The 56,520-nt window shown below is 68.5% G+C and carries 54 protein-coding genes (2 of these 54 cut by a window edge); 24 read left to right on the top strand and 30 right to left on the bottom strand.

Annotated features, from left to right (window positions below):
* A protein-coding gene (locus FHU34_RS12540) for a WXG100 family type VII secretion target (RefSeq protein WP_145780117.1) crosses the window boundary here: on the bottom strand, positions 1 to 100 show its beginning. It extends 197 nt beyond the left edge of the window; 100 of the gene's 297 nt are visible here — the first part of the coding sequence; the start codon lies at positions 98 to 100; its stop codon lies beyond the left edge, outside the window.
* Positions 101 to 338: 238 nt separating this feature from the next.
* Here FHU34_RS12540 and FHU34_RS12535 point away from each other — a divergent pair, with 238 nt between their 5' ends.
* Positions 339 to 1,043 (top strand): COG4315 family predicted lipoprotein, encoded by a 705-nt coding sequence (locus tag FHU34_RS12535; RefSeq protein WP_244311641.1) that lies wholly within the window; start codon positions 339 to 341, stop codon positions 1,041 to 1,043.
* 17 nt (positions 1,044 to 1,060) lie between these two features.
* The gene (locus tag FHU34_RS12530; RefSeq protein WP_145780116.1) at positions 1,061 to 1,504 is read left to right on the top strand and encodes a DUF4333 domain-containing protein; all 444 of its coding nucleotides are present in this window, start codon (positions 1,061 to 1,063) and stop codon (positions 1,502 to 1,504) included.
* A 12-nt stretch (positions 1,505 to 1,516) separates the two neighbouring features.
* Here the strand turns inward: FHU34_RS12530 and FHU34_RS12525 are convergent, their stop codons facing one another.
* The 3 genes from FHU34_RS12525 to FHU34_RS12515 form a co-directional block, all read right to left on the bottom strand.
* The gene (locus FHU34_RS12525) at positions 1,517 to 2,452 is read right to left on the bottom strand and encodes a DUF1996 domain-containing protein (RefSeq protein WP_145780115.1); all 936 of its coding nucleotides are present in this window, start codon (positions 2,450 to 2,452) and stop codon (positions 1,517 to 1,519) included.
* A gap of 107 nt (positions 2,453 to 2,559) precedes the next feature.
* On the bottom strand, positions 2,560 to 3,471 hold the full coding sequence (locus tag FHU34_RS12520) for a 2-hydroxyacid dehydrogenase (RefSeq protein WP_145780114.1): 912 nt from the start codon (positions 3,469 to 3,471) through the stop codon (positions 2,560 to 2,562).
* A gap of 155 nt (positions 3,472 to 3,626) precedes the next feature.
* On the bottom strand, positions 3,627 to 4,295 hold the full coding sequence (locus FHU34_RS12515) for a GntR family transcriptional regulator (RefSeq protein ID WP_145780113.1): 669 nt from the start codon (positions 4,293 to 4,295) through the stop codon (positions 3,627 to 3,629).
* Between the two features lie 175 nt (positions 4,296 to 4,470).
* Here FHU34_RS12515 and FHU34_RS12510 point away from each other — a divergent pair, with 175 nt between their 5' ends.
* Positions 4,471 to 4,986, top strand: a complete 516-nt coding sequence (locus FHU34_RS12510) for a sigma-70 family RNA polymerase sigma factor (RefSeq protein ID WP_145780112.1) — start codon at positions 4,471 to 4,473, stop codon at positions 4,984 to 4,986.
* 4 nt (positions 4,987 to 4,990) lie between these two features.
* On the opposite strand, the gene FHU34_RS12505 is transcribed toward FHU34_RS12510, so the two are convergent.
* Together FHU34_RS12505 and FHU34_RS12500 are read right to left on the bottom strand one after the other, a co-directional pair.
* Positions 4,991 to 5,728 carry an alpha/beta fold hydrolase gene (locus FHU34_RS12505; RefSeq protein WP_145780111.1) on the bottom strand — a complete coding sequence of 246 codons (738 nt, stop codon included), beginning with the start codon at positions 5,726 to 5,728 and terminating at the stop codon, positions 4,991 to 4,993.
* A gap of 47 nt (positions 5,729 to 5,775) precedes the next feature.
* Positions 5,776 to 8,010: an AAA family ATPase gene (locus FHU34_RS12500; RefSeq protein ID WP_145780110.1), complete on the bottom strand. Its 2,235-nt coding sequence runs from the start codon at positions 8,008 to 8,010 to the stop codon at positions 5,776 to 5,778.
* A gap of 351 nt (positions 8,011 to 8,361) precedes the next feature.
* On the opposite strand from FHU34_RS12500, the gene FHU34_RS12495 reads away from it, so the two are divergent.
* A complete protein-coding gene (locus tag FHU34_RS12495; RefSeq protein WP_167524813.1) occupies positions 8,362 to 8,844 on the top strand; it encodes a sigma-70 family RNA polymerase sigma factor in 483 nt (160 codons plus the stop codon).
* A gap of 54 nt (positions 8,845 to 8,898) precedes the next feature.
* Here FHU34_RS12495 and FHU34_RS12490 read toward each other — a convergent pair whose 3' ends face one another.
* From FHU34_RS12490 to FHU34_RS12470, 5 genes are all read right to left on the bottom strand, one after another.
* Entirely contained in the window at positions 8,899 to 9,252 is a 354-nt protein-coding gene (locus tag FHU34_RS12490) for a hypothetical protein (protein WP_145780108.1), read from the bottom strand.
* Between the two features lie 188 nt (positions 9,253 to 9,440).
* Entirely contained in the window at positions 9,441 to 10,661 is a 1,221-nt protein-coding gene (locus FHU34_RS12485; RefSeq protein WP_244311639.1) for a M20 metallopeptidase family protein, read from the bottom strand.
* Positions 10,662 to 10,698: 37 nt separating this feature from the next.
* Positions 10,699 to 11,370: a trimeric intracellular cation channel family protein gene (locus FHU34_RS12480; protein ID WP_145780107.1), complete on the bottom strand. Its 672-nt coding sequence runs from the start codon at positions 11,368 to 11,370 to the stop codon at positions 10,699 to 10,701.
* Between the two features lie 86 nt (positions 11,371 to 11,456).
* Entirely contained in the window at positions 11,457 to 12,884 is a 1,428-nt protein-coding gene (locus tag FHU34_RS12475) for an alpha/beta fold hydrolase (protein WP_167524812.1), read from the bottom strand.
* A gap of 41 nt (positions 12,885 to 12,925) precedes the next feature.
* Positions 12,926 to 15,838: an AfsR/SARP family transcriptional regulator gene (locus tag FHU34_RS12470; RefSeq protein ID WP_167524811.1), complete on the bottom strand. Its 2,913-nt coding sequence runs from the start codon at positions 15,836 to 15,838 to the stop codon at positions 12,926 to 12,928.
* A gap of 701 nt (positions 15,839 to 16,539) precedes the next feature.
* Here FHU34_RS12470 and FHU34_RS12465 point away from each other — a divergent pair.
* The 4 genes from FHU34_RS12465 to FHU34_RS12450 all read left to right on the top strand — a co-directional run bounded on the left by FHU34_RS12465 (position 16,540) and on the right by FHU34_RS12450 (position 22,538).
* On the top strand, positions 16,540 to 17,121 hold the full coding sequence (locus FHU34_RS12465) for a hypothetical protein (RefSeq protein ID WP_145780104.1): 582 nt from the start codon (positions 16,540 to 16,542) through the stop codon (positions 17,119 to 17,121).
* A 368-nt stretch (positions 17,122 to 17,489) separates the two neighbouring features.
* Positions 17,490 to 18,083 carry a lytic polysaccharide monooxygenase auxiliary activity family 9 protein gene (locus FHU34_RS12460; RefSeq protein ID WP_145780103.1) on the top strand — a complete coding sequence of 198 codons (594 nt, stop codon included), beginning with the start codon at positions 17,490 to 17,492 and terminating at the stop codon, positions 18,081 to 18,083.
* 532 nt (positions 18,084 to 18,615) lie between these two features.
* Positions 18,616 to 21,054, top strand: a complete 2,439-nt coding sequence (locus FHU34_RS12455; RefSeq protein ID WP_145780102.1) for a non-reducing end alpha-L-arabinofuranosidase family hydrolase — start codon at positions 18,616 to 18,618, stop codon at positions 21,052 to 21,054.
* Between the two features lie 152 nt (positions 21,055 to 21,206).
* Positions 21,207 to 22,538 carry a poly(ethylene terephthalate) hydrolase family protein gene (locus FHU34_RS12450; protein WP_244311638.1) on the top strand — a complete coding sequence of 444 codons (1,332 nt, stop codon included), beginning with the start codon at positions 21,207 to 21,209 and terminating at the stop codon, positions 22,536 to 22,538.
* A 251-nt stretch (positions 22,539 to 22,789) separates the two neighbouring features.
* On the opposite strand, the gene FHU34_RS12445 is transcribed toward FHU34_RS12450, so the two are convergent.
* The 5 genes from FHU34_RS12445 to FHU34_RS12425 form a co-directional block, all read right to left on the bottom strand.
* The gene (locus tag FHU34_RS12445; RefSeq protein ID WP_145780100.1) at positions 22,790 to 23,539 is read right to left on the bottom strand and encodes an alpha/beta fold hydrolase; all 750 of its coding nucleotides are present in this window, start codon (positions 23,537 to 23,539) and stop codon (positions 22,790 to 22,792) included.
* A gap of 211 nt (positions 23,540 to 23,750) precedes the next feature.
* Positions 23,751 to 24,674 (bottom strand): serine hydrolase, encoded by a 924-nt coding sequence (locus FHU34_RS12440; RefSeq protein ID WP_145780099.1) that lies wholly within the window; start codon positions 24,672 to 24,674, stop codon positions 23,751 to 23,753.
* The gene (locus FHU34_RS12435; protein ID WP_145780098.1) at positions 24,667 to 25,257 is read right to left on the bottom strand and encodes a hypothetical protein; all 591 of its coding nucleotides are present in this window, start codon (positions 25,255 to 25,257) and stop codon (positions 24,667 to 24,669) included. The genes FHU34_RS12440 and FHU34_RS12435 overlap by 8 nt, the downstream gene beginning before the upstream one ends.
* A gap of 242 nt (positions 25,258 to 25,499) precedes the next feature.
* Positions 25,500 to 26,000 carry a SigE family RNA polymerase sigma factor gene (locus tag FHU34_RS12430; RefSeq protein WP_088988818.1) on the bottom strand — a complete coding sequence of 167 codons (501 nt, stop codon included), beginning with the start codon at positions 25,998 to 26,000 and terminating at the stop codon, positions 25,500 to 25,502.
* Positions 25,993 to 26,883, bottom strand: a complete 891-nt coding sequence (locus tag FHU34_RS12425; protein WP_145780097.1) for a hypothetical protein — start codon at positions 26,881 to 26,883, stop codon at positions 25,993 to 25,995. The genes FHU34_RS12430 and FHU34_RS12425 overlap by 8 nt, the downstream gene beginning before the upstream one ends.
* Positions 26,884 to 27,212: 329 nt before the next feature.
* Here FHU34_RS12425 and FHU34_RS12420 point away from each other — a divergent pair, with 329 nt between their 5' ends.
* Complete coding sequence (locus tag FHU34_RS12420) at positions 27,213 to 27,707, top strand: hypothetical protein (RefSeq protein ID WP_145780096.1); 495 nt, start codon at positions 27,213 to 27,215, stop codon at positions 27,705 to 27,707.
* Here the strand turns inward: FHU34_RS12420 and FHU34_RS12415 are convergent.
* A complete protein-coding gene (locus tag FHU34_RS12415; RefSeq protein WP_145780095.1) occupies positions 27,704 to 28,693 on the bottom strand; it encodes a hypothetical protein in 990 nt (329 codons plus the stop codon). The two genes, FHU34_RS12420 and FHU34_RS12415, sit on opposite strands and share 4 nt — an antisense overlap.
* Before the next feature lie 99 nt (positions 28,694 to 28,792).
* Here FHU34_RS12415 and FHU34_RS12410 point away from each other — a divergent pair, with 99 nt between their 5' ends.
* Positions 28,793 to 29,323 carry a hypothetical protein gene (locus FHU34_RS12410; protein WP_244311636.1) on the top strand — a complete coding sequence of 177 codons (531 nt, stop codon included), beginning with the start codon at positions 28,793 to 28,795 and terminating at the stop codon, positions 29,321 to 29,323.
* 64 nt (positions 29,324 to 29,387) lie between these two features.
* On the opposite strand, the gene FHU34_RS12405 is transcribed toward FHU34_RS12410, so the two are convergent.
* The 3 genes from FHU34_RS12405 to FHU34_RS12395 form a co-directional block, all read right to left on the bottom strand.
* The gene (locus tag FHU34_RS12405) at positions 29,388 to 29,876 is read right to left on the bottom strand and encodes a MarR family transcriptional regulator (RefSeq protein ID WP_244311635.1); all 489 of its coding nucleotides are present in this window, start codon (positions 29,874 to 29,876) and stop codon (positions 29,388 to 29,390) included.
* Between the two features lie 8 nt (positions 29,877 to 29,884).
* Complete coding sequence (locus FHU34_RS12400) at positions 29,885 to 31,132, bottom strand: FAD-dependent oxidoreductase (protein ID WP_145780093.1); 1,248 nt, start codon at positions 31,130 to 31,132, stop codon at positions 29,885 to 29,887.
* 77 nt (positions 31,133 to 31,209) lie between these two features.
* Positions 31,210 to 31,644 carry an ATP-binding protein gene (locus tag FHU34_RS12395; protein WP_145780092.1) on the bottom strand — a complete coding sequence of 145 codons (435 nt, stop codon included), beginning with the start codon at positions 31,642 to 31,644 and terminating at the stop codon, positions 31,210 to 31,212.
* Between the two features lie 194 nt (positions 31,645 to 31,838).
* On the opposite strand from FHU34_RS12395, the gene FHU34_RS12390 reads away from it, so the two are divergent.
* On the top strand, positions 31,839 to 33,083 hold the full coding sequence (locus FHU34_RS12390) for a PP2C family protein-serine/threonine phosphatase (protein ID WP_145780091.1): 1,245 nt from the start codon (positions 31,839 to 31,841) through the stop codon (positions 33,081 to 33,083).
* Between the two features lie 54 nt (positions 33,084 to 33,137).
* Entirely contained in the window at positions 33,138 to 33,602 is a 465-nt protein-coding gene (locus FHU34_RS12385; protein WP_167524772.1) for a GNAT family N-acetyltransferase, read from the top strand.
* 1 nt (position 33,603) lies between these two features.
* Here FHU34_RS12385 and FHU34_RS12380 read toward each other — a convergent pair whose 3' ends face one another.
* Positions 33,604 to 34,737 carry an IS630 family transposase gene (locus FHU34_RS12380; protein ID WP_341874427.1) on the bottom strand — a complete coding sequence of 378 codons (1,134 nt, stop codon included), beginning with the start codon at positions 34,735 to 34,737 and terminating at the stop codon, positions 33,604 to 33,606.
* A 168-nt stretch (positions 34,738 to 34,905) separates the two neighbouring features.
* Entirely contained in the window at positions 34,906 to 35,712 is an 807-nt protein-coding gene (locus FHU34_RS12375; protein WP_145780090.1) for a HEAT repeat domain-containing protein, read from the bottom strand.
* 56 nt (positions 35,713 to 35,768) lie between these two features.
* Here FHU34_RS12375 and FHU34_RS34020 point away from each other — a divergent pair, with 56 nt between their 5' ends.
* Positions 35,769 to 35,891 (top strand): hypothetical protein, encoded by a 123-nt coding sequence (locus FHU34_RS34020; RefSeq protein WP_280116480.1) that lies wholly within the window; start codon positions 35,769 to 35,771, stop codon positions 35,889 to 35,891.
* A 115-nt stretch (positions 35,892 to 36,006) separates the two neighbouring features.
* A complete protein-coding gene (locus tag FHU34_RS12370) occupies positions 36,007 to 37,854 on the top strand; it encodes a S9 family peptidase (protein WP_167524809.1) in 1,848 nt (615 codons plus the stop codon).
* A 20-nt stretch (positions 37,855 to 37,874) separates the two neighbouring features.
* Here FHU34_RS12370 and FHU34_RS12365 read toward each other — a convergent pair whose 3' ends face one another.
* The 3 genes from FHU34_RS12365 to FHU34_RS12355 form a co-directional block, all read right to left on the bottom strand.
* On the bottom strand, positions 37,875 to 38,696 hold the full coding sequence (locus FHU34_RS12365; RefSeq protein ID WP_145780088.1) for an alpha/beta fold hydrolase: 822 nt from the start codon (positions 38,694 to 38,696) through the stop codon (positions 37,875 to 37,877).
* Positions 38,697 to 38,715: 19 nt separating this feature from the next.
* A complete protein-coding gene (locus tag FHU34_RS12360) occupies positions 38,716 to 39,285 on the bottom strand; it encodes a DJ-1/PfpI family protein (RefSeq protein WP_145780087.1) in 570 nt (189 codons plus the stop codon).
* A gap of 87 nt (positions 39,286 to 39,372) precedes the next feature.
* Entirely contained in the window at positions 39,373 to 40,116 is a 744-nt protein-coding gene (locus FHU34_RS12355) for a GntR family transcriptional regulator (protein ID WP_145780086.1), read from the bottom strand.
* A gap of 341 nt (positions 40,117 to 40,457) precedes the next feature.
* Here FHU34_RS12355 and FHU34_RS12350 point away from each other — a divergent pair, with 341 nt between their 5' ends.
* The 8 genes from FHU34_RS12350 (at position 40,458) to FHU34_RS12315 (ending at position 49,169) form a co-directional block, all read left to right on the top strand.
* Positions 40,458 to 41,825: an extracellular solute-binding protein gene (locus tag FHU34_RS12350; RefSeq protein WP_244311634.1), complete on the top strand. Its 1,368-nt coding sequence runs from the start codon at positions 40,458 to 40,460 to the stop codon at positions 41,823 to 41,825.
* A gap of 38 nt (positions 41,826 to 41,863) precedes the next feature.
* Positions 41,864 to 42,772: a carbohydrate ABC transporter permease gene (locus FHU34_RS12345; protein WP_244311633.1), complete on the top strand. Its 909-nt coding sequence runs from the start codon at positions 41,864 to 41,866 to the stop codon at positions 42,770 to 42,772.
* Complete coding sequence (locus FHU34_RS12340; RefSeq protein WP_145780083.1) at positions 42,772 to 43,683, top strand: carbohydrate ABC transporter permease; 912 nt, start codon at positions 42,772 to 42,774, stop codon at positions 43,681 to 43,683. Before FHU34_RS12345 ends, FHU34_RS12340 begins: the two co-directional genes overlap by 1 nt.
* Entirely contained in the window at positions 43,683 to 44,750 is a 1,068-nt protein-coding gene (locus FHU34_RS12335; protein WP_145780082.1) for an ABC transporter ATP-binding protein, read from the top strand. Before FHU34_RS12340 ends, FHU34_RS12335 begins: the two co-directional genes overlap by 1 nt.
* Entirely contained in the window at positions 44,750 to 45,826 is a 1,077-nt protein-coding gene (locus FHU34_RS12330) for an ABC transporter ATP-binding protein (RefSeq protein ID WP_145780081.1), read from the top strand. Before FHU34_RS12335 ends, FHU34_RS12330 begins: the two co-directional genes overlap by 1 nt.
* A gap of 109 nt (positions 45,827 to 45,935) precedes the next feature.
* A complete protein-coding gene (locus FHU34_RS12325) occupies positions 45,936 to 47,396 on the top strand; it encodes an NAD-dependent succinate-semialdehyde dehydrogenase (protein WP_145780080.1) in 1,461 nt (486 codons plus the stop codon).
* Between the two features lie 63 nt (positions 47,397 to 47,459).
* Positions 47,460 to 48,683, top strand: a complete 1,224-nt coding sequence (locus tag FHU34_RS12320; protein WP_145780079.1) for an iron-containing alcohol dehydrogenase — start codon at positions 47,460 to 47,462, stop codon at positions 48,681 to 48,683.
* An 87-nt stretch (positions 48,684 to 48,770) separates the two neighbouring features.
* Entirely contained in the window at positions 48,771 to 49,169 is a 399-nt protein-coding gene (locus FHU34_RS12315) for a cupin domain-containing protein (protein WP_145780078.1), read from the top strand.
* Positions 49,170 to 49,221: 52 nt separating this feature from the next.
* Here FHU34_RS12315 and FHU34_RS12310 read toward each other — a convergent pair whose 3' ends face one another.
* Positions 49,222 to 50,160, bottom strand: coding sequence for a DUF5996 family protein (locus FHU34_RS12310; protein ID WP_145780077.1), 939 nt, complete (start codon positions 50,158 to 50,160; stop codon positions 49,222 to 49,224).
* A gap of 67 nt (positions 50,161 to 50,227) precedes the next feature.
* Positions 50,228 to 50,953: a flavodoxin family protein gene (locus tag FHU34_RS12305; protein WP_145780076.1), complete on the bottom strand. Its 726-nt coding sequence runs from the start codon at positions 50,951 to 50,953 to the stop codon at positions 50,228 to 50,230.
* Between the two features lie 466 nt (positions 50,954 to 51,419).
* Between FHU34_RS12305 and FHU34_RS12300 the strand changes: the two genes are divergently transcribed.
* Positions 51,420 to 54,470 (top strand): immunoglobulin-like domain-containing protein, encoded by a 3,051-nt coding sequence (locus tag FHU34_RS12300; protein WP_167524808.1) that lies wholly within the window; start codon positions 51,420 to 51,422, stop codon positions 54,468 to 54,470.
* Positions 54,471 to 54,566: 96 nt separating this feature from the next.
* Here FHU34_RS12300 and FHU34_RS12295 read toward each other — a convergent pair whose 3' ends face one another.
* The 3 genes from FHU34_RS12295 to FHU34_RS12285 form a co-directional block, all read right to left on the bottom strand.
* On the bottom strand, positions 54,567 to 55,013 hold the full coding sequence (locus tag FHU34_RS12295; protein ID WP_145780074.1) for a GNAT family N-acetyltransferase: 447 nt from the start codon (positions 55,011 to 55,013) through the stop codon (positions 54,567 to 54,569).
* A gap of 60 nt (positions 55,014 to 55,073) precedes the next feature.
* Complete coding sequence (locus tag FHU34_RS12290) at positions 55,074 to 55,628, bottom strand: SMI1/KNR4 family protein (RefSeq protein WP_145780073.1); 555 nt, start codon at positions 55,626 to 55,628, stop codon at positions 55,074 to 55,076.
* Between the two features lie 77 nt (positions 55,629 to 55,705).
* Entirely contained in the window at positions 55,706 to 56,332 is a 627-nt protein-coding gene (locus FHU34_RS12285; RefSeq protein WP_145780072.1) for a maleylpyruvate isomerase N-terminal domain-containing protein, read from the bottom strand.
* Positions 56,333 to 56,513: 181 nt separating this feature from the next.
* Between FHU34_RS12285 and FHU34_RS12280 the strand changes: the two genes are divergently transcribed.
* Positions 56,514 to 56,520, top strand: the 5' end (the start) of a protein-coding gene (locus FHU34_RS12280; RefSeq protein ID WP_145780071.1) for a hypothetical protein. It continues 308 nt past the right edge of the window; only the first 7 of its 315 coding nucleotides appear in the window; the start codon lies at positions 56,514 to 56,516; its stop codon lies off the right edge, out of view.

Here is a 56,520-nt window from a genome sequence, read left to right as displayed (position 1 = left end):
TCTTGGCCTGGTTCATCCCGTCCAGCAGCGTCTGCATGTTCTGCTTCAGCCAGGTCGAAGACTCCTGCATGTCCTCGCTGACGATGTGGTAGGTGGCCACGTTCCGCTCCTTCAGGTCGTCGGTCGTTTCCGGCTCCGGGGGGCGGCCCCTCCTGGGTCGCCTTCCGCCGTCGCCGCCACCCACACGGACGGTTGCCCGAAACGGTTCAGCGCGAGATTCGACATCGTGACCGGGGACTCGTCCGACCTCGACGGTGAACCAGTTCGCCGACCGCTTCGTGTGGATGCCGGACCGCGCGGATGGGCGTGGTCCTCCCCGAACACGAGGTGGAGCAGAGATGCTTGTGCACAGCCGGGTCGCGCTGAGCGCGATCGCACTGGCCAGCCTGGCGGCCCTGGGCGCGTGCGGCGACGAGGTGACCGGGCCGGCAGCGCCGGCCACGGCGGCCGCCCCGACGACGGCCCCCACGGCCGCGCAGCCGACGCCGAGTTCGACAGCCGAGGCCGGCACCCCGCCGGAGGTGATCGAGGCTCCGGCGACGCCGCTCGCCGCGCCGACGGTGGCGAAGACCCAGGGTCGCGTACGGATCTACAGCGGCCCGTCCGACGTCGCGCTCTCACCCGCGCCGGACACGGGACGGGGCAGCACCGTCGTCCAGCTCAACGGGACCGCGTCCGCCGAGATCGGCACGTACGTCGCCGACGGGCAGGGTCGGACGCTGTACCGGTTCGACAAGGACAGGGCCAAGCCGTCGACGTCGAACTGCAACGGTGAGTGCGCGACGATGTGGCCTCCGCTGCTCGTCAGGTCGCCGGGGCAGATCTACCCGAGCGGGATCAACCCGAAGCTCGTCGGTTACGTGGAGCGGGCCGACGGCACCTGCCAGGTGACCATCGGCGGCTGGCCGGTCTACCTGTTCGCGCAGGACGCCGCGCCGGGTGACGTCAAGGGTCAGGGGGTCGGGGGTACCTGGTTCGCGATCAGCCCGACCGGCGAGCGCACCAGGCCGCTGCCCGGTACCCCCACCACGGCCGCCAGCTGAGCCCGGAGGAGACGACGATGACGAACCCGTACGCGGGCGCCGACGGCGACTTCCCGACTCCCGCCCCTCGGTGGGCACCGGCACCTCCGGCGCAGTGGGGGCCGGACTCCACCGGGTCACGCCCACCCGTCGAACGTCGGCGGCGGGTCTCCCGGAAACTCCTGATCGCCGTCGTCGGCCCGGCGGTGGCCGTGGTGGCACTGGTCGCGGTACTCGGACTGGTCTGGCCCGGCTTCTTCGTCACGAAGGTCTTCGACACGGCGGCCCTGCAGCAGGGGGTGCTGTCGGTGTTGCGCGACGACTACCAGCTCGACGCGGACCTCGTCGCCTGCCCACCGGGCCGGTCGGTCGAGGTGGGCAGCCGCTTCTCCTGCTCCGCCCAGGTGGCCGGCGTGCCGAAGACCGTCACCGTCAGGGTGTTGTCCTCCGACGGCCGGTTCGAGGTCGGCCGGCCGCAGTGAGGTGTGCCCGGGTCAGTCCTGGCAGGTCCGTCCATTGTTGAGGCAGTCGACGACAGTCGCCATCAGCGGCTCCGGCATCAGGTTGACGAAGAATGCGTGATCGGTCAGCGGGCTGTTGCGCTGGCCGTCGAAGGCGTCGATCCGGAACGCGGCAGCCGGCGGAATGTCGTACCCGAGGGTCAGTCGGAGCCGGGGCACCGGGAAGGTGTTGCGCGGGCACGAGCCGTCCGGGGACGGGAAGACGAGGTGCGCACGGTGGCTCTCGCTGTCCGTCCGCAGGCCGTCCCAACAGCTCGGAAAGTCGTACATCCGCTGCACCCGGTCGCCGGCGGGGCATCGGGGGTACTCCGTGGTGCGCCGCTCCGCGGTGCTTGAGCACGTCCAGGTCGCCGCCACGTTCCGGCCCCCGTTGGTGATGGCCACGGCGTCCCCGACCGTGCCGGCCAGCTGCTGCGGCATCGGCACGACGGTTCCCCGGGGGTTGCCGGAGAAGGTGAGGGTCACCTCGACCGGCACCTGAATCGGGCCGTCGTGGCCGGTGTGGCCGGTGGTGCGCAGCACCGGCCAGAAGTACGTCGACAGGTCACCGTTGCGGCAGGTCGAGAGTGCCGCTGCGAGGGTCTGCGGCGTCGAGCCGACGGCGGTGGAGAGGTTGCCGACGTAGTCGTGTACGTGGTGCGGCTGCCCGGGAAAGCCGGGTGCCATCACGATGTTCGCGGTGTTGCGGTGGCCGTTCTCGTTTCGGCCACAGTCCCAGGTGTAAGTGCCGGTTGCCGCGCCCGGTGCGGCGGGGCCGGGCGGGACGAGGTTCATGTCGACGAGGTTGGTGGCCGTCGTCGGTCGCCTTCCGCCGCCAGTCTCGCTCTGCCATGCCAGGCCGCAGCCGAGCGCGACCAGCACCAGTTCCAGTGTCAGCGTCACGGTGAGGGCGCGCCGCCGCGCCGTCACGCGCTCGCCACCCGCTCGAACGTCCTGCGGCACAGTTCACACTCCCGTCGCCCAACTCGGTGGGCCGTGGTCAGGTTGGGCCAGTCGCTCCGCCGGACGCGCCCGGTTCAGCGGTCGACACGGTTGGCGAGGGGTTCTCCGGCGAGGTACCTGTCGACCTGGTCGCGCACCAGCCGGTACACGCGGTCGGTGAGCCCTTCGGTGATCGCGCCGACATGTGGGGTGATCAGAGCGTTCGCCTCCCGCCAGAGGGGGTGGCCGTCCGGAAGGGGCTCGGGATCGGTCACGTCGAGCGCGGCGCGCAGCCGGCCCGACGACAGTTCCCCGAGCAGCGCCGTGGTGTCCACCACCGGGCCACGCGAGGCGTTCACCAGAAGCGCCCCGTCAGGCAGGGCAGCCAGGAACTCGCTGTCGACCAGGTGCCGGGTCGCGGCGGTCAACGGCACCACGACGATCACCACATCGGCCCGGGGAAGCAGCACGGGCAGGTCGGCGACGCCGCGTACGCCCTCCGCCGGCCGCGCTGTCCGTGCCACGACGGTCAGGTCGACCTCGAAGGGTTCCAAGCGCCGGGCGACGGCTGCGCCCACCGAGCCCGCGCCGATCAGCAGTACGCGCCGGCCGCTCAGGTCGACACCCGGCTGCGGCTTCCAGACGCCGTCGAGCTGCGCCGAGTGCAGGGAGGGCAGGTGACGGAGCTGCGCCAGGGTGGCTGCCAGCACCCACTCGGCGGTCGCCGCGCTGTGCAGCCCACGGGCGTCGCAGATCACCGTTGTCGGTGGTGTCAGGTGGAGCCACCCGTCGGAGCCCGCGCTCGGCAGCTGCAGGACCTCCAGTGCGCGCATCCGTGGCACGACGTCGTGGAACTGCGGCTGGTCCAGCAGTGTCGGAACGAAGAAGGTGACCGTTTCGGGGTCCGAGGGCAGGGCGGCCGGGTCGTCCGCCACCTCGATCTCGACCTCCGCCGGCAGGTCGTGCAGGTAGGTCAGGCCGAGCTTGTGTGGGAGCCAAATCTTCACCGGGCGTCTCCGATCGTGCGGGTGGCCGCGCGCGTGTACCGCCGCTCATCAGGTACAACGTCATCCCGCAGCCCGTGTTCGACGCCGCGGCGCAGGTCACATCGGGCCGGGGACGGCTGGGGCGGATGAGGCGGTCGTGGCGGACCGGAGACGCTTTACTCCGGGGGCGCCTCGCACTCGAAGAGCGGATCCAGGCTGAGCCAATTGTCCCGGGCGGCCACTGCGGCTCGCTCCACCTCGTGGGCCTCACACAAATCGATGATGCGTTGGTGCTGTGCCACGGAATCGCGCCCGTGCACTGACGAGAAGCGGAGGCGTTCGAGCCGTCGAAGCATCGGCGTGAATTGCTCCAGCACGGAACGGATGGCCGAATTGGCGGCGGCCGTTACCGCGACGCCGTGGAATTCGTCGTCCGAGGCGATGGCGGCGTCGACATCGCCCGCCTGCAGAGCTGCCGCGAACCGTCGGTTGGCCGCCCGCATGGCTTCGATCTCGTCCGCGGACAGATTGGGCACCGCCTGGCGTACGGCCAGCTCGTGCATCGCTGCGGTGACCGACTGGGCAGCCCTCGCGGCCTGGACGTCCAACGGGGTGACCATGGTGTAACGGCCGGGTTTGGTCTGGACGAGGCTGGCCTCCTCGAGCCGGGCGAGCGCCTCGCGCACCGGAGTGCGGCTCACACCCAGCCACTGAGCCAGATCCGCGTCGTTGAGTCGTTCCCCCGGCGCCAGAGTGCCGTCGACAATTGCGTCACGGATCGACACGTATGCGTTTTCCCTCAGCAGGGCTCGCGGGATGACACCCTGACGTTCGGGGATCGGCATGCAACATATTACACACCGCGTCGAAGCCACTGTCAACGAGTCACACGCCATACCCCACCGGGCACGATTGCACCCCTGTCACTCGTGCATCACACATATGTCAGTCAGCTCTACCAAGGTTCGGTGACGAGCCGCGCGAGTGGTTCGTCACCGACGGAGGGGAAAGCGCTGTTCCATGTCACCCACGGCGCAACCCGGCGACAGCGACGCGCAGATGCGGCACCTGGTGGCCACGCACTGCGCGCCGCTGACCCGTTTCGTGTCGAGGATGACCCTCGACGTCGACCAGAGCACCGAAGATCTGGTCCAGGAAACGATGATCCGGGCCTGGCGGAGCAACCCGACCGCCCTCACGGCGAACGAACAGACCGGCCGACGATGGTTGTTCACGGTGGCCCGGCACCTGGTCATCGACCACTACCGCCGCACGCGCGCACGACCCCTCGAAGCGACACCGTCAGCCGACGGCGTGACCGCGGACGACTCGACCGCCTCCGAGGCCCTCGCGAACGTCGCGCTGAGCGAGGCCGTGCAAAATCTCAGCCGGGAGCACCACGAAGTACTGATGGAGGTTCTCATCGAGAACCGTCCCGCCCCGGAGGTCGCCGCGCGTCTCGGGATACCAGTAGGAACGGTCCGCTCGCGGCTTCACTACGCCGTCCGATCCCTGCGGGAAGCGGTCCTCGACTGAGTGCTCATGACCGATCGTCCTGGTAGAGCAGTCGAGCGACCTGGGCCGGGTGTTCCAGGTGTGGCAGGTGACCACCGGGCAGCACCGTGACGACGGCCGTCGGCAGGGCCGCGGTCAACCACTCGACATAGGGAGCTGGCGGCTGCGCGCCGGTCACCCACCGGTAACCGACGCCCCGGTCGGCGATCGTCCGCAGATCCGCCTCGCGATCGACGGCGATCTGCCCGTCGTCGCCGTGCAGAAGCTCGTTCCAGTAACCCAGCAGCAGATCGCGCCTCGGTGCGGTGGCGGTCTCCGCGAGGTGCCGCGCCTCGCCTCGTAGCGACTCGATCCCCATGCCGGCCACCATGCGCTCCCAGACGGCGCGCCATTCGGGGCCACGCAGCTCCGGCTCCGCCGCCCGTACGACGTCGCCGAAGGGGCCCGGCAGCAGGAACTGGTCCAGGTTGACGACGGCGCTCGTGGGATAGCGAGCGGCGTAGATCGTGGCGATCACACCGCCCACGGAGTGACCCACCACCGTCGGCGGCCGGGTCAGACCCGCCGAGGTGATCTGACTGTGCAGGAGCTCGGCAACCTCGCGCAGGTCGTACGACGCGCGGGGTGGCGCGTCGCCATGGCCCGGCAGGTCCAGGGCGAGGACCTTGCGGTCCGGTTGCAGGACCGCGAGTTCGCGACGCAGCGGGTCCCAGTGCCGCCGATCGAAGGTGAGTCCGTGAAGCAGAACGATTGGAGATGACATACCCGTTCGGCGTAACCACGCACTGAACGAATCGTGCGTGGCCCCGGTCACAGCTGCCAGCGCGCCGGCCCACCGGCTGCGGGCTGATAGCGGAAGTAGCTGCCGGTGTGTACCGACGCCCGCAGGTGCGCCGCCACGATGGGAGCGACCGGCTCCAGCCTGGTGAGCACCGCCCGCAGGGCACGTGTCGCGTTGACCCGGGCTCGTTCCGCTTCGGCGCTGTGCGAGCGGGTCCGACCCCCCAGGCCGGCAGCCCGCCGCAGTTCAGCCAGCAGCGCGCTCCTCTCCGCCGCGAACGTCGCGGCGAGTTCGACGTCGCCGGTGCGGTCTGCCACGTCCATCTGACGCGCGAGGTCGTCGAGCCGTTTGCGGTACGCCGCGCGGGCTGCGGTGTCGAGCACCGGTTCGGGCGCGGGCGCCACGAGGCCGGCGCCGCCGGCGGCCAGATCCAGCGCGGCGATCTCCTGGCCGGGTGCGGCCAGGAGGGCACGCAGGAAGTGCAGACCCCTGACGTCACGAAGGCGGGCATGCTCCGTACCGGCGTCGATGATCCAGTCGTCGCCGTCGCGTCCCAGTCTCCACACGTCGGCGCTCGGCTCGGCGTCGGCGGCCGGTGAGCCGTCCGCCGCCTTCGGGGGCGCTGTCTCGTCGGACAACCCCGGCGGGCCGGCGGGTACCGGCAGGCCGAGCCCTTCCGCTATCGATGCCGCCTGCGCCCGATCCCCACGGGCTGCGAGGGTGGCCGCCAGCCACGGCAGGGCACCGAGCCTCTCCTCCTGGGCGACAGCCCTGTCGAAGTGCGCCCGCGCTTGGTCGGACCGCCCGAGCCGGGCGGCCAGACGCCCCAGATAGTCGTCGACCGGCCCCGCGATCGTGTTTGCTCCGCCCCAGACCACCAGGCGACCGGCGTAGGGAAGGAGAGCATCGTAGAGGGCCTCAGCGGCAGTCGGCGCTGCGCCGAACGAGGCGACGAAGGCCAGGTCGGCCACCGCGCCGAGCCAGCGGGGACCCGCGCCGGCCAGCACCGACGGCAGCAGGCGATCCACTTCCAGCAGGGCCTCGGTGACCTCTCCTGACTCCGCCAGAGCACGGGCGGCGGTCACCTCGAAGAAGTGTCCGGGCAGTCGCCGCGCGAGCGCGCGCAACGTCTCGACCTCGCCTGCCGCGTCGCCGCGCAGAAGGGCCAGTCGACCCCGCACCGACGCGGTCAGCCGGTAGGCGTCTGCCAGGCCGACCCGCCGTCCCGTCTCGGTCACCTCGACGGCAAGCGCCTCCGCAAGCGCGAACCGGCCCCGGACCAGCGCCAGAACGGCGTGCCGGGACAGGGCGATGACCGCGGCCTCGGGGTCGCCGTCCCGCTCCCCCGCCCGGGCGTACGCCACCAGAGCGGCTTCGGCCGCGTCCAGGTCGCCGAGTTCGGCCAGCGCGACGAAACGCCAGAACAGCCCTCGCCGTTCGAGGACGGCATCCCCGGCCCGGCGGGACAGGTCGATGATCTGGGACGCCGTGGACAGACGCTCGTCCGCGGCAGCCGGATCCCACACCGCGTGCAGCCGCCCGTCCAGCACCTCGGCGAGGGTCCCCGGGTCGTCGGAGTCCCTGGCGAGCCGAACCGCCTCGTCGACGAGTTCCCGCCGTCGGGCCGGGGCGGACGGGTCGCCGAGCATCTCTCCGGCAAGCCGCACCAGCACGCGAGCCCGGGTGGCCGGCGGCAGCGCACGCGACGCGGCGTCCTCCAACAGCCGGATCAGCCCCGTGTCGAGGGCGAGGAACTGACCTCGCGAAGGCGAGGTGAGGGCAAACTCGACGACGGCGTCCTCGCCGGCTCCGGGCGGCACGGCCGCCGCGAGGTCGAGAGCCGGCCCGGGCCAGCCGGCGGTGAGCAACCAGACCGCGTGCACAGTGCCGATCGGCATCCCCGGCAGGACGGCAGCCAGTTCCGCCTCGGTCAGTGGGGCGAGATACAGGTGCTGGCAGGGGTGCCTCGCCTCGACAGTGGTGGCCAGGACCGCTGCGCCGCCGCGTGACAACTGGTCGAGGGCGGCCTCCGTCGCGGTCTGGTCGAGGTCGTCCAGGATCACCAGCCGGGCGCCCGCTCCGTCGGCTGTCGCCGTCCGATCCACCGGCAGGCCACGCTGCCGGGCGAGCTCCGCCGCCGCGTCGCCGAGCGCGGTCTTTCCCGACCCCGGCGGTCCGACGACGATCAGGCACCCGCCCCTACCGGCGACCGCGCCGTCCAGCAGCCGTCGGACGGCGGCGAGCTCACGGCGACGACCGATCATGTCCTGAGGGTAGGTGCTGCTGCTGGGCCTGCCCTGTCGACTCTTCTCGCCACCAGACGACTGAGGCATCGGGACAAGGTCCGCAATCGGAGGATTGGACGTACGGTCGGCTTTCCGATTATGTTTGCAGCACATTCTCCACCGTCTTTGATATGGCCGGGAAGCAACTCCTCAAATTCGACGTAACTAGCAATGAAGTAGATTTCCACTCCCTCTCTGTACGCTCTGATCTGACCTGCTGGATTTCTACGGGGAAGAATCATGACCAGAGCGGCGAGCACCATTGGGCCCGAGCTTCGCACGCACGACGAATCTGCCACGCCACATCCGACCTGCCGCGTTGAGGAACATATGCGCGACATTCACCGGAACAACGGCAGCGCCCTGCTCTACTTTCTGCGCGGATTCGTGTCCCCCGGCGTCGGCCACACCGCCGAGGATCTGCTTCAGGAGACCATGCTGCGTGCCTGGCGCAAGCTCGACACGGTGCCGACCGAGCCCGAGTCGCAGCGGCGCTGGTTGTTCGCTGTGGCCCGGCGGCTGGCCATCGACGCGCACCGCAAGCGACAGGCCCGACCGGCCGAGGTGAGCCTCCTCGACACCGAACCCGCAGGCTTCGGGAGCGAGGCGGCGAACACGGCCATCGCCACGGTCACGATGCGACGCGCCATCGGTCGACTCAGCACCGACCACCGGTCCGTGCTCACGGAGTTGTACGTCAAGGGGCACACCCTCGATGAGACCGCCGCTCGGCTGCGCGTTCCGGTCGGCACCGTCAAGTCCCGCGCGCACTACGCCACGCAGTACCTTCGCAACGCCCTCATCAACGAGTGAGCCGGCTCGCCAGGGTGCGGGCACCCGGACGAGCCGGCGGACTACCAGGATGGCTCAGGAGCCCAGCGGGCGGTCGAACATGTACGCGCGGAACGACTGGTACTTCCCGGCCTTGAAGGTTCGGAACGTGCCGAGATTCCACTGGTCACCCGTGCAATTGGGACCGGTGAACGCGCTGACCTGTTCGATGGTGCGCTCGCCGGTGAGTGAGTCCGCCGTCGGCGGCATCGCCAGGCAACTACCGTCGGGTTCGGCCACGTAGAGGACCGAGCGAGCGAAGGTGCCCTCGAAAATGCTCAGCCCCGTTTCCGGTACGTCGACGGCCAGTGCCGGCTGAGCCTGCATTCCGACCATCGCCGCGACACTGGCCACGGTCAAACCCGCGACGACACGAATCCTCTTACCCATGGTGGCACCCTCCCGAGTTGAGTCCATGCGGGGAAACGGGGCCGAAAGCCCGTCCCGCACGCCACCAACAGCGTCACTCGCGGGGCCGTGGGGAACAACCATTCGATGCCGTGACTAGACAGACAGAAAATTACCGATGTCGGATTGAATTTCGGCGCGCCCCATCCGTAGCAGCTGTGGACCTGCGGTCAGGTCGCGGCGAGACGGTCGAGGGCACGTCGGGCGAGTTCGGCGAGGACGAATGACGCGTCGGCCAGGACCGAGTCGTCGAAGACGGCGTGTGGGCTGTGGTTGGTCGCGGCGGTCGCCGGGTCGGCGGCGGCGCTCGCTCCGAGGTGGAGGTAGCACCCCGGCACCTGGTTCAGCACGCGGGAGAAGTCCTCCGCAGCGGCGATGGGCGTGGCCATCGGCTGGAACCGGTCGGGGCCCAGCGCGTCCCGTACCACCGCGGCGGCAAACTCGTACTCGTCGGCGTCGTTCACCGTCACCGGGTACCCGTCCTCGTAGGCGGCCTCGGCTGTCGTCCCGTACGCCTGGGCCACCGACTCGCACAACCGGTTGAGTTCGGCTCTGACCCGCGCGCGGTTCGCTTCCGAGAACGTGCGGATCGTGCCGGTGAGCTCGGCCTGCTCGGGAATGATGTTCGACCCGGCGCTCGCCTGCATCGTCGTGATCGTGACGACGACCGGATCGAACGGGTCGAAGGTGCGGGTGAGCATCGCGGGGATGGACGTGATGATCTGCGCGGCCACCGGGATCGGATCGTTGGCCAGGTGCGGCATCGACGCGTGGCCGCCCTTTCCGTTCACCGTCACGGTGAGCGCGTCGACGCCGCCCATGAGGGTGCCTGGTCGGCTGCGGAAGACGCCCCGAGAGGTCCCGTAGGAGCGCACGTGCAGGCCGTATGCCGCCCGTACCCGGGAACCGGCGGCATCGAGCACCCCCTCGTCGATCATCCGGGCGGCGCCGTCCCACCCCTCCTCGCCGGGCTGGAACATGAACACGACGTCGCCGGCCAGCAGGTCGCGGTGCTCAGCGAGGGTGCGGGCCGCACCGACCAGGGCGGCGGTGTGCAGGTCGTGCCCGCACGCGTGCATCGCGCCGGGCGTGCGGCTCGCGTACTCCAGGCCGGTCGCCTCGGTCTGCGGCAGCGCGTCCATGTCCGCGCGCAGCAGGACCGCCGGGCCGGGTCGGCCGCCGCGCAGGACCGCCGTCACCGATGTCAGCCCGGCGCCGCGGGACACTTCCAGCCCCAGGCCGTCGATCGACTCGATGACGGCCGCCTGCGTACGCGGCAGGTGGAGACCGGTCTCGGGGTACGCGTGCAGGTCCCGTCGCAGACGGACCAGCTCTGGTTGGAGCCTGTGTGCGGTCTCGCGCAGGACGTTGACGTGGTCTTGGTTGGTCACGGCGGGTCGGTCTCCTGGTCGGTGGCCGGTGAGTCGGTCACTCAGCGGGTGTCTTCACGGGTTGAGGGCGTCGCGGGCGTACCGCGCGCTGCTCGGGGAACGTCCAGCCGAAGCGGACGGCGGCCAGACGGACGGACGTGGTCACGACCACGCAGACGAGACCCGCGACCAGAATCGGTGTGCCGAAGGCGGTGAGCAGGACGAGTGCACCGGCACCGGCCCCGGCGGCGACGGCATAGAGGGTGCCGACCTGGAGGAAGGAGATCGGCAGGCTCAGGATGACGTCGCGCAGCATGCCGCCCCCGATGGCTCCGATGACTCCCACGACCAGCGCCCCGGCTTCGCCGACGCCGAGAGACAACGCCTTCGAGGCCCCGATCGCGCCGAACAGCCCCATGACGACCGCGTCCAGCACGGTGATCAGCCAGTCGGCTCGCGCCAGCGCCGGCTGTAGCAGCATGCCCAGGACCGCCGAGGCCCCGGCCACCAGCAGGTACCAGTTCTTCCAGATCACGACGGGCGGCTGGTTGAGCACGACGTCACGCAGGAGGCTTCCTCCGAGCGCGACGGCGAGCCCGATGACGATGACGCCGAGCAGGTCGATGCGGCGATGCCTCTCTCCCGCGGCGAACAGGGCGCCCTGAAGGCCGCCGAGGCCCGCGGCGAGGAGTTCGATCCACAGTGCCACCTGGAACGTCGTGCTGGACATGCGGCGTCACGCTCCGGGTAGCTCGGGGGCCGGCTCGCGGTGGTGCGGTACGTGCGAGCCGGCCCTGGGTCAGGGGTGGTGGTGCGTCAGCGAGCGCCGCCGGCGTTCTGCGCGGCGGTGACGATCACGTCGGAGACGACGCCGGGCTGCGTCGCGAAGAGGGCGTGGCTGGCCGCGACGTTGGTGATCTTCGCCTTGATGCGCGTGGCCATGTGCTGCAGCATCGCCTGGTCGAAGGCCCGGTCGTCGGTCGCGATGACGGCCCAGCTCGGCTTGTCGCGCCAGGCGGCGTTCTTCACCGGCGTCGAGAAGGCCGCCATGTTGACCGGCACCTGCGAGTCACGCAGGAAGGCGGCGTCGGCGTCGCTGGCATCCGCGGCGAACCCGGCCTTGAACGTGTCGGGGTTGAGGAACCCGTATCCGTCCTCGGCGACGTCGATGACGAAGTCGGGTGTCGGGCCGAATCCCTCGTACTGCTGGGCGGTGGTCTCACCCGCGTCCGGTGCCAGCGCGGACACGTAGACCAGTCCGGCGACGTTCGGGTGAACTCCCGTCTCGGTGATGACCGTGCCGCCCCAGGAGTGGCCGACGAGAATCGTCGGGCCGTTCTGCCGGTCGAGCACCCTCGTGGTCGCCGCGACGTCGTCCTCCATCGAGGTGAGGGGGTTCTGCACGATCGTGACCCGGTAGCCCAGGGTCGTCAGCTTGTCGTACACACCGCGCCAGCCCGAACCGTCAGCGAACGCGCCGTGCACCAGCACGACGTTCTCGATTCCTCGACCGTTGGTGCTCATGAGGTTTCCCCTTCCGTCGCCGCGCCGGCTCACCCCGGGCGGGGTCCTGTACGAACCGGCAACCACCGGCTCCAGTGTGCAGTATATTGCATGCGGAGTATCGCAACAAGGATGCTCGGACCTGTGATCGGCCGCTCGTTCGACCGAGTAACGGCCGAACACGCCGGCAAGACTCCGGCCCCTTCGCCTGGCGGCGTCGAATTGGAAGGTCAGGATGTCCGCCATGGGGAGGATCGTCCGGGTCATGCCGGTTGCCGGTGCCGTTCCGTTCCAGAACGACGGGAGTACGGCGATCCCCTGGTCGGAACGCAACGCCGCCACGTCCTCCCGCCACCGCGGCCACAACAGGCCGTCGTAGAAGTGCGGCAGTTCACCGGACACCGACCAGGTCAGCCACTCGCGGTGGGACAGCCTCATCCTGGTCCAGTCCAAGGACCGTGGATCGAAGTAGATGACCTCGCCGGGCACACCGGGCCGCCCTGCGGCCGGCCGTAGGCCGTTGAGGAAGAAGACGCCACCCAGCACGTCGTTCGCCACGATCAGACCCTCGGTCGGCGTCCACGTCCAGTCCACGTCGACCGGGAAGGCGTTGACCTGACCGATGCTGGGAAGGCTGACCTCCGCGGACGGTGAACCACCGAAGATGCCCAACCACCCGTCGTAGAGCAGGATGCCGCCGCGAGGTCCTCGGGGTCGTCGAGGTCGAGTATCACCGGTCACCCCTTCCATCCATACCTCGAACGGAATCGCGGCCGTGAAGTTCAGCGCCCGACCAGGGCTCGGGCCGCCGCATCCGCATCAAGGCGGTCCAGGCGATCGCGGATGTCGGCCACCTGCGGCACGCTGAGATGGCGAACCAGATCGAGTGCCTCCTGCCACGCCTCGCGGGCGCCGACCCGGTCGTCCACTGCCAGCGCGACGTCGCCGAGGTGCACCAGACACCCGACCCTGTTCATGCGCGACCCGGCCTGCCGGTACACGGCAGCCGCGCGCTTCATGCCCACCAGTGCGCCCGACAGGTCACCTCCGACCCGGCGGCCGTGGGCCAGGGTCTCGTGACACAGCCCCTGGCCGTCGAGGTCACCGAGCGCCTCGGCGATCGACAGGGCCCGTCCGACCAGGTCCGCGCTGGCGTCGTGCCGACCGAGACCGGAGTAGGCGGTGGCGAGACAACACAAAACGGACACCTGGTTGGGCAAATCCTCCAACGACTCGACGAGGCGCAGAGCCCGCTCGTGGTAGGCCACGGCATCGCGGTAGTTCTCCTGCGTGGAGCTGACCTGACCGAGATCGCGGTACACCAGCGCCTGCTCCGACCGATACCCCAGCCCGTTGTAGAGGTCCAGCGCCTGCCGCAGGAGACGCGCCGCGGTGTCGTCGTCACCGAGCGCATGCTCGGCGCCGGCGAGGCTCCACACCATGTGCGCACGGCCGATGGCGTCACCGGCGGTGGTGACCGCCCGCAGACATGCCCGTGCGACAGTGACCCAGTCCTGCCACCAGCCCTCGCGCTGATAGAAAATCTGCAGGCTCATCGCCAACTGCCAGGCCGACGCCACATCCCCGTCTTCGATCTGGCGGTGGACCACTGCCTTGAGGACGTGTCGGTCGGCGTTCAGCCAGGCGACTGCCTCCGTGGCGCCGGCCAACTGTCCGACGGCCACCGTGTCCATCGCCTTCGGCGGGTCCAACGCCTGCCCGGGGGCCAGTAGCCGGCTGGCCGCGTACGCCGTCTGCTGGTAGTGCTGGACGAGCCGGCGCGATGCCTGCTCCCTGGCCTCGTCGTCCTCGTGCAGGTGGACCAGCTCTCGCGCGTAGGCCCAGACGAGGTCGTGCGTGGTGAAGCGGCCCGGTGTGTGTTCGACGATCAGCCCGGTCCCCACCAGTTCGCAGACGAGCAGCCGCGCCTCGCCCACTGGCACGCCGGCGAGACTGGCCATCGCGGGGACAGTGACGTCCGGAACGGGCTGGAGCGACAGCAGCCGGAACATGCGGGCCGCGCGGGCACCGAGCATCCGGTACGACCACGAGAAGATCGCCCGGATGTCGTCGCTCATGTCGGAGAAGCCGTCCAGGCTGCCCTGGGCGTCTCGTAGTGCCCGGGCGATGGCGGTCAGCGAGTGATCCGGATGGGACAGGGCCCGGCCGGCGACCACAGCGAGCGCCAGCGGGAGCCGCCCGCAGCGCTCGATGATCTCGTCCAGGGCCGGCAGGTCCGCAGATGTTCGCGCCGTCCCGATCCGAGCGGTCAGGAAGCTTCGCGCGTCCTCCTGCGACAGGACGTCGAGCGTCATCAGGTGGGCGCCGTGCGCCGTGGCCAGCCCGGTGAGGCGCTTACGGCTGGTGACGAGCACCAGGCAGCCGGGAGCGCCCGGCAGCAGGGGACGTACCTGCTCGACGCTGTGGGCGTTGTCCAGCACGACGAGGATTCGGCGGCTGGCCAGGACACTGCGATACAGGCCGGACCGGGCGTGCTGGCTCGCCGGCATGTCGGCGTCCGCGACGCCGAGGGCATTGAGGAAGCCCTGAAGGGCTTCGGCGGGATGCAGCAGGGACTGCTCGGGGTCGAAGCCCTGGAGATCGACGTACAACTGCCCATCCGGGTACGCGTCGGCCAACTGGTGGGCGAGGTGGATGGCGAGGGAGGTCTTCCCGATGCCGGGGATTCCGTCGATGGCGAGCACCGGCATCGACGCCTGCGTCAACACGTGACCGTTGACCAGGCCGAGGGTGCGGCGCTGCGCGTCGTCCCGGCCGGTGAAGTGCGGAAGGTCGGCCGGCAACTGAGCGGGCAGCACTTCGGTGAGCGACGGCGCACGGGCGATCTGCACTCGGCCCGAGTGTGGGCTCGGGGACGAGGGCTCGTCGGCGACGGACGCAGTGGTTCCGGCGGCGTTCTGCCGCAGCACCACCTGGTACGCCTCGCGCAACTCCTCCCCCGGATCCACGCCCAACTCCTCGGCGAGTCGACGGCGGACATTCTGGAACAGCGCGATGGCCTCGGCCTGCTGCCCGTCGGCGGACAACGCGAGGAGGAGCTGGGCCTGCAGTGCCTCGTCCCACGGACGGTGGTCCGCCACGCAGCGCAACACGGGAAGGACTGATCGGGCTCGTTCCAGCCGCAGTGCCAGCGAGGTGGCCTCGCGGGCCAGGTCCGCGCACTCATGGTCGACGACGCTGAACGCGAGGTGATCGTTGGCGCCGAGCTTCGACGCCCCGCCGCACGGACCACGCCACAGGCCGAGCGCCTCCTCGTAGGCCGACATCGCCTCGGCGAACCGTCCGGCGCCCCCGTCCGACCTGGCTTGGTCGGCCAGGGAACGCAGTCTCAGCAGGTCCAGGTTGCCGGCGTCGACCTGCATCCGATATCCGGCGGCGTCGCCCAGCAGCCATCGTCCAGCGGATCTCGCCGGAAGACCGGGCTCGAACAGACGCCGCAGTGCGCCCACGTACCGGTGCACGACGTTCACGGCGCTCTGCGGCGGATGCTGCCCCCACACCACCTCGATGATCTCGCCGACGCTGACGGGTTGTCCGGCGTTGGCCAGCAGCAGACCCAGGATCAGACGTTGTTGGCGAGGACCGAGATCCACCTGCTCGCCCTTGCGCCAGACCCGCACGGGCCCGAGCACGCCGAAACACAGTGGTGTCTCGTCGTCATGGGTGACGGTCACGATCCCAACCCTCCTTCGTCCACCTGGGAACTGTCGTGAGATCTTCCGGTGCCGCCCGGCACACCGACGTCTGGCGTCGTTCGACGGTGCGCGCCCAGTCCGCCGTTCGGCGTGACACACATTCGGGAGGCGTAACCCCGGGCTGAACGGGCTGTTCATGGCGTGGGTCACATCGCGACGCGTCCCTGTCCGGGCCGCATCGCCCACTCCCTCTCCCCGGACCGGCTTCCCTTACCAAAATCCAGCCCGCATCGTGCAATATATTGCATAATGGCCTCGCCGCCAATCAGAAGCATCGCGGCTGTGGCCGTCACCACGGTCTTCCACGAACCGGTGTCGCGCGGACAGTCCTCGGCGAGGGCGACCAGGCCACACCAACACTGACGCTCGTCGATGTTGCCAGAACGCCTTCAGACGTGTTGGAATGGCTCATATCGCCGCAGCGCGGGGGCAACCGTGCTGGGAACGGCATGCACGGGAGCATCGCAGTGCCGGCAGCGCGCCGTTTGGGCAGGCGCTCGCTTGCCGCACCGCCGGGCCATCTCCACGACGACGGGCGTCCTGCCGGCTGGCGACCCCGCCCGTCGTCAGCACCCCCGGTACGTGTCCCCGGCGGCCGACGCGCTCGATGTCCGATCCGCCGGCCGCATCCGATTCGGCCTGCCAGCGCATCAGAACCGGCGACGAGGTGAGAAGCAGTCATGATTTCCCGACAGAGTTTCGCGGGGTGGTACCGACACCGCCTGGTGTGGGTGGCGGTGATCCTGTTGGCGACGTCGGCCGGCGCGGCCGTACTGGTCAACCGCTCCGACTCGAAGGCGGAGCCGGCGGATCTGCAGGCGCAGATCGTGGCCCGGATGCGTACGACGCTCGAACGGGTGGACCCGGGGCAGCACAACCACGCCGGGCACAGCGCCCAGCAGGTGACCGCCGGGGAGGAGAAGCCGCCAGTGATCTGCGGCGTCCGCGTCTACGGCTACGAGCCGGCCGAGGTGACCACACTCGCCGACGTGCAGACGGTCTACGGCTTCCACCTCTGCGGGGTCGCCGAGCGGAAGCGCCCCTGGGACGTGGCCGTCAAGCTGGCCGGTCCGGTGATCATGGACATGTCCTCCGACCCTCCGGGCATCCAGGTGGTCGAGGCGACCGAGGACGTCAGGTTCATCGACCGGCTGCGGCAGATGTTCCCGCCCAAGTACGCGACGGTGGCGCAGGAGGAGGCGCTGACGGCCGCGGAGATGGCCGACCAGCGTCGCCGGTACGACGCGGCAGCCGGACTCTGACCACGCCGCGCAGGGCGTCGCTCCCACACACGACCGGCCGCCGGGCGCGGAGCCGCCAGGCCGTGAGCTGACTTTCCGGGCACCGCGGTGGATGCCTGCGCGGGCGATGCCGCAGCTGCGGACCTCGTGCACAGACCCGCCATTGATCCGACGATTACGGACAGCTCGATCCACATCCGACTATAGGTAGATCAACATTGATATTTACATCTATTAATGCAACAGTGGCCTTGGGAGCGTTCCCACCCCCACCCCCCGCACCAACGAACGGAGGATGAACAGTGCGTTCACACCAGTTAGGTCAATCCGGCGGACCGTCCCGGTCAACCATCCGTCGGTCGCTCCAAGCGCTCGTCCTGCTGTTCGCGATGGTGGTCGGCACGCTGCCGTTCACCGGGGCCGCCCAGGCTCACGGCACGATCATCAACCCGGCGAGTCGGGCCTATCAGTGCTGGAAGACCTGGGGCAACCAGCACATGAACCCGGCCATGCAGCAGCAGGACCCGATGTGTTACCAGGCCTTCCAGTCCAACCCCGACACCATGTGGAACTGGATGAGCCAGCTGCGCGATGGCCTCGCAGGCCAGTTCCAGGCCCGTACCCCGGACGGACAGCTGTGCAGCAACGGCCTCTCCCGGAACAACTCCCTCAACCAGCTGGGAGCCTGGAAGGCGACGACCGTCAGCAGCAACTTCACTGTCCAGCTGTACGACCAGGCCAGCCACGGAGCTGACTACTTCCGGGTGTACGTCACCAAGCAGGGCTTCAACCCGGCCACGCAGCAGCTCGGCTGGGGCAACCTCGACCTGGTCGCGACGACCGGGCGGTACGCGCCGGCGCAGAACATCTCGTTCAACGTCTCGGCGTCCGGACGCAGCGGGAACCACATCCTGTTCGTGATCTGGAAGGCGTCCCACATGGACCAGACCTACATGTGGTGCAGCGACATCAGAATCGCCTGATCAGCGACGCGGCAACACTCCGGCCCAGGGCGTTTGGCGTCCTGGGCCGGAGCGCATCCGGCGTCGCAGCACCCGAGCAGGGCCGACGCCTGACCACATCTTGAGGTCAGGCGTCCTTGTCGTTGCGCGAGATCCGCAGCCCAGCCGCCAAATCGCAACAGGCCCGAAACTACCGGTTGATATCCCTGGAATTTTCTGCCAGCCTGAAGGCCATCGATGAGTGTGAACGTTAACATGATCATTTACCCGCTGGAGGTGCCACACCGACCACCGAGCCACCCACCGTCCCGTGGCAACACCCACCGTGCAGCCGCGCCCAGCGCCCGCCACCACATCGGCCAGGCGACCGGGCCCACCCATCGCAACCCTCTATCCGCTGGTCAGGTCGCTCCAACCGACTCAGCCAAGGTGAACGCCCGATGTCACGCCCAGCCCGGTCAGACGAGCTCGACATCGGCACCGCCACCGTCCGAAGAGGCCGTTCCACCCGACCAGCGACAGATGTTCCCCATCCCACCACTGGAGGATCACCATGGCTCCCCGGACCCGTCCCACCCGACGTTTCCGAGCAAGAACGCTCGTACTTTCCGGAACTGCTGCGATAGTTGCGGCCCTGGTCGTATCGCTGCTGCCCAACCTCGCCCAGGCCGCCGAGACCACCCTCGGAGCCGCCGCGGCCCAGTCCGGCCGGTACTTCGGTGCCGCCGTCGCCGCGAACAAGCTCAACGACAGCGCGTACACGACGATCCTGAATCGGGAGTTCAACAGCATCACTCCCGAGAACGAAATGAAGATCGATGCGACCGAGCCGCAGCAGAACAACTTCACCTTCGGCAACGCGGACCGGATCGTGAACCACGCGCTCTCCCGAGGCTGGAAGGTCCGCGGCCACACCCTGGCCTGGTATTCGCAGCAGCCCGGCTGGATGCAGAGCATGGAAGGCTCCGCGCTGCGCAGCGCGATGCTCAACCACGTCAGCCGCGTGGCCGGCTACTACAAGGGCAAGATCTACTCGTGGGACGTGGTGAACGAGGCGTTCGAGGACGGCAACAGCGGGGCCCGTCGTAACTCGAACCTCCAGCGCACCGGCAACGACTGGATCGAGGCGGCTTTCCGTGCCGCCGACGCGGCGGACCCGGACGCGAAGCTCTGCTACAACGACTACAACACCGACAACTGGACCTGGGCCAAGACCCAGGCCGTGTACAACATGGTGCGCGACTTCAAGTCGCGTGGCGTGCCGATCGACTGCGTCGGGTTCCAGTCGCACTTCAACGCCAACTCGCCGTACAACAGCAACTACCGCACGACGCTGTCGAGCTTCGCCGCCCTCGGGGTGGACGTGCAGATCACCGAGTTGGACATCGAGGGCTCGGGCACGACGCAGGCCAACACCTACCGCAGCGTGGTCAACGACTGTCTCGCCGTGGCTCGCTGCAACGGGCTCACGGTCTGGGGCGTGCGGGACTGCGACTCGTGGCGCTCCGGTGGCACCCCGCTGCTCTTCGAGTGCAACGGCAACAAAAAGGCCGCCTACACGGCCACCCTGGAGGCGCTGAACAGCGCGGGCCCCGGCACCACCCCCACGCCCACCACGCCGGGCCCCACCCCCACCGTCCCACCGGGCTCGGCCAGCGAGATCGTCGGCACGCAGTCCGGCCGGTGCGTCGACGTGCCGAACGCGGCCACCACCAACGGCACCAGAGTGCAGCTCTACGACTGCAACAAGCAGACCAACCAGGCCTGGACCTACACCTCGGGCAAACAACTCCAGGTGTACGGCAACATGTGCCTCGATGCGGCAGGCACCGGCAACGGGGCAGCGGTGCAGATCTACAGCTGCCACAGCCAGACCAACCAACAGTGGAACGTCAACTCCAACGGCACCATCAGCAACGTGCAGTCCGGTCGATGCCTGGACGTCTGGAGCACGGCCAACGGCGCCCAGATCCAGCTCTACGACTGCCACAGCCAGACCAACCAGCAATTCCGGCTCGCCTCCCTCGGCGGCTCCAACCCGACGCCCACGCCGACGCCGACGACGCCACCGCCGACCGGCGGCACGTGTGACCTTCCCTCGACGTACCGGTGGTCGTCGACGGGTGCGTTGGCGCAGCCGAGGTCCGGTTGGGTGTCGCTGAAGGACTTCACCGTCGCGCCGTACAACGGCCAGCAGCTCGTCTACGCCACCACCCACGACACCGGCACCACGTGGGGCTCGATGAACTTCGGCCTCTTCAGCAACTACAACCAGATGGGCTCGGCCAGCCAGAACGCGATGAACTCGGCGACCGTCGCGCCGTCGCTGTTCTACTTCGCGCCGCGCAACATCTGGGTGCTGGCGTACCAGTGGGGTGGCACGGCGTTCTCGTACCGGACCTCCAGTGACCCGACCAACCCGAACGGGTGGTCGTCGGCGCAGACGCTGTTCACTGGCAGCATCTCCAACTCCAACACCGGCCCGATCGACCAGGCCGTCATCGGCGACGACCAGAACATGTACCTGTTCTTCGCCGGCGACAACGGCCGGATCTACCGGGCCAGCATGCCGATCGGGAACTTCCCGGGCAGCTTCGGCTCCAACTACACCACGATCATGACCGACACGACGAACAACCTCTTCGAGGCTGTCCAGGTCTACAAGCTCCAGGGTCTGAACAAGTACCTCATGATCGTCGAGGCCATCGGCTCGAACGGGCGCTACTTCCGCTCCTTCACGGCCAGCAGCCTGGGTGGTTCGTGGACGCCGCAGGCCACGTCCGAGAGCAACCCGTTCGCGGGCAAGGCCAACAGCGGTGCCACCTGGACCAACGACATCAGCCACGGTGAGCTGCTGCGGACCAACGCCGATCAGACCATGACCGTCGACGCCTGCAACCTGCAACTGCTCTACCAGGGTCGTTCCCCCAGCTCCGGCGGCGACTACGGCCTCCTGCCGTACCGGCCGGGTCTGCTGACCCTGCAACGCTGACGATCGGACATCAACGGGGGCGGGCAGGCTCGGCACACGACGAGCCCGCCCGCCCCTCGCTCTTCCACCACCAGGAGGTACCGACAGTGCGAGGACCCGCAGACCACCTCCCGCCCACGGGGAACACCCAGGCCGACCGAGTGTCAACCGGCTTGAGGGGCCGACTGTTCAAGCTCGCCGCGGCCGGGATCGCCGCCGCGGTCGGGTTGCTCACGATCACCGTGGCGACCGGGTCGGCGTCGGCCGCCGACAACCCGTACCAGCGTGGCCCGGACCCCACCCGGACCAGCGTCACCGCCGTAAACGGCCCCTTCGCCAACACCTCGGTCAGTGTCCCGACCGGGTACGGCTTCAACGGCGGCCGGATCTACTACCCGACCGACACCAGCCAGGGCACCTTCGGGGCCATCGCGATCTCGCCGGGCTACACGGCGTTGTTCTCCGCCGAGCTGGCCTGGATGGGGCCGTGGCTGGCCTCCCACGGCTTCGTCGTGATCGGCATCGAGACCAACAGCCGTAACGACTTCGACACCGCCCGAGGCACCCAGTTGCTCGCCGCGCTGGACTACCTCACCCAGCAGAGCCCGGTACGCGACCGGGTCGACCCCACCCGGTTGGCCGTCGCCGGTCACTCCATGGGCGGTGGTGGCGCGCTGAGCGCAGCCATCCGGCGCTCGTCGCTGAAGGCAGTGGTCGGGATCGCGCCGTACTCGCCGTCGTCGAACCTGGCCAACGACCGGGTGCCCACAATGATCTTCTCCGGGCAGGCGGACACTGTGGTCACCCCGTCCTACGCCACCGGCCTGTACAACAGCCTCCCGTCCACGACCGAGAGCGTCTACCTGGAGGTCGCGGGGGCGGATCACGGATTCATGGTCGGACGATCGAACCCGGTGATGGTCCGGACCATGCTGCCGTTCGTCAAGATGTTCGTCGACAACGACGCCCGGTACAGCCAGTTCCTCTGCCCGCTGCTGGACAACAGCGGCGTGGTCACCTACCGCAGCACCTGCCCGCTGCTGCCGTCGACGCCGACCACCCCGACGCCGACCCCCACCGATCCGACGACGCCGACGCCCACCCCGACCGTCCCACCCGGCTCCGCCAGCCAGATCGTCGGCACGCAGTCCGGTCGGTGCATCGACGTACCCAACGCCTCACGCACCAACGGCACCCGGGTCCAGCTCTACGACTGCAACAGGCAGACCAACCAGGCCTGGACCTACACCTCGGGCAAACAACTCCAGGTGTACGGCAACATGTGCCTCGACGCGGCAGGCACCGGCAACGGGGCAGCGGTGCAGATCTACAGCTGCCACAGCCAGACCAACCAACAGTGGAACGTCAACTCCAACGGCACCATCAGCAACGTGCAGTCCGGTCGATGCCTGGACGTCTGGAGCACGGCCAACGGCGCCCAGATCCAGCTCTACGACTGCCACAGCCAGACCAACCAGCAATTCCGGGTCACGCCTCTCGCATGACGACCATGCCGCGCCCGGCGAACGACGTGTTCGAGGGCGTGCAGGTCGGCACGTTCGAGGACGAGATCCCTGAACAGGCGCACTGAAGTGGGCGGGCTCGGCGTGAACGCCGGGTCCGCCCGCTCGTACCGCTGAACCACGGCTTCGACGGTGACCGCACTCTGCCTGACGCTCCGGTCGTCTGATCACCGCACGGCGTCGTCACGACCGCCCGCCGTCCTTGCGATCGACGAGGTGATCGAGAAGGGCACCTAGCCGGCGGTCGCGCGGGCGGCGGTGTCGATGAGGTCGGCGACCTGGCCTGGTTGAGAGACCGCCACGGCGTGGGACCCGTCGACCTCGATCGTGGTGGACCCGGCCCGGTCGGCCATGAACCGTTGCAGGTCCGGCGGAATGCCCTTGTCCTGCTTGCTGATCAGGGTCCACGACGGGATGGACTTCCAGGCAGTCTTGGTCACGGATCCCGTCTGGGCGCTCTGCGCGGCGGGCCGCTGCGTGACCGCCATCAGCGCAGCGAGATCGGGGTCGACGTCGGCGGCGAACACCGCCGGGAACTTGTCCGTTTCGATGTACTGCTCCATGGACGTCGACCCGTCGGGAAGACGGAACGGAACCATCTTGATGGAGGTACCGAGTTCACTCCCGGGATACTTCGAGATCAGGTCGAGCACGCTTTCGCCGACGTCCGGGCTGACGCTGGCGACGTACACCAGAGCCTTCACGTTCGCGGCACCATCCGCAGCCTCGGTTATCACGATTCCGCCATAGGAATGAGCGACCATGACGACCGGACCCTCGATGCTGTCCACGACGGAACGAACATAGGCGGCGTCCTGCTGCACGTCACGCAGCGGGTTGGCGACGGCCATGGCCGGGTAGCCTCGACGCTTGAGGTTGGCGATCACCCCGTTCCAGCTCGACGAATCGGCGAACGCCCCATGGACGAACACAACAGTGGGCAGCCCTGCCTTCTGGCCGGGCGAGTCAGGTGCAGCGGTCATTCGGCATCACCTTTCGGAAGCCCCCTGCCGCTGACGTCACCACACGTGCGTAGGCGGCGTGGACGTTCGACGGGGTGTCTCACTCGCAGCCCCGTGACGGCCCGGGATCCGGGCCTCGGAGGGCGGTACAGCACCAATATCCAGCACGGATGAGACCTCTGTCAGCGAAATCCGAAAGCCGCTCGGCGGGCCGCTACCCAGGGGCGGAGAGCTAACCCTGCGACGAACCGTCGCCAGCGGTGGCGGCGCGCATCTCCTTGAGCACGTAGGTGGCGGCCTGCTCGACGACGCGGATGCCCTCCTTCTGACTGACGTGGTGGTCGGAGAGTACGGCGATCAGCCAGTCATGACGGGCCTCGACGATCCGTCCGATGCTGTTGACGAGCCAGCGACCACCGTCGACGTCAGCGGTGTCCCAACCGTTCTTGACGTACACGGAAGCACTACCCGGCTCCCGCCCGGCGGTGACTCCCCATCGCTGCTCGGGGATCACCTTTTTCATGAGGCCCATGACGAAAGTACGGTCCTGCGGGGTCAACGGTCCCGTCGGCGATGTCAACGCGGTCAGCAGACGGAGCTGGTCGGCAGCCGTGGTCGTGGTGAGGCCCCAGTGTGAACTGGGCCTGGTCTCACGCAGACCGAGTGCGCGGTTCGCGGCGGTGAGGCCGCGCGAGCCGTCGATCCGCTGCCACAGCGCCACCGCCGCATCGTTGTCACTGGACACGATCATGGCTTCGGCCAGTCGCCTGGTGTCGGAACTCAGGGCCTTGCCCGCCGGTTTCTGGCGCAGCAGCAGGGCCGCGAGGATGTCGACCTTGACGATGCTGGCCGTCTCGAACCGTTTGGCACCGACCGCCACCGCAGCCGTGCCCTGTCGATCCAGTGCCGCCACCGCCAGGTGACCGTCGTACCGCTCCACGTAGGCCTCGATACGCGTCCGCGCCTCGGCGACCCGGTCGATGGCCGGTGTCGTGGGGATCGGACTGGCCGGAGAAGGACCGTGCGACGGGCCGGCTCCCCCGCCGTCGCGAGCGCGTGTGGCACCGAAGGCAGCCGTCGCGACACCCGCCAGAGACATGGTGACCGCGGAGAGGACCCAACGGCGTGGCAGCTGCCGACCTCCCCGCTCAGCCAAGACGGGCCACCGCCTTCGCCGCGATCGAATCCAGCGCAGCCTGGCTCCCCAGCTCGGGCACCCGGACCGTCGAGACCGTCTCGCCTCGTCTCAGCATCACGACGTACGTGACGGTATTCGGCCTGCCGGCGCGCTCGATGCGGCCGCGGATGAGGATGCCGGCGTCCCCCAGATAGCGGGGATCGACGACCTCGAAGGAAACGCGCGCCCCTTGGACCAGGTAACTCGCGCACCGCTGCAGGACCCGACGAACGTCATCGACATTCCGCTCGGCCCACCCCGGTTCGTACGTCTCCACCACGTGGTGGGCCAACGACGAGCCGTCCGACGGCCGGTAGTAGCGCTCCGAGGCGGCGAGTCGGTGCGACTTCGCCGCGTAGTCGCTGCTCTGATAGTCGGGGCAGTCGTTCTGTTCCCACGGCCAGGGCGGCAGACCGGCACGAACGTCGTCCTCGTGCCAGTTCGAACCCAAATCCCCCGCCCCCAGCAGCATGCCCGGACCGCCCGGCTCAGCGCTCGCGGTGTGTCGCTCGTCGGGGTCGGCGCCGGGCTCCGACCGTTGACACCCGGTGGCCATCACCACCAACGCCGACAGGACCACCGGTACGACAGCGATCGAGCCGCGACCTCTGCCGCGACTCCGGCCTCGGCACGCCCCGCTGCTCGATACGGACACGGAACCTCCCCAACGCAGATAGTTGCCACCGCAGGTCACGCCTCGGACGGCGACGAGTGGCACGCTCGCCGCCGCTTCACCGAAGCGGCGGGTGCCGTTCGACCCCGGAGCCCTCGGAGCCGTCGCACCCCGGCCGCAGACGGGACCGGTCAATGGCGTTCCTCGGCGAACAACTCGGAACGGGTCTCGCCGAGCAACTGGCGCAGGCGGTCGAGGGAGCGCATGCTCTGGCTCTTGACGACGGCGGTGGAGACGCCCACCACCTCGGCAGTTGCCTCCACGCTCAGGTCGTCCCAGTAGCGCAGGACGATGATCGCCCGATCCCGTAACGGCAGGGTGGCGACCGCGTCCAGCAACGTCATACGCAGCTCGGCCGGATGTTCCTCGCCCCGATCCGGCGGCGCCGACATCGCCAACTCGCGGCTGGAACGACGCCGCTGCTGGTCGATCATGCAGCGCAGCAGTACCTTGCGGGCGTACGCGTGGGGGTCGTCGGCCCGGCGGACCCGGCTCCAGTTGGCGTACACCTTGGCCAGCGTCGTCTGGGTGAGGTCCTGGGCGAAATGCCAGTCGCGGCACATCAGAAACGCGGCGTCGCGCAGGCGGCCCGCGGCCGCCTGCGCGAACTCCACGAAGTCCTCGTCAGCCATTCGACCGGGCCAGTGACGCGAACCTCTTGGCGCCGCTTCTGACGAGATCGGCCGGCAGTCTCGTCCCCCAGTTTGGGTTGGCGGCGATCTCGATCGCCTCGTCCACGGACAGGGCGGGCGGTGCCGGCGAGGTGCCCTTGCCCTCCCAGAACAGGCAGGTGGAGATCATCAGATCGATCTGGAGGCCATCGCGGTGGTAGACCGTGACCATCTTGTTCTGCACGCAGTTGTCGGGAATCTCGGTCAGCTCCACCGTGCCCGGTGCCGGGTTGTCACCGAGGCGGTCCTGGTAGATGGAGAGCCGCAGCATGCCCGGCCCTTCGCCTCGGTCGAGGTGGATCTGGATGTACGGCATGCCGGCACCTGCGCCGCTGCTCTGAAGGCTCGCGTACCCGCTGGTCTTCCCTTGAGGCAGAAGCCGGGTCAACAGTTCCAGCGCGCCCTCCGGTGTGGTGGTCAGCAGCTCACCGGCCGGCCCCGCCCCGATCCGCACGGTGTCGATGACCCTGGTCGAGGGGGTCGGCGACACGGACAGATGTGGCGCTCCTGCCGGATTTCCTCCCCTGCCGTCCACCCACCCGCCCGGGGCGTCGTCTGGCACCCCGGGCGGAGACGGCGTGGCCGAGTCGACCACCCCACCCAGCGAACCCACGTTCATCCCGCCGGTCTGACTGGCGTCATCCGCACCGACACCGAGCGGCCCGACGGCCAGACCGATCACTACCAGCATCACCATCGCCGATCCGCCAGCGCCGAACTGCGCCAAGCGGCGCCGGCGGCGCAGTCGGCGGCCCTGCGCCACTGACCGCTCGATCAGGTCACCCAACGGTGGGGCGGGGTGCTGGGCCAGATCGTCCCTGAAACGTCCACGGACGTCACCCATGTCCCGTACCCCTCCTCGGCCGGGTGCCCTGCGTGGCAACCCGTCTCCTACCTGACGGGTTGGCCGGCCAGTTTGGTTACCGTCTTTCGACACGAATTTCCAGCCGCCGCCCGCAGGCCGACGCGGCACTCGCCGCGCGTGTGTGGCCGTCTCCGGAGAGTCATATGTCCTTGCCGGGAGGACCGCTGCGGACGGGTGAGCCCGTGGTAGGCGCACACCTCGGCGAAGCCCATGCGTCGGTCGACCGGCTGGCCTGCCGTACCCGACGTTTGGGGTTGTCAGCCATGCTGGAGCCGGAAGCCCAGGCCGGCACCACACGAGGGGGACTCGTGCGCAAACCAGCCAAGACAGCCGCCCTTCTTGTCGGACTCGGCGTCGGCGCCGCCGCCGGTCCGTCCCTCGGACCGGCCGCAGCCTGGTCTGGTATCGCTATCGCCGCGCTCGGGGTTGCGCTCTTCCTACTGGGCACGAGGGAGTCCGATCTCGTCGGAGACGGCGGGATCGACGACGAGGAGGAAGCTGAGATGCCCGACGACGGTGCGGCCACGGCCGTGGAGCGACGACCCCGCATCCGGCAGCGATCAACCTTCGCCCACCTCGGCCCCCACGTGGAACAGATCCTCAGGCTCGCCGAGGAACAGGCCAGCACCATCGTCGAAGACGCGCGGCTCGAATCCGAGAGGCTCCTGGCCGCCGCCCGACGGGAGGCCGACGCATACCCGAACCTTGCGCGGGAGCAGACAGCCGGATTCACCGGAGCCCACCAGGACCTGTCTCCGATACCGCCTACCCAGGCTCCGCCTTCGGGCGAGGACCCAGGCTAGGGCCGCGCGCGTCGCCAAGACGGTCCTGCGATCTCCGGCGGTATGGTCAGCGACGGAATCATGGCGTGCCAGGTGGCGTGCCAGGCGCTGGGAGGACGCGCCAAGGTGGCGCACACCTCGCCCGCCAACTCCTCGGGGCTGCGGCCACGCCACGGGGTGTCGACGAACACCTGGTAGTCGCCGTTGAACTCGAGGGCGACCCGGAACAGCTCCTGATCGCGGTAATCGTTGGCGACCCAGCTGGGTCGGAGGTTGTAGGTGAGCAACCGTTCCCGGTCCATGTCGGTCAGGACACGTCGTCCGGCCGACCTCTCGGGCGTTTCCCACGAATGATCTGCGGCCACCCGTGCGACCTCCGCGTCGTACTCGGCGGCGGCGAAGGAGACGCCCCGCATCATGGGCACCTCGAGCGACCAGTCCCAGTGGACCCGGTCACCGTCACGCGTGATGGTGACGTCTGTGGATCCACAGCCATACACACCGCAATCGCAGCGCGCGATCGGAACGGTGCGTGGCTGGGAGACGGCCACCAGACGATTGGTCGGAACCAGGACCTCGTACGGGTCCATCCCGAGGCCTGCTCCGGCAGCTGTCATCTCCGTGCCGTTGACGTAGACCTGCACGTGGAAATCGCCGCCTGCGCGGGGCGTCGGCGACACCTCCAGATGGAGAGAATCGACTCCGGCCCGGCGGGCGACTCCCCCGCCTGGTACAAGGGCGAAACCGGGAGGGACAGTGCTCGGGAATGGGATCTTCAGCTCCTGAAGCGATGTGGTGACAAGTTCGCGGATATCCCAGGAAGAGTCGTTCACCGAAGCACCGGCGAGTTCGCGCAACGTCGGAGAGTCCAGCCCGTCGACCAATGCTTGGCAGGCAGCCTGAATCAGATCCTCCGAGCCGCGCCCGGTCTCGGCGTCCCACCGTGCCACAACGTCGTACAGTCGCTGCTCCGCAGACCCGCCGCCATCCTCACTCACGCCAGCCATCATCCACAGCTCTCGAAAGGACCGCACCACGGTTTCTCTTGATCCAGCACGAGCAGATATCGGCTGGCGCGGACTGTGGCCGTAGGCCATGGTCTGGGGGTGATCGTCATCCAGCGGGTACGTGTGCGATGGAGCGCGTCCAGCCGCGGTGCTCACCATGCCAACGCCCGCCGGGGGCTCAACCGCCCGGTGATGCTTCCCGCGCCGCCGCCGACAGGCGATGTCGTGGTTCACGACGTCCTGGCTGACGAGGCCGACAACTACTCGCTCCGCACCGACGTGCTGACCGGTGGCGTGAGCATGGCCCGCAGCCTGGGTCTGTGGCTCGCCTTCGAGGGCTCGGCGGTGACCGTCGAGCGTCTGCCCGGCAGGGCGGCGTTTCCCCGCGCGGGAGTATCGACCCGCCTGTTCACCCTCGCCGACGGGCAGGTTGGCCGGTACGAGGCCAATTTCCGGCTCCGGTTCACCGACTGCGCGTGCGACCCCAGCTGGTACTACGAGGACTGGGTGGTCCATGTCAGCAACGGCGATGCTGCTGGCGATCGGTTCCTGCGCGGCGAACCGGACCGCGTTGTCGACCACCGTGTCCATCTCTACGGTGGCCGCTCCGCGCGCCGACCTAACCGCTAGCGAGCGCTCGGGCCAGAACCCCACACGCCTCATCAGCGCAGTGTCAGGCCCGGTTCAGCACCCCTCAGGCAGACCGCTGTGCGGTGTCGCCGCCGCGGAGGCGGTCCAACTCGGCGAGGTACATCGCCTGCAGGCGCTCATTGTGGCGGACGAGCAGCGTGACCTCCTCGACGCTGTAGCCCTCGATGAGCCGCTCCGCCCGCTCGGCGAACGGCTCGTACGGTCGCTTCAACTCGGCGATCCGCTCCGGCCGCAGGGTGACGATCACCCGCCGCCGGTCCGCCGGATCGCGCTCGGCCGTCACGTAGCCCGCCTGCTGGAGCCGGCGGAGCATGCTGGTCACCGCCCCGGTGGTGAGGTTGGTCCGTTCGGCGACCTGCCCGGCGGTGGCTGATCCGGCGTCCGCCAGGTAGTCCAGGCATTCCAGGTCGCTCACGGTGAGGCCCAGCCGCTCGGCGATGGCGTACCGGAACACCATGGACAGCCGCGACGTCTCCCGCCCGGCGCGCATGAGGTCGGCGATCGCGGACGCACGGGCCAGCTCGTGGGGCATGCCCGCAATCATGCCTCCGGCACGGTGACCCGGTGCAGCCGAGGTAACAGCCGGGTCAGCACCCAGTGCGGTGCTGTTGCACCCCCGGTCAGGCGGCGCATCAGCCCGGCGGCGGTGTCGACGGCGCGGAAGGCGTAGGGCACCATCTCGTCCTGATAGCCGGCGATCGCCTCCTCCACCGGCGTGCCGCTCGTCCGAGCCTGGACCAGCCTGCGGCCGAGCAGGGCGGCGTCGCGGAGTGCCGTGTTGCCGCCATGAGCGCCGAACGGTGGCATGACGTGCACGGCGTCACCCATCATCGTCGCCCGGGGCACCGCCCACCGGCGCGGGCGCCGGCCGGTGGCGAAGAGGTTGAGCACCGTGGCGTCCAGCTCGGCCGTGCCGACCAGCCGCCGGATGACCGGGTGGAAGTCCGCACTCATCCGGGAGGCCAGTCTCCACAACGCCAGCAGGTCCCCTCGTACACCGAGGGGCACCTCCTCCTGCCGGAGCAGCAGTCCCCACATGACGTAGTCGTAGCCGGTGGGCGCATAGCTGCCCGGGGCCAGGCGCGCGAACGCCTCCGGCGGGCTCTCGCCGAACCGCATGGAGGTGAAGAAGAAGGCGCGGCCTGGTCGGTCGGCGATGGCTAGGACCCCACTGGTACGCAGCGCGTCCGGGATGACGCTCTCGCCGTTCCGCAGCAGGGGCGACCGACCGTAGATGCCCGCCATCGGGGTGTTCGTCGGGTCCGCGTCCGGCATGAGCTGCGCGCGCAGTGCCGAGCCGACGCCGTCAGCGCCCACGACGACGGTTGCCGCGGCGGCCCCGCCGTCGGAGAACCGCAGCCGCAGCCCTGCCGGGCCGCCGCTCTCCACCGCGACGGCGTCCTTGCCGTAGTGGATGCGCCCGTTCAGCCCGGACTGCAGGATCGACCGCAGGGTCAGCCGGTCGACCTGGCGGGTCGCGTGTGGCTCGTCCTTGAAGGTGATGGTGAACGCGTCCCGCAGCCGGCTGTCGGTGAAGCGTAGGTGCCCGCCGGGCTCGTCGCCGGTGGTCAGCGCCAGGTTGTACAGCTGGCGAGGCAGGCTCTCGCGCAGCGCCTCCAGCCCGTACCGGTCGAGGATGATCCGGTAGCCCTGCCGCCGGACGAAGGGGCCCGGGTCCCGCTCGTAGACGTGCACGTCGATGCCGGCGCGCATCAGGTACTGGGCGAGGCAGAGGCCGGAGAGGCCGGCGCCGGCGATTGCCACCGTGAAGTCAGTCGATGTGCCCATGCATTTATCTTAATGACTAAGATGATTTGGGCAAGACCGCCCGCCTCCGTCCGTCAAGGCGGGGAAGGGGCAGCGGGCTAGCCGTCGCCGCGGGTGCGTACCGCGATGCGGATGGTGGTGCCGTGGGGTCCGCTGCCGACAAACAGGTAGTCGGTCATCTGCCCGACGACCCACAGGCCCATTCCTCCGGTGCCGGACAGAGGCGGTCGCTCGACGCGCGCAACGTAGTGAGCGGCATCGAACCCCGGCCCCTGGTCGGTCACTTCACAGGTGAGTTGGCCGTCGAGGAGCAGGCGGATGGCACCCTTGCCGCCCCCGTGCCGAATCACGTTGATCAACAATTCGTTGACCGCTGTCACCCAGTCCTCGATCTCGTCCTGGTCGAGGCCACACCGCCGACTGACGGCCTCGACCTCGTTGCGAACGCGGGCGAGGTCCGTGAGGGCGAACGACGTCGAGAAGAGGGGCCTCCCAGCGGTCGGCGCATGATGGTCGCGAGGTGGGACCGCCACCGCTCCCCCTCTCTGTCCGGACGTGAACTCCGGCGACCTGCTGGTCGCGCGTCAGAGTGCGCCCCCCGTGAAGGGTTCACCGGACGACGAAGGCATCAATGTGACATGGGAACGTACCCCACGTTGAGGACGCGACACTGTCGATCTCCTTCCTGGCGCGCCGTCGGCGACGTGCCGGCGTCTAGGCTGCCTGGGTGAGTGGTGCCGAGATGGTGACGAACGAGGAGCGGCTGCGCCGCATCGAGGCGATCACCGACGCCGCGTTGTCGGGGCTGGACATCGCCGAATTGCTCGACGAGCTCCTCGAACGGGTCCGGGACCTGCTCACTGTCGATACCGCCACCATCCTGCTGCTGGAAGGCCACAGCGGCGAACTCGTCGCGACGGCGGCGAAAGGGCTGGAGGAGGAGGTACGCCGGGGCTTCCGCGTCCGGGTCGGGCGCGGCTTCGCCGGCCGGGTGGCGGCGACACGTGCGCCGGTGACGATCTACGACGTCACGCCTGACGACGTGGTCAATCCCATCCTGCTCACCAAGGGTGTACGCGCCCTGCTGGGCGTGCCCATGATCTACAACGGAAACCTCGTCGGCGTGTTGCACGTCGGCTCGTTGACCCTGCGGCGGTTCGGTCCCGACGACGTGCGGCTGCTGCAACTCGTCGCCGATCGTGCCAGCTCGGCAGGCCAGGCCCGAGCGCAGGTCCTCGACAGGCAGGCTGCGCTTGCCCTGCAACGCAGCCTCCTGCCCGCCCAGCTACCCGACATTCCCGGTCTGGACCTGGCCGCCCGGTACGCACCCGGTCACGACCTGGGCATCGGCGGCGACTGGTACGACGTGTTCGTGTTGCCCTCGGGCTGGCTGGGCGCCGTCATCGGCGACGTCTCCGGCCACGGGCTGCCATCCGCCGTAGTCATGGGGCGCATCCGCAGCGCGCTACGCGCCTACGCGCTCGACGCCGACGACCCCGCCGAGGCGCTGACCTCCCTCGACCGCAAGATTCACCACTTCGAGGCCGGCACCCTGACCACCGCCGTCTACGCGCTCATCGCACCCGACCGTACGACGGTCCACCTCTCCTGCGCAGGTCACCTGCCACCGCTCCTGGTTGCCCCCGGCCAGCCCGCCCAGCTCGTCAACGTAACTGTGGACCGGCCACTCGGTGTGGGCCGCCCGATGATCAGTCGCCGCACCACAGTTCTCGACCTACCGCCCGGCGCGGCGCTCGTCTTCTACACCGACGGGCTCATCGAACGCCGCACTGAACTGATCGACACCGGCATCGAACGCCTCGCCGCCGCCGTGCGGTCCGAGCCGGCCGAGGCACTGTGCGACCACATCATGACCACCACCGCGCCGGAGCACCCCGATGACGACATCGCTCTGCTGGTCATCCGCCGTGCATCACCAACCGACGAAGCGCCGCCGGCAGTCGACCGGTGAACTACCTAGTGCCGCATCAGGCAAGGTTTGCCTCGTTCCTGTCAGACTGCTGGGGTGATCGTCAGACTTGCGGGAGAGCAAGACTTCCATGGCTTCCTTGGCCTGGCGGCCCAGGTGGAGTGCTGGTTCGGCCCGATGGTCGAGGACCTTGGCTTCCATGACGCTGTGCGCAAGCACGTTCGTCGGTCCACGGCGATCGTCGCTGTTTCCTCGGGGCCGGATCTCCTGGGTGGGCTGTTGTTCGCGGCGAAGGCCCCGACCTACCACGTCCACTGGCTTGTCGTATCTGCGCAGTCACGGGGGAAAGGCGTCGGTCGTGCGCTGATGGCGGAGGCGATGCGCAGGTATGTGCGTGGCCCAGGCGCCGTTGAGGTGGTCACCTTTGGAGCCGATCACCCGGGTGCCTCCGTCAGCGGTGCACGTGTCTTTTACGAGCGCCTTGGTTTCGCACCCGCCGAGGCTGTCGATCCGGGTCCGGAAGGCGGTTCCCGGCAGGTCTTTCGCCTGGCCGTCACCTGATTCAGGCGACGTTGGCCCGGGCGACGACGTTGTGCAGGCGCTCGTCGGCGGTGTGCTTGTTCCGCCAGATGATGTAACGGCGGATCATGCTGCCCTGGGCCTTGTGGCTGGGGTGGTCGGTGCCGTCGAGGGTGAAGTAGCGCAGGGCGGTGAACTGGGCCTCGATGCGGTTCAGCCACGAGGAGTTGGTCGGGGTGTAGGCGATCTCGACGTTGTTGGCTTCGGCCCAGTCCGCCACCCGGCGGCATCGCTTTGTGGTCAGGTGCGGGGAGTAGTTGTCGCACACAATGGCGATGCGGACCGTGGCCGGGTAGAGGGTGCGCAGGTAGCGGCAGAACTCCAGGAACTTCGACCGGTTCTTGGTCTCTTTGATGTGGCCGTAGAGCTTGTCTTTGCCCAGGTCGTAGGCGGCGAACAGGTGACGGACCCCGTGCGGGCGGGTGTAGGTCGCCCGCCGTCGAGGCCGTGGCTCCCGGTCGGGGTCCTTGTCCTTGCCGCCGCGTTCGGCCCACTGCCGGCCGGGGTGCGGCTGGAGATTCAGCGGCCCGAACTCGTCCAGGCAGAACACCGCCTCCGGCTCGCCGTCCTCGGGTATGACCTCGCCGTCGGCGATCGCGTATAGGTGCTCCACCCGCGCCTTCTTGGCCGCGTAATCCGGATCGCGGGAGGTCTTCCAGGTCTTCATGCGTTGAAAGGAGACGCCTTCCTCGCGGAGCAGGATGCGCAGGCCCTCGTGGCTGATGTCGTCGACCACCCCCTCGGCTACCAGGAAGTCCGCCAGTTTGGTAAGGCTCCAGGTCGAAAACGGCAGGCCGTGCTCGACCGGCCTGGACTTGGCAATCTTCTTGATCTCACGCCGTTCGGGCAGGGTGAACGTCTTCGGCCGTCCACCCCTGTACTTCGGGTAGAGGGACTCGAAGCCGTCGGTGTTGAAGTTGTGGATCACGTCTCGGACCCGGTCCGCGCTGGTGAACGTGACCTCGGCGACCTTGGCCACCGGCATGCCCTGCGCGGACAGCAGCACCATCTGGGCCCGCCGCCAGGTCACCACCGACCCCGTACCGCGGCGAACGATCCGCAGCAGGCGTCTTCCCTCGTCATCGTCGATCTCTCGGACGCGTACTCGTTCGGCCACCCGCATAGCCTGACGGCCACCCGTCGCCCAGGACAGGACCCGAGCGGCGCGTCTCCGACAGGGTGAACGTTGCCTGATGCGGCACTAGAGACGGATCGACCTGACCGTTCGGGTGCGACCACCTGGTCGAGCCCGGAGGTCACGCGCCAGTGAACGCCGGCGCCGCACTCATGGGCCGCGGCGGGCATCCGCCAGCCAGGTGGTGAGCATCCGGCTGGTGACCTCGCCGATTGCCGCCGCCGCTCGTGCCGCCATCGCGGTGAGCTCGCCATGCTGGACGGCGGTGACCGACAGCTCGGGCGGTGGAGTGCGGCGCCACGTGGTTCGCGCGCCGTCCCGGGCGAGGCGGGTCACGTCGGCCTTACCACGTTCGGCCAGGCGAGGGTCCCTGTCGTGGGTGAGAATCAGGGCAGCGCGCAACTGGACATCGACGCTGCGGCCACGCAGAAGGCGGTAGCCGGACCGGCGCAACTCCACCCGGGCGTCGCCGAGCAGCTGCCACAGAAGGCTCGGCGGCAGGGTACCCGCGACGGGCCGCAGCGCGGTGGTCACCTCTCGGACCACCGCTGGCGACGAGTCCCGTAACAGCGGCAGCACCTCCGGCGCGACAATCGCCTCGAGCAGCCGCAGACTTCGTACCGCCTGCGCACGAATCCTGGCGCGCGAGTGGGTCAGCAGCCGCCGCAGCAGCAGGGCATCCGATGCCGAGCCGGTCTCGGCAAGCCCGGCGATCGCACCCAGTGCCGGTTCAGCGGCACCGGTGGCGGTCCGGTAATGCTCCCGGGCGTCGATGCCGAGACGGCGGGCCGTGTCCCGGGCCACCGCCCGAACCAACGGAGCGTCATCGTCCAGGTACGCGGCGACGTCACTGTCCTGACCGACCCGGACTAGCCCGGTCAACGCCACCACCCGCCCCTCGGCACGTACCGACCGGGCCAGGCGACGCAGAACGTCATGCCGGCGGGAGCCTGCCATGGCCTACACCGCCGACAAGCCGAAACGGGCTCTCGTCGCGCCGCCATGACAAGCGCGTGGACCGCGTACATCATCTGCTCGACCCGAGCATCGTCGCCACGCCCTGGGTGCTGGCCGCGGGAGCCGCCTATCTGGCTCTGCGTGGCGTCACCGGCCGCCGGCAGCACAGAGCGGGGTAGGAGCGTTGCGACCCCAGGGCTCTCACCAGGGTGCCGGTACCCGCCGGTCCCGTCGACCGACCAGGCCGCACTCGATTGGCGCGGCATCTCGGCGGGGCCGGCCGCCGTCAACGACATGGTCGACACAGCGCATCGACTGTCTAGGATCCCCTGTGTGCCCGGATACCGCGACTTCCAGTCAGGCCTGAGATTTCTGCCGACACTGGCCATCGCTCCCGATGGTGACTCGATCGCCTACGTGGATGACGCCGACGGCCAATTCAATCTCGTCACACAGACACTGTCGACCGGCGACACGCGTCGCCTTACCGCCGGCACCGACACGACAGTCCGCCGGGTGGCATGGCATCCCGGCGGTGAGTGGCTGTTGTTCCTCGCCGACGACAGCGGGGACGAGAACACGCAGCTCCATCGGATCGACGCTGCCGGCGGTAACCCGGTGCCCCTCACCGATGCGCCGGACGTGCAGTATTCGGCCGCCCTTGGCGAACCGTTCTCCCCCGACGGCCGGTCCATCGCCTACTGCGGTAACGACCGGGACCCGGCCGACCAGGACGTGCTGGTGCTCGACCTGTCGACCGATGAGGTACGCCGGGTGTACGCCGGCGGCGGCAGGGCCTGCCCCGGGCACTGGTCCCCTGACGGGTCCCGGCTAACCGTCGCCGAATGGCGGACCACCAACAGCGACCACCTGGTGCATCTCATAACTCTCGACGGTGCCGAACCGCGCTCGTTGACGCCGCACGACGATGTGGCGACCTACTGGTTGGGGCCGTGGCTGAAGGACGGCAGCGGTTTCCTGGTCCTGTCGAATGTCGGTCGGGAGTTCACCGGACTCGCGGTCATGGATGCGGACTCCGGCGCCCTCACCTGGCTGGACACTCCCGACTGGGACGTGGAGGAGGTCGCTCTGTCGGACGACGGCCGGGTCCTGGTCTGGAACGTCAACGTCGACGGCTTCTCCCGACTGCGCGGACGCGACCTCGTCACCGGTGCCGACATCCGCATGCCGGAGTTGCCCCCCGGCGCGGCAACCGGCCTCACCGTGGCCGGCGACGGGCGCTTCGTCGTGCTGCGGCTCTCCACGGCGACCCGACCGTGGAACATCCTCCTGATTGATCTTGAGAGCGGAGAGCTCAGGTGGCTGAGCAACGCTCAGCCGGTGACGGCCGACCCTGCCACCTTCCGCGACCCGACGTTGATCCGTTATCCGGCGCGGGACGGCCGCCAAATCCCCGGTTACCTCTACCGTCCCGAAGGACCGGGGCCAGCAGGTGTCCTGATCTCGATCCACGGCGGTCCGGCCTGGCAGGAGTTGCCCGTCTATATGCATGACGGCTTCTACCAGTACCTCCTGGCCCATGGGATCGGCGTCTTCGCTCCCAACGTGCGGGGTTCTCTTGGTTACGGCCGTACCTACTCCGACCTCGTCAACCGCGACTGGGGCGGCGGTGATCTGACCGACCTCGCCGATGCGGTCGCCTATCTGCGGGCACAGGAGTGGATCGACCCGAATCGCATCGGTGTCATGGGCGCCTCCTACGGGGGCTTCGCCGTGTTGTCGTGTCTGAGCCGGTTGTCGGAGTTGAACTGGGCCGCCGGTGTCGATCTCTACGGACCGAGCAACCTGGTCACCTTGGCCAAAGCCTCGCCGCCGACGTGGCGCTCGTTGGTGGCCGCCGTGATCGGCGACCCGGAAGCCGACGCGGATCGACTGACGGCGCGCTCGCCGGTAACACACGCCGACCGGATCGAGGCGCCCTTGATGGTCATCCAGGGTGCCAACGATCCCCGCGTACCACGGCACGAGAGCGATCAGATCGTCGAGCGACTTCGGTCCCGTGGCGTCGAGGTTCGCTACGAGGTCTTTCCTGACGAAGGCCACGGTCTGCTCCGCCGCGACAACCAGGCGAGGGCCTTCGCGGATGCCGGCGAGTTCCTCATCGAGCACCTCGGCACCTGAAGCCGCCCGGGCCACAACTATCACTGGCCTCGGTCCTGGCTGAGGAAGCGCGACAGCAGTTGCCTGAACTCGTGCGGGTGCTCGGTCGCCGGCACGTGCCCGCATCGGTCGAGCACGTGCAGACGGACGTCGGCCAGGTGTTCGAGCAAGGGCTGGGCTGTCGTTGCGAGCGGGGTGACTCGATCCTCCGCGCCGTGAACGAGCAGCACGGGTGCGCTCACCGCTGCCAGCGTCTGCACCGAGAGGGTGAGGTCGTCGTTCCATCGTGCCCTGGGCGGAGGGAACAACGACGCGTATGCGGCTGCCCCCGCTCGCATCGCGGCTGCCCGGGCATCGACGGCCGCGTCGGTCACGAGCGCCTGGTCGAGGACGAGGCGACTCAGCATGTCCCGTGCGCCGAGCGGGCCGGCGGGGGCGCCCCAGATCGCATCGAGCTCGGCGGACAGCGGCGCCCCTGGGGCGCCCATCGTCGAGACCGCCACGACACGGGTGACCTGCTGGGGGCGCGCGGCCGCCAACGCCAGCGCCACGGCGCCGCCCATGGAGTGACCCACCACGGCGTAGTGCTCGATACCGAGAGCGTCCATCAGGCCGGCGGCCTGCTCCGTCCACAGCCGGAGCCCGCCACGGGAGCCCGCCGGGACAGGTGTGCGGCCGAACCCCGCCTGGTCCGGAGCCACCAGGTGCCAGGTCGCGCCCAGTGCCTGCGCTGTCGTTGCCCAGGCTCCGGACCCGGTCGTGCCGGGTCCGGAGCCGTGCAGCATCAGCACTGCGGGGCCGGTGCCGCCCTCCAGGACGTGGACGGGTGAACCGTCGACCGTGACGGTCCGAAGTGTCGTCACCGGGGCGGACCAGCTGCGTTCATGCCGATGCGGGGCTGACGGACTTCGAGAAGACATCCATCATCGCCCGGCCGAACTGCGGCATGTCGGGCCATCCCCGGCAGGAGACGAGGTTGCCGTCGACGACGTCGGGGGCGTCGATGACAGTCGCGCCCGCGTTCTCCATGTCACCGGTGATCGGGGGGAAGCACGCGGTCTTCCGACCCTTCAGCAGTCCGTACACCGCTGGCACCTGCGCGCCGTGGCACACCAGCGCGATGGGGAGGTTGCGCGCGAAGAAGTGCTCGGTGATGCGCCTGACGTCGGCGTCGACCCGGATCCACTCGGGTGCACGTCCCCCGGGGATGATGAGGGCGTCGTAGCGCTCGACGTCGACGTCGGCCCAGGGCACGTCGACCGGCAGCTTCCGGCCGTCCTTCTCCACATAGGCGTCGGAGTTGGGGTCGAACTCGTGGATGACCAGTTGCACGTCACGCATCGTCCGTGACGAGACGTCGACGTCCCAGCCGCCCTCCTGCACGCGGTAGTAGGGATACATGGTGTCGAGTTCCTCGGCGGCGTCGCCGGTCAGGAGCAGCGCTCTGGGCACCTGCTTCTCCTCGCGTTTGGGACGGGTGGTGTGGATCCAATCCGATCTGATCCGATCGCGTTAGCATCGCCCGACCCCGCTCGCCCGTCAAGCCTCCACCGCCATTCCATTCGCATCGTTGACTTCGTCGAACAATCGGCGGAAACGATCACCCGATCGCAGGATGTGCCGACGCATCGCGTAGGCGGCGGCGTCGGGGTCACGCGCGGCGATCGCGGCCACGACATCCTCGTGCTCGGCCATGGCCAGGTGGGTGACCTGGGTGTCGTGGTGGAGCCGGAAGAGGTGCACGTGGCTGTGCAGGCGAGCGAGCGCTTCACGGATGACCTGGTTCTCCGCGCTCAGGGCGACGAGGTCGTGAAAGGCGGCGTCGCGCAGCCCGAAGGCGCCGTAGGCCGTCGGCCCGTTGCCCCCCTCCAGCTCCGCCATCTCCTCCAGCATTCGTCGCAGACCAGCCACCTGCTCGGAGGATGCGCGTTCGGCGGACCTGCGAGCCGCTGCCGGTTCGAGAAGCAGGCGGACCTCGAGCATGTCCTCGAAGCGGTGACGGGTGATCTGCGGGGGGATCCGGTAGCCGGCATGGGGCACACGCACCACCAGGCCCTCGGCTTCCATGCGGTTCAGGGCGTCTCGGATAGGCGTCTGCGAGACCCCCAGCTCTCGGGCCAGGACGTCGATCGTGACTCGGGAGCCAGGCTCGATCCGTAGCGACATCAGCTGTCCGAGCAGCGTGTCGTACACCTCGTCGGCGAGCCGGCCGCCAGCTCTCCCCGCCGGCGTCCCGCCCGTCGCGGCCCTGCGGCCCCGCGCGGTAATCGCTTCGTCGTCCATCGTGACGTGAGGCCCTTTCTTGCGTGTTCGAGAACCTGTTGACATCAGTCACAACGCTGCGACATGCTGACGCCCCCAACTCGATCGTATAGGAAACCTGGACCGAAGATCTTCTCGGTGCCATGAATACCCGGTACGTCACGGCACCCGTGACGCCGGCCCCGCGGATCGCCCCCGCGACAGCCCGGTAACACGCTTGAACAACCCAGCACCTGCTCGGCGAAGCACCTAGCGAGGCCCTAGAAGTCCGAACCCAGAAAGCAGGCAGGAATATGCGGCGTTTGAAGCGAACAGGACGGACAGCCGGTCCCGGTCGGAAGGTACAGCTGGCGACGGCGGCCATGCTGCTGGTGGCCACGACCATGGCGGCTTGCGGCGATGGCAAGGACGACGGCGACGCGAAGGCGAGCGCCCCGAAGGCACCGGCGACCATCCCGGAGCTCACCAAGGACCCGCTGACCCTCAGCTTCATCTGGTTCGAATGGCCCCCCGCGCAAGCACTGGAAGCCTTTGCGAACGCGGAGTACAAGAAGGAGCGGCCGAACGCGACCATCAAGGTCAACACCGTGCCGAACGCGAACTGGCACGACGCGATGTTCACCCAGTTCGCCGCGCGCAAGACCGACTTCGACATCGCGATCCTGGACTCGCAGCACATCGGCGAGGCGGTGACGAACGGCAACATCCTCGACCTCACCGACTTCGTCAAGAACAACATCGAAGTCAACGCCTACGATCCGTACCTCCTGGCGGCCTACGGCCAGTTCCCCCAGGCAGAGACCGGCAAGCGCGACGAGAGTGCCAGCCTGTACGGACTGCCGCTGCTCGGCGACACCTGGACGATGATCTACCGCAAGGACCTGATCGGCGACAAGCCACCGCAGACCTGGGACGAGATGATCTCAGTCGCCGGTAAGTGCCAGGCGGAGAACCCCGGGGTCAGCGGACTGGCGTTCCACCAGGCCAACGGCTCCGACGCCGCGGCCGTCACCTACAACACGGTCAACGGCGTCTACGGCGGCAACCTCTGGGACTCCAAGGCCCGCAAGATCGACGGCGTCCTCAATGATGCCGCGGGCCAGGAGGCGATGGACGTCCTGGTCAACAAGATGAAGCCGCTGACCGCCAAGGGCTCCGGCAACTGGTTCATCGACGAGGTGAACGCTGCCGTCGCGCAGGGCAAGGCGTGCATCGCGTTCAACTGGATCGCCGCGAGCGGCGGCCTGCTCGATCCGAAGCAGTCGACGCTCGGCACCACACGGGAGCAGATTCTCGACAAGCTGGGTTTTGCCACCCTGCCGAGCCAGAAGACGAACCTGGTCCCTCTCGGCGGTATGGGGATGCACGTGTCGGCCTACTCCGCCGCGGCGAACCAGGCAGAGGCCCTGAACTTCATGAAGTGGTTCGAGCGGGCTGACATCCAGAAGAAGTGGGCCGCGGCTGGTGGCGTGCCATCGCGTACGGACGCGATCCAGTCACCCGAGTTCCTCAACGCCGGGCCGTTCAACAAGGTGTACGCCGACTCGGTTCCGCGGATGCGGGACATGTGGAACGTGCCCGAGTACGCACGCCTCGTCGACATCGAGAACACGAACGTCAACGCGGCTCTCAACGGCGCGAAGAAGCCGAAGGACGCGCTCGACGACATCGCCAAGGAGCAGCAGCGCGTGCTCGACTCGAGCAGCCGTAAGGGCGGCGGCGGACTGTGAGTGGCCCCGCACCTGTCAAGACCGACGACCTCGGGCGGGTGGCGTCTGCGACGTCACCCGCACCGGGTCGGTCCCGCCGGCTGAGTGACCGCTGGCTCGCCGTTGCCTTCGTCTCCCCCGCGCTCCTGCTGTTGCTCGGCATGTCGGTGTTTCCGCTGCTGTGGGCGTTGTATCTGTCTTTCACCGACTACTCCGCCACCCGCGGAGGGCCCGCCAACTTCATCGGGTTCGGGAACTACACCGCCATCCTGACGTCGGCGCAGGTCCACCAGAGAGCCCTGACGACGTTGATCTACGTGGTCGGCGCTGTCGGTCTGCAGACCGTGCTCGGCTTCACCATCGCCTACCTGATCTCACGACGTACGCACGGGCGAGGACTGCTGACCACCGTGTTCCTCATCCCGATGATGCTGTCGCCGGTCGTGGTCGGGCTGTTCTGGCGATTCATGCTCGACGCGCAGTTCGGCGTGGTCAACAGCATGCTCGGCTCGCTGGGTCTGGGGCAGGTGGAGTGGCTCACCCAGCAGCGGACGGCACTGGTCTCCCTGATCGTGGTCGACACCTGGCAGTGGACGCCGTTCATCATGCTCATCGCACTCGCGGGCCTCAGTGCGGTGCCGAAGTACCTGTACGAGGCCGCCTCGATCGACCGGGCGTCCGAGTGGTTCCGGTTCCGCACCATCACCCTTCCGCTGGTGTGGCCGCTGCTGCTCATCGCCGTGATGTTCCGGGGCATCGAAGCCTTCCGGCTGTTCGACCTCGTCTACATCCTCACCAACGGAGGCCCGGGCGTCTCTACCGAGACGTTGTCGTTCCACGTCTACAAGGTCGCGTTCCTGGGCTTCAACACCGGAACCGCCTCGGCGTACGGAATCCTCATGGTCCTCGTCGTCATCGTCCTCTCGCAGTTGTACCTGCGCTACCTGAACAAGCTCAAGGAGGGCTGATGGCCGTCTCCGTCGACGAGGCCGTGTCCACAGGTCCTGCCCCGGATCACACGCCTTCCGCTCGCCGCCGCAGCGGCCGGGGTCGCTCCGTGCTGGAGGTCGCGCTGCTGACCGCGTTGGCCGTCGTGATGCTCTTTCCGGTGCTGTGGATGATCGAGACGTCCATCAAGGACAGCCGGGATGTCTACGCCATTCCGGCGAAGTTCTTCGACTTCAAGGTCACCCTGGACCACTACCGGGACGTGTTCGTCGCCTCCGACAACGGGCGCCAGCCCGTGTCCGTCTCGTTCCTCAACTCCGTCCTGGTCGCCGGGGTCTCCACGGTGCTGGCCACCGTGCTGGGGGTTCCGGCGGCCTGGGCCTACTCACGCCTTGCCGTGAAGGCCAAGAAGGACCAACTGTTCTTCATCCTGTCCACCCGCTTCATGCCGCCCGTCGTGGTCGTGATTCCGATCTTCCTCATGTACCGGGAAGTCGATCTCACCGACACCAAGATCGGCCTGATTCTCATCTACACCGCGTTCAACGTCCCGTTCACGATCTGGATGATGAAGGGGTTCGTCGACGAGGTGCCCGCCGAGTACGAGGATGCCGCCATGCTCGACGGCTACACCCGATTCCAGGCGTTCCGAAAATTCACGCTTCCCCTGCTCGTGCCCGGCATCGCCGCGACGGCGGTCTTCGCACTCATCTTCTCGTGGAACGAGTTCGTGTTCGCCATCTTCCTCACCAACAGCGACAGTGTGCAGACAGCCCCACCCGCCATCGCCGGCCTCATCGGTGGCACCACCACCGACTGGGGTCTCGTGGCCGCCGCCTCGGTGGTGTTCGCCCTACCGGTGCTCGTCTTCGCGTACCTGGTGCGCAAACACCTCATCGCCGGTGTGACGCTCGGGGCGGTGCGACGCTGATGGCGGGCATCGAGGTAACCGGCCTACACAAGCGCTACCCGGACGGCACCGTCGCGGTCGACCACGTGGACCTGTCCATCAAGGACGGCGAGCTGTTCGTGATGCTCGGCCCCTCGGGTTGCGGTAAGACGACCACGCTGCGGGCCATCGCCGGCCTGGAGAGGCAGACGACCGGCGACATCCGCATCGGTGACACGCTGGTCAACGACCTGCCGCCCGCCGAGCGTGACATCGCCATGGTGTTCCAGTTCTACGCTCTCTACCCGCACCTGAAGACCCGCGACAACCTGGCGTTTCCACTGCGGGCCGAAGGGCTGCCCAAGTCGGAGGTGCAGGAACGGGTCGCCGAGGCCGCCCGGCTGATGCGGCTCGGTCCGCTCCTGGACCGGCGACCGCGCCAACTGTCCGGCGGGGAGCAGCAGCGCGTTGCGCTCGCTCGCGCCCTGGTGCGACGACCGCGCGCATTCCTCATGGACGAACCCCTCACCAATCTGGACGCGGAGCTGAGGGCGGACATGCGCACGGAGATCAAGCACCTGCAGGGAGAGATGGGGGCGACGATGGTCTACGTCACCCATGACCAGGTCGAGGCTATGTCGCTCGGTCACCGGATCGCCATCCTCAACAAGGGCCGTGTCGAGCAGATCGGCACGCCCCTGGAGGTCTACGACCGTCCAGCGAGTCTGTTCTGCGCCGCCTTCATCGGCTCCCCGCCGATGAACCTGATCGAGGTCGAGGTGGCGGACGGGAAGCTGCGCGGTCAGGGCGGGCTGGTCCTCACGCCGCCGGCGGATCTGCCGCGCGACCGTGACCTGGTTGCCGGCGTCCGACCGGAGGCGCTGGAGGTCACCGCACCAGGGGCGGAACATTCCGTCCCGGCCCGCGTGGTCTCGGCGGAGTGGCTGGGCGACGAGATCATCTACGTGGTCGACCACAACGGCCAGCGCGACGTACGGGTTCGGATGCCACCGACCGTCCGTTTCGACGCTGACGCAACGGTCGGGCTGCGACACACCGGCGGGACCCCGGCCGTCTACGACCTGCGCACGGAAGAACTGGTGGCCTGATGGGAACCGTGGCAGCGAACGGGCTGCGCAAGTCCTTCGGCAAGGTCCAGGCCCTGGACGGGGTGACGCTGGACGTGCCCGACGGCTCGTTCTTCGTGGTGCTCGGGCCCTCCGGAGCAGGCAAGACGACGACCCTGCGCGCGATCGCCGGCCTGGAGAAGCTTGACGCCGGGTCGGTGCGTCTGGACGGCAGGGACGCGACCGGTGACGCCCCGGCCGCACGCGACCTGGCCATGGTCTTCCAGAACTACGCCCTCTACCCGCGACACACGGTGTACGAGAACATCGCCTCGCCGCTGCGGGCCCGCCGCTGCTCTTCGGACGAGATCGCCGCCGCCGTCGAGCGGATGTCGAGCCTGCTGCACATCGAACGTCTGCTGCAACGTCGTCCCGCGCAGCTGTCGGGCGGTGAGATGCAGCGCGTTGCCCTGGCCCGGGCACTGGTCCGTAGCCCGCGCGCGTTTCTCATGGACGAGCCGCTGACGAACCTCGACCTCAAGCTCCGCGTCGAGATGCGCACCGAGCTCACCCGCATCCACCGGAGCCTCGGGGCGACCTTCGTCTACGTGACCAACGACCAGGTCGAGGCCCTGTCCATGGCCGATCAGGTCGCGGTCCTCAAGGACGGGACTGTGCAACAGGTCGGGACGCCAACCGAGGTGTACGAACGTCCGGCCAACCAGTGGGTCGCAGGATTCGTCGGGAGTCCCCCGATCAGCCTGCTCGCCTGCCACGCCGAGGGAGATCGTCTGGTCGGTGCGGCAGGCTGGACACTGCCGCGGCCCCGCTGGACCACGGCCGAGGACGGTCGTGCTCTGCTGCTGGGCCTGCGGGCGGAGGACCTGTCCGTCGAGCAGCGCGGGGACGCGTCGTTGTCGGGCGAGCTCTACGGGCTTGAGCCGCTCGGTGACCGCACGGTGGTCGACGTCCGAGTGGGGACGGAGATCATCAAGGTGAAGGCACGACCCACCGTCACCGGTACGCCCGGCGAGCGGCTGCAGGTCACCGTCGACCTGGACCGTGCGCACCTGTTCGACGCGGACACCGGGCTGTCGCTGTCCAAGGCTGGGCGTTAACCGCGCTGGGCGGCGACGGCACCATGCGCCCGCAGGTGGCCCGAGAAGGCGGCCGATGGGCGGGGCGTCGCCCTGCCCATCATCAAGAAGATCACCAGGAGGCGGCGCAATGAGTGACCCGATGGACGTCCTGGCCCCCGAGCACCGGCGGCTCCGGATCGGCGACGCCTGGCGCGACGCCGCAAGCGGAGCCACCTTCGCCGTCGAGGACCCGGCCACCGGCAAGACCATCGCCGAGGTGGCGGACGCCGACGTCGTTGACGGGCTCGCGGCTCTGGACGCGGCGAGCAAGGCAATGGCGGAGTGGGCTGCCACCCCGCCGCGGAAACGGTCGGAGTTGTTGACCGCGACGTACCGGGCACTGACCGAGCGATCCGAGGAGATCGCCCGGCTGATAACGCTCGAGATGGGCAAGCCGCTCGCCGAGGCTCGGGCAGAGGTGGCCTACGGTGCCGAGTTCTTCCGATGGTTCGCAGAGGAGGCGGTGCGCGTCGAGGGGCGCTACAGCGCCGCTCCCGCAGGCGGATATCGCATCCTCACCGTGCCGAAGCCGGTCGGACCGTGCGTCTTCGTGACGCCCTGGAACTTTCCGTTGGCCATGGGCGCCCGCAAGATCGCCCCCGCGCTGGCCGCGGGCTGCACGACGATCACCAAGCCAGCAGGCCAGACGCCACTCACCATGCTGTTGCTGGCCCGCATCATGGAGGAGGTCGGCGTTCCCCCGGGCGTCGTCAACGTGGTGACCACCAAGCGTTCCGGCACTGTGGTCTCCGCCCTGCTCGCCGACAGTCGGACCCGCAAGCTCTCGTTCACCGGGTCGACCGAGGTCGGGCGCGTGCTGCTCCGACAGGCTGCGGACAACGTGCTGCGTACCTCAATGGAACTGGGCGGCAACGCGGCCTTGATCGTGTGTGCCGACGCTGACCTCGACGTCGCGCTCGACGGTGCGATGGTGGCCAAGATGCGCAACATCGGGGAGTCCTGCATCGCGGCCAACCGGATCTACGTCGAGGAGCCGGTGCGGGAGGAGTTCACGGCGCGCTTCGCCGAGCGGATGGCCGCGCTGTCGGTGGGCCATGGTCTCGACGACGGCGTGGACGTCGGGGCGTTGATCGACGAGGCCTCGGTCACCACGATCGCCGAACTGGTCGCCGACGCGGTCGATCGCGGCGCCCGGGTCCTGGTGGGGGGCGAGCGTCCGGATGGGCCGGGCCACTTCTACCCGCCCACCGTCCTCGTCGACGTACCCGAAGACGCGCGGATGCTGGAGACGGAGATCTTCGGCCCGGTGGCGCCGATCATCTCGTTCACGTCCGACGACGAGGTGATGGCGAAGGCCAACGACACCGAGCACGGCCTGGTCGGATACGTCTTCACCAGTGACCTCCAGCGGGCGCTCCGGTTCGTCGAAGGGCTCGAGACGGGGATGGTCGGCATCAACCGTGGTCTCATATCGGACCCGTCAGCTCCGTTCGGAGGCGTGAAGCAGTCCGGGATCGGCAAGGAGGGGTCGCACGAGGGCATCCTCGAGTACCTCGACCTCACCTACGCGGCGATCGACCTACCGTGATCGGACTGCTGCTCCGGGCGCCCGCCCAGCACATCACCGCCGACGTTCCGGAGAGGCACCGACATGCTTGAGACCGTCCGCGGACCACGCCAGCTGATAGTGGGCGAAGGGGTCGCTCAGAACATCCCACGAGTGGTGGCCGAGAGCGGGTCGCGAGTCCTCATCGTGACCGACCAGGTTCTTCTGGGACAGCCGGGCGTGGCCGACATCGTGGCCGCCGTACGGAAGAAGGTCGCTGTCGTCGAGGTGTTCTCCGACGCGACCCCGGACGTACCACTCACCGACGTCGACCTGGCGGTCTCGGTCGCCGCCGAGGTGGACGCCAACGTGATCCTCGCCATCGGGGGTGGCACGGTGATCGACCTCGCCAAAATCGTCGGCGTCATCCGACGCCACGGTGGGACGCCCCGCGACTTCTACGGCGAGTCGAAGGTCCCGGGGCCGACGATTCCGCTCGTCGCGGTCCCGACGACGTCCGGCACCGGCTCCGAGCTCACACCCGTCTCGGTGTTGACCGACCCGGACCGCGCGCTGAAGGTGGGGGTGTCCAGCGTCCACATCGTGCCCGACTTCGCCATCGTCGACCCCGAACTCACGTACACCTGCCCGGCGACCGTCACCGCCCACTCCGGCATCGACGCGTTCTGTCACGCGGTGGAGAGCTACACCGCGCGACCCCGTGCCCACGGCCCTCGCGACCCGGTGGAGCAGGTGTTCCTCGGCCGCAACCCGATCACCGACCACTACGCGCTCCTGGCCGCGGAGCGGATCGCCCGTAGCCTGCGTCGTGCGGTCAGGGACGGAGGCGACACGGACGCCCGCGCGGACATGTCCTATGGGTCCATGCTGGCCGGGCTCGCCTTCTCCCACGCGGGCAACGCGGCCCCGCACGCTCTCCAGTACCCCATCGGCGCAGCCACCCACACGCCGCACGGCCTGGGCGTCGGGCTGCTCCTGCCCTACGCGCTGGACGCGGCCAAAGACGCCATCGGCGACCGGTTGGCCGTCCTCGCCGGGGTGTGCGGGCTCGACGTGACCGGCGCCTCGGATGCCGAGGCCGCAGACACGTTCCTCACCTGGCTCGACGGGCTCCTCGCCGACATCGGCATCCCTCCCACCCTGGCGGACATCGGCGTGGCACGCGCCGACCTTCCGCGCTTCGCGGAGATGGCCAGTGGCGTCACCCGCCTGATCCAGAACCATCCGGGCCCGACCGACACCGCCAGCCTGACCGCGATCCTCGACGCGGCCTGGACCGGAGACCGGACCCGACGCGTGACGTCCTGACGTCGAGCAGACGTGGTGGCCGGCAAGCGGTGCCGCTTCGGCGCAGCGCGAAGCCTGACATCTCGCCGGCCACTACAGTGGCCCCTCATGACCGTACGTCCGCCTCTTGCCGAACAATTCGATCTGCAGCCGCACCCCGAAGGTGGGTGGTTCAGGGAGACCTACCGGTCCGCTGTCACGTTCGAGCCCGATGGCTACCCGGGCCGCCGTGCCGCCGCGACGGCGATCCTCTTTCTTCTCGAGCCAGGTGACTCGTCGGCCTGGCACACCGTGCGGTCGGACGAGATCTGGTTCTGGCACTCGGGTGGACCGCTGGCGCTGACGGTCGGTAGGGGCAGTCAACCGATGATCCTGAGTGCCGAGTGCCCGCAGGTCCTGGTCCCGGCAGGCGAGTGGCAGTCGGCGAGACCGGCGGGCGACCGGCACGTACTCGTCAGTTGCGTGGTGAGTCCCGGCTTCGATTTCGCCGACTTCACCATGCCGTGAGCGCGTCCCCGGGCCTCCGCTCAGCGCGCCACATTCACGATTGTCGGCCTCCTCAAGCAGGAGAACGGTGCCACCGGAGGGGGTCGTCCTCCAACGCGGAGCGGTCCCAGTTCCCCAGGTCGGCGGCGGCCTCGTAGGTGGTGCGGAGGAATTCGGCGACCGCGCGGTCGGGGTCCGGTGCGGCGCGGGCGGCCTCGTAGGGCAGGAGGAACTGCTGGAATTCGGAACTGTAGTAGGCGCCTTCGGGACCGATCTGCCGCTCGGCGAACCCGTCGGGTGCCGGGTAGGCGTACGAGTAGAAGGCGCCCTCCTCGCCGCCACCCGGCCAGAATCCGCAGCTGGACAGTTCGCGGGAGTAGCCCTCGACCATGACCCAGTCCCCGCAGTTGGGCACGCCCCCGGGGTGCGGCGGGGCCGACCGGCCGGAGAAGCGGGTGCAGGCGAGGTCCATCCCACCCCAGAAGAAGTGCACCGGACTGACCTTGCCCACGAAATGCGAGCGGAACTCGCCGATCACCCGATTCGCCTGCAACAGCTGTCGCCAGAACAGGGCGGCCGCATCTCCGTCGTAGGAGGCGTGTTCGTGGTCCTCAGCGAACGGGATCGCCGGGTCGACCTCGTTGGGGTACGGCCGGATCGGTGCCTCGATCCCGAGCTCGTCGAGCATGGCCATGATCCGCGAGTAGAACTCGGCGACCGGCATCGGCCGGAGCGCGAAGCTCCGCGCGCCGCCGTCGCTGGTGCGCACGTCGAGCCGATGGCCGAGGAAGTCGAACTCGATCTCGAAGGCTCCCGTGCCGTACGGGATGGCGGACGTCGTCAACCCGCGCGGGCTCACGTACAGGCTCACCTGCCACCAATGGTTGAGAAACGGAGCGTGCGCCATGCGGATCTTGCCCACGATCTGGGTCCACATGTGCACTGTGTCGCGGGTGGCGGTCCAGTCCGAGACCCGAAGGCTCGGCCAGGTCGTCGTTGCCAGGCTCGTCATCGCTACTCACATCCTTGGTGCTGTCACCAGAGGGTGACAGAAGTCGTTGTCGTGGCCGGTCGTCGCGTCAGCGGTACTCGGGGTTGGCGGCGTCCGGATGAAGTCCTGCCTCCCAGGCCGCGCGCTGGTTGCCGTAGGCCGGAAATCCACCAGTCCGGCGCATCATCGACGCGAGGTGGAGCAGGTTGTAGGTCATGAACGCGGTATTGCGGTTGGTGAAGTCGTTCTCCGGCCCGCCGGAGCCCTCGTCGAGGTAGGACGGCCCGGGGCCGACCTCGCCGAGCCAACCCGCGTCCGCCTGGGGCGGGACGGCGAAGCCGATGTGCTGCAAGCTGTAGAGAATGCTCATCGCGCAGTGCTTCAGGCCATCCTCGTTGCCGGTGAGCAGGCATCCTGCGACCCGACCGTAGTAAGCGTACTGGCCCTGCTCGTTGAGCACGCCGGAGTAGCCGTAGAGCCGCTCGATCACCCGACGGGTCACCGAGCTGTTGTCGCCGAGCCAGATCGGCCCGCCGATGACCAGGATGTCGGCTGCGAGCACCCGGGTCAGCAGCGCGGGCCATTCGTCGGTGTCCCACCCGTACTCGGTCATATCGGGTCGGACGCCGGTGGCGATGTCGTGGTCGACGGCGCGAATCTGGTCTACGGCGACCCCGTTCGCCTCCATGATCGCCACACTGCGATCGATCACCCCCGGGGTGTGGCTACGCCCGGGGGAACGGTTGAGGCTGCAGTTGATGTACATCGCGCGCAAACCGGTGAAGTCGGGCTTCTCGATCGCCGACGCGGTCATGGGCGGGTCCTTCCTGGTTATCGGTCGCGCCCTCGGCTTGCCGGTCGGCTCTACAACCGCCGCACCCTGGCAGGGTCCGACGAAGCACCGTCCAACTCCCGAGCGCGACGGCGCATCCGGTGGATCAAGGTAGCGAGTCTCGTAGGCCGTGACCTGCGCCGAATCGGCTGGCCAACAGGTCGGCCACGGCGGACTGGACCCAGCGCCTACGCGCTGAGCGCCCGCACGACCGCCGCGATCGACGCGGGCGTAACGCGGCAATCGTGCGGTAACGACCCCAGTCTTCGGTGCTCACCGGCGAACGACCAGTGACACCACGTCACACGTGATCGTGACACCACGCCACTGGCGCTTCGGGTGCGTCCGCGCTGGCATGGGGACGCACCCGTCGCGAACCCGACGGGCCGACCGGTTGGGGCCACATCAACCGCGGGCCTTCGTGGGGCTCGGGCCGCGACGCACCGCGTTGACCCGGCAGCACCCCGTAGTTAGCGTTAACAAGCCCGTCCAGTTTGGAGTGAAGTCCGTCCCGGTCAAGGAGGATCAATTGAGTCTGCGACAGCCAAGACCACGTCCCGGGCGGAGTCGGAAGGGTAGAGGTGTCGCGGTCCTGGCACTGGGTGCGCTTCTTTCGGTCTCGATCGCGCCAACGCCCTCGTACGCTGCCGAGGAACAGCTCACCGAAGGCCTGGTGCACCACTTCGCCCTCGACGAGACCAGTGGGACGACGTTGGTCAACTCGGGTAGCGCGGGCGCGGCGGCGAACGCCACGCTCGTGAATCCCGAGAAGGCGGCCTTGACCGGCGAAGGAGTCAGGTTCAACCCCGACTCCTACGAGAGCGCCCTCGACGGCGCATACGTGGCGCTGCCGAACGACATCACCGCCGGCATGTCCAACCTCACCGTGGACTACGACGTGTGGGTCGACCCGGCGAACGTGGGCGAGCACCAGATGTGGGGTTTCGGCCGTAAGTCCGGCTCGTGTGACGTCGACACCGGCGCCGAGGGCTCCATCTTCGCGTCGAACACCCAGCGATTCCGCGTCGCGGTGGGTCCGACGAACCTCCAACAGAACCGGGTCCGCATGCTCGAGGGAGCATGGACTCATGTCACCTACACCCAGTCACTGAACTCGGACGGAACGAGCTGGACCGGCAGGGTCTACCTCGACGGTGTGCTGCACGCGACGTCGACGAACCTGACCACGGCGCCGTCGGTGAACGCCGCGGGGACCAACTGCAACTTCCTCGGTCGCTCGCAGACATCGGGCCACTACTCGTTCCGCGGAACGATCCGTGACTTCCGCGTGTACGACCGGGCAGTGAGCCTCGACGAGACGATCGCCCTGGCAGAGAAGACGGTCTCCGACGGCGTTCGCGCCGACGCCGCGGCCGTCGACCTCGGCCGGACCAGTGCCGTCGTACGCGACCTCGTTCTGCCCAAGGTGGGGTCCGTGGCGGGCTCGGCCATCACGTGGACGAGTTCGGACCCGTCGGTCGTCGAGGTCAACACCCCGCCGGCCGTCCCCAGCGCGCGCAAGGTCGCGGTGACCGGCAGGATCACCCGGCCCGCACAGGGACAGCCCGATGCGACGGCCACGCTCACGGCGACTGTCCGCAAGGGTGCCCAGCAGGTCGTCACACGGGAGATCCCCGTGGTGGTGAAGGCCGAATTCGACGATGCGCAGTCGGTGGACCGCGACGCCTTCGACCTGGCCCTGGACGCTACCGACGGCGTACGCGGAAACCTCGACCTCGCCGCCAAGGGCGAGTTCGGATCCACGATCACCTGGAAGTCGACCACGGGCCTCGTCACCCCGACGGGCGAGGTCAGCCGCCCGGCCTTCGGCCGTGCGGATGTCGCCGCCACCCTGACGGCGACCATCACCAAGGGTAAGGCGTCACAGAAGAAGTCGTTCCCGGTGACCATCACCGCCATGCCGCGCTCGGAGGAGTACGAGCGGTACTTCATGGGGTACTTCAAGGGAGAGGGAATCGCCGACGGCGAGCAGATCATGTTCGCCACGTCCAACGGAAACACCGCTCTGGACTGGACCGGTCTGACCGGAGGTCGGCCGTCACTCATCTCCCAGCTGGGCGACCAGGGGCTTCGTGACCCGCACATCGTCCGCTCCCCCGACGGCGACACGTTCTACATGATCGCCACCGACCTGAACTGGTACGACCAGGGCGGGTACGCCATCAACGACACCCAGTACATCGAGGTGTTCGAGTCGCACGATCTGGTGAACTGGACCCCTCAGCGGCACGTGAAGGTCGCGCCCGACAACGCGGGCAACGCCTTCGCACCGGAGTCGCTGTGGGTCGAGGAGCTCGGCGCCTACGTCGTGTTCTGGGCCCAGTCGCTGTGGAACGACCCCGTGAACCGCACCGGTCAGGGCAACGCGCAGATGTGGTACGCCACAACACGGGACTTCAAGACATTCTCCGCTCCCCGGGTCTGGCAGGATCCGGCCCCGCTGTCGCGCATCGACACGACCGCGATCCGGGTCGGTGACCACTACTACCGGGTGACCAAGAACGAGGCCGGCAACCAGGGCTCGGACATCTTCTCGGAGAAGCACACCGACTTCCTGGACAGCAACATCGACAACTGGACGTTGGTCGCGCCCGCGCTGGGGCGCACGACGTGGGTCGCCAACCAGGGGTACGAGGGACCGGTCATCTTCAAGGCCAATCCCGGTGACACCGCCTGCCCCGGCCAGTTCTACCTCTGGGGTGACCGGTACACGAACGGTGGCGGGTACCAGGCCGCGTGTCACGAGAACATCGAGGCTCCGACGTGGAACGCCAAGGCGATCACGATGACCAACGCGGGTGTCGTCCGTCCGCGTCACGGCACCGTGATCCCGCTGACCGTCCGCGAGTGGAACGACATCCGCGGAATCCCGAACAGCGACGTCACGACCACCACCGAGGTGGCTGTCGCGCCGTACGCGAGCGGGGCCCAGACGACCAGGGCCACAGTGACGGTCACGGCAGCTGACGGGTTCGAGACCGGTGGTCAGGTACGGGTCAGCATCGGCTCGTGGTCGAAGCTCGCCCACCTGAGCGACGGCGCGGCGACCGTCACGCTGCCGACGGGTCTGCCCGCGGGTGCCCGGACGGTCAAGGCCGAATACCTCGGCTTCGACTACCTGAAGGCGTCGGAGGGTACGGCGTCGTTCGAGGTGCCCTCCGGACCGGCCGCCGTCAAGGTCAAGGCGAAGGCCACGCCGGCGTCGGTTGTCCGCGGGGACACGTTCAGGTTGAACGTGACCGTCGAGCCGGCGGGCGGGCCGAAGCAGCACGCTCCGACCCCGACCGGCGAGGTCACCGTCACCTTCGGTGGCACCGAGCACGTCGTGCCACTGGCGCACGGTAAGGCCGTCGTCGAACTGCCAACCGCCGATCTGCGGCCTGGGGCCTACCGGGTCCACGTCGCCTATTCCGGCAACCCGACCTACCAGCCCCATGCCGCCGACTACCAGAAGTTGACGGTACGGAAGGCACCGTAGGCACCCGAGGAGACGCGCCACGGTAGTGGGCGGGCGAGATCGATCTCGCCCGCCCACAGTGTCAACGATGCGGCGTCGGCGGCCCCTCGACGATCGTCAGGGCAGACTGCGGCGCAGGATGTAGTTGAGGCCGAACTCCGTCTCGGTGGAGCGGACGTCGATGTAGCCGAGCCGGCGGTAGAAGTCGTGCCCTGTGATGCTCGCTCCGGTTTCCATGTGGTCGTAGCCGTCGATTGTCGCCAGCTCCTCGACGTGGCGCATGAGGAGCCGCCCTATGCCGCGACGGGCGACACGAGGGTGCACGAACATGGTGTAGACCTTGTTGCCGTCGCGGGAGACGGTGCCGACGATCCCGTCATCCTCTGCGACGACCATCTGTCGTTGGATCGCGAGTTCCGTGATGCGTTGCTCGGTGAAGTGGTCGCACATCCGCTCGATGACCTCGCTCGGATAGTCGCGACTGTTGACCTCACGCAGGCAGCGTTCGATGAGGGCCGCCACGGCTGGCGCGTCGGCGCTGTCGAACGGTCTTATCGTCGCCATCGATCCATCTTGCCTGTCGTCGGCTTTGAGGAGGCTGCCGGCGCTGACGACAGGGACCGATCAGGCAGCGTCGAACCATGGCTTGCCGGCCGCCCAGTGCCGAACCCACCCGACGAACCCCGACGCCCCGGTGGTGTGGCCGAACTCCGCCCCGAAGGGCATCGCCCCCTCACCGCTGATGTTCCAGATGTGCCCGCGATGCGGTCCGGTCACGACGAGATGCCAGTACATCCCACAGCCGTCTGTTCCGAGCACGATCGAGCCATGGTCGAAGACGGCATCGAGCAGCGGCTCGATCTCCTCCGACGGCCGGGAGTCCTCCTCCCACAGCCACGCCTCGGTCAGCGGGAACGGAGCCGCCAACTCGCGCACCGGCCGGTCGTCGCCCCAGTCATCGGGCATCTCGGCTACCCCGAGAAGACCGAAGTCCGGTGGCCCGGAAAACGACCCGTCGGTGATCTCCGCGACGAAGGTTCGGTACGGCTCCGGCAGCACGATCCCATGCTCAGCTTCGAAGGCGTACACGCCTGGCCAGCCCAGAGCCGACTCACCGGCGTCGTCCACCAGGAAGGCGGCTCGAAGGTCGGCGAGATCCGGGTGAGTGTTCGCGTTCATGACGCGTAGTCGTAGCACGATGGTTCCGGTGGTGCGTGGTGTGCCCAGCCCAACCTCACCGTGTGACAGTCCACCGGCTAGAAAGCGGCGATGGAGGTGGGCGCCCGTTCTTGCCGAGCTAGCGCGCGTATCACGTTCAAAGAACCGTGTCGCCAGGCCGCGAGGCTGCTCAGCAGCCGGATCGTCGCTTCAGTCGCTGTCTGCGGCATCGGGGGCGTCGGCAAGCCGAGGCTGACTGCCAGGTCGTCGGTGTGCACGACCAGTTCCATGACCCGGGTCAGCAGGAAGTCGTCGACCTTCAAGCCCCAGTCGCCGAGGTCCACGATGCGGTCAGCTGGTTGCGCTACCACAGCGGCACGCAGCTCGATCAATGCCGCTTCGACCGAATCCGCCAGCTCGCTGGGGGTCGTCGCTGCAGATGTCTGCTCGCTGCGGCGCCGGATGTCGATGTTGTCGGAACCGTCCACGCCTGAGGTCACCCAGGCGTTGCCGGTGAAGTGCTCCAACACCGGGATCGCCGATTTTCCTGGCGGCGCAGCGAGGAACGTCACGGTCTGAGTGACCTGGTTGGCCAGATGGCGGGCGAGGCCACCGGTGGAGAAGTCCGGCAGTGCGCTCGGTGCGGACCATTGCATGGCCAGCATCGGATCGCGCAACAGGACCATGGCGCTCTCGGCGGCGTCCAGGAACGCGGGTCGGATCATCGAGTGCACGTTATGCACGCACAGGAGCCCTTGTCATCCCCGCACACGTCCGCGAGGAGCGGCTCGCGTTGCGAGTGCGTGATCATCACTGGCAGATCGGGATGGTGGCTTGGGCTGGGGGCCGGGAAAGATCAAGGCCATGGGGCACAGGTCCGCCAGGTGGGCATGGTCAAAGGTCAGCATGGTTC

Origin of the sequence: Micromonospora taraxaci, from assembly GCF_007830095.1 — a bacterium.
Classification (GTDB): domain Bacteria; phylum Actinomycetota; class Actinomycetes; order Mycobacteriales; family Micromonosporaceae; genus Micromonospora; species Micromonospora taraxaci.
The sequence above is the reverse complement of the archived record's forward strand: the minus strand, read 5'-3'. Positions and strand labels throughout refer to the sequence as shown.

Excerpts from the sequence above, each read along its gene's own strand:
- FHU34_RS12500 (WP_145780110.1), bottom strand. The coding sequence starts at position 8,010 with ATGATCGGTCGTCGCCGTGAGCTCGCCGCCGTCCGACGGCTGCTGGAC.
- FHU34_RS12460 (WP_145780103.1), top strand. The coding sequence starts at position 17,490 with ATGGTGGTCGGCACGCTGCCGTTCACCGGGGCCGCCCAGGCTCACGGC.
- FHU34_RS12335 (WP_145780082.1), top strand. The coding sequence starts at position 43,683 with ATGGCGGGCATCGAGGTAACCGGCCTACACAAGCGCTACCCGGACGGC.
- FHU34_RS12375 (WP_145780090.1), bottom strand. The coding sequence starts at position 35,712 with ATGGCAGGCTCCCGCCGGCATGACGTTCTGCGTCGCCTGGCCCGGTCG.
- FHU34_RS12340 (WP_145780083.1), top strand. The coding sequence starts at position 42,772 with ATGGCCGTCTCCGTCGACGAGGCCGTGTCCACAGGTCCTGCCCCGGAT.
- FHU34_RS12400 (WP_145780093.1), bottom strand. The coding sequence starts at position 31,132 with ATGGGCACATCGACTGACTTCACGGTGGCAATCGCCGGCGCCGGCCTC.
- FHU34_RS12370 (WP_167524809.1), top strand. The coding sequence starts at position 36,007 with ATGGTCGACACAGCGCATCGACTGTCTAGGATCCCCTGTGTGCCCGGA.
- FHU34_RS12425 (WP_145780097.1), bottom strand. The coding sequence starts at position 26,883 with ATGGGTGACGTCCGTGGACGTTTCAGGGACGATCTGGCCCAGCACCCC.
- FHU34_RS12415 (WP_145780095.1), bottom strand. The coding sequence starts at position 28,693 with ATGGCTGGCGTGAGTGAGGATGGCGGCGGGTCTGCGGAGCAGCGACTG.
- FHU34_RS12310 (WP_145780077.1), bottom strand. The coding sequence starts at position 50,160 with ATGACGAGCCTGGCAACGACGACCTGGCCGAGCCTTCGGGTCTCGGAC.
- FHU34_RS12490 (WP_145780108.1), bottom strand. The coding sequence starts at position 9,252 with ATGGGTAAGAGGATTCGTGTCGTCGCGGGTTTGACCGTGGCCAGTGTC.
- FHU34_RS12330 (WP_145780081.1), top strand. The coding sequence starts at position 44,750 with ATGGGAACCGTGGCAGCGAACGGGCTGCGCAAGTCCTTCGGCAAGGTC.
- FHU34_RS12290 (WP_145780073.1), bottom strand. The coding sequence starts at position 55,628 with ATGAACGCGAACACTCACCCGGATCTCGCCGACCTTCGAGCCGCCTTC.
- FHU34_RS12430 (WP_088988818.1), bottom strand. The coding sequence starts at position 26,000 with ATGGCTGACGAGGACTTCGTGGAGTTCGCGCAGGCGGCCGCGGGCCGC.
- FHU34_RS12530 (WP_145780116.1), top strand. The coding sequence starts at position 1,061 with ATGACGAACCCGTACGCGGGCGCCGACGGCGACTTCCCGACTCCCGCC.
- FHU34_RS12455 (WP_145780102.1), top strand. The coding sequence starts at position 18,616 with ATGGCTCCCCGGACCCGTCCCACCCGACGTTTCCGAGCAAGAACGCTC.
- FHU34_RS12510 (WP_145780112.1), top strand. The coding sequence starts at position 4,471 with ATGTCACCCACGGCGCAACCCGGCGACAGCGACGCGCAGATGCGGCAC.
- FHU34_RS12285 (WP_145780072.1), bottom strand. The coding sequence starts at position 56,332 with ATGATCCGACCCGCGTTCCTGGACGCCGCCGAGAGCGCCATGGTCCTG.
- FHU34_RS12465 (WP_145780104.1), top strand. The coding sequence starts at position 16,540 with ATGATTTCCCGACAGAGTTTCGCGGGGTGGTACCGACACCGCCTGGTG.
- FHU34_RS12355 (WP_145780086.1), bottom strand. The coding sequence starts at position 40,116 with ATGGACGACGAAGCGATTACCGCGCGGGGCCGCAGGGCCGCGACGGGC.
- FHU34_RS12445 (WP_145780100.1), bottom strand. The coding sequence starts at position 23,539 with ATGACCGCTGCACCTGACTCGCCCGGCCAGAAGGCAGGGCTGCCCACT.
- FHU34_RS12505 (WP_145780111.1), bottom strand. The coding sequence starts at position 5,728 with ATGTCATCTCCAATCGTTCTGCTTCACGGACTCACCTTCGATCGGCGG.
- FHU34_RS12405 (WP_244311635.1), bottom strand. The coding sequence starts at position 29,876 with ATGCCCCACGAGCTGGCCCGTGCGTCCGCGATCGCCGACCTCATGCGC.
- FHU34_RS12320 (WP_145780079.1), top strand. The coding sequence starts at position 47,460 with ATGCTTGAGACCGTCCGCGGACCACGCCAGCTGATAGTGGGCGAAGGG.
- FHU34_RS12495 (WP_167524813.1), top strand. The coding sequence starts at position 8,362 with ATGCGCGACATTCACCGGAACAACGGCAGCGCCCTGCTCTACTTTCTG.
- FHU34_RS12350 (WP_244311634.1), top strand. The coding sequence starts at position 40,458 with ATGCTGCTGGTGGCCACGACCATGGCGGCTTGCGGCGATGGCAAGGAC.
- FHU34_RS12295 (WP_145780074.1), bottom strand. The coding sequence starts at position 55,013 with ATGGCGACGATAAGACCGTTCGACAGCGCCGACGCGCCAGCCGTGGCG.
- FHU34_RS12305 (WP_145780076.1), bottom strand. The coding sequence starts at position 50,953 with ATGACCGCGTCGGCGATCGAGAAGCCCGACTTCACCGGTTTGCGCGCG.
- FHU34_RS12315 (WP_145780078.1), top strand. The coding sequence starts at position 48,771 with ATGACCGTACGTCCGCCTCTTGCCGAACAATTCGATCTGCAGCCGCAC.
- FHU34_RS12325 (WP_145780080.1), top strand. The coding sequence starts at position 45,936 with ATGAGTGACCCGATGGACGTCCTGGCCCCCGAGCACCGGCGGCTCCGG.
- FHU34_RS12515 (WP_145780113.1), bottom strand. The coding sequence starts at position 4,295 with ATGCCGATCCCCGAACGTCAGGGTGTCATCCCGCGAGCCCTGCTGAGG.
- FHU34_RS12535 (WP_244311641.1), top strand. The coding sequence starts at position 339 with ATGCTTGTGCACAGCCGGGTCGCGCTGAGCGCGATCGCACTGGCCAGC.
- FHU34_RS12480 (WP_145780107.1), bottom strand. The coding sequence starts at position 11,370 with ATGTCCAGCACGACGTTCCAGGTGGCACTGTGGATCGAACTCCTCGCC.